The organism is Veillonella parvula (genome assembly GCF_945949885.1).
In the GTDB taxonomy this organism is placed as follows: Bacteria; Bacillota; Negativicutes; order Veillonellales; family Veillonellaceae; genus Veillonella; species Veillonella parvula_B.
In genome coordinates, this window is sequence record NZ_CAMFFZ010000013.1 from 1 (window position 1) to 55,647 (window position 55,647).

General features: G+C 39.3%; 45 protein-coding genes, 2 pseudogenes and 1 riboswitch. Of the genes and pseudogenes, 11 read left to right on the forward strand and 36 right to left on the reverse strand.

Annotation, left to right across the window (positions count from 1 at the left end; all coding sequences use genetic code 11):
• Positions 1-90: 90 nt before the first annotated feature.
• Positions 91-909: a metal ABC transporter permease gene (locus tag Q7O55_RS05275; protein ID WP_303928980.1), complete on the forward strand. Its 819-nt coding sequence runs from the start codon at positions 91-93 to the stop codon at positions 907-909.
• Positions 910-1,118: 209 nt separating this feature from the next.
• Positions 1,119-1,526, forward strand: a complete 408-nt coding sequence (locus tag Q7O55_RS05280) for a Fur family transcriptional regulator (RefSeq protein WP_004697835.1) — start codon at positions 1,119-1,121, stop codon at positions 1,524-1,526.
• A gap of 105 nt (positions 1,527-1,631) precedes the next feature.
• Here the strand turns inward: Q7O55_RS05280 and Q7O55_RS05285 are convergent, their stop codons facing one another.
• The 4 genes from Q7O55_RS05285 to Q7O55_RS05300 all read right to left on the reverse strand — a co-directional run bounded on the left by Q7O55_RS05285 (position 1,632) and on the right by Q7O55_RS05300 (position 6,773).
• Positions 1,632-2,972 (reverse strand): anaerobic C4-dicarboxylate transporter, encoded by a 1,341-nt coding sequence (locus tag Q7O55_RS05285; RefSeq protein WP_303928981.1) that lies wholly within the window; start codon positions 2,970-2,972, stop codon positions 1,632-1,634.
• Positions 2,973-3,160: 188 nt separating this feature from the next.
• On the reverse strand, positions 3,161-4,549 hold the full coding sequence (gene bioA, locus Q7O55_RS05290) for an adenosylmethionine--8-amino-7-oxononanoate transaminase (RefSeq protein ID WP_303928983.1): 1,389 nt from the start codon (positions 4,547-4,549) through the stop codon (positions 3,161-3,163).
• Between the two features lie 184 nt (positions 4,550-4,733).
• A complete protein-coding gene (bioD, locus tag Q7O55_RS05295; RefSeq protein ID WP_303928984.1) occupies positions 4,734-5,486 on the reverse strand; it encodes a dethiobiotin synthase in 753 nt (250 codons plus the stop codon).
• 741 nt (positions 5,487-6,227) lie between these two features.
• Entirely contained in the window at positions 6,228-6,773 is a 546-nt protein-coding gene (locus Q7O55_RS05300) for a carbonic anhydrase (protein ID WP_303928986.1), read from the reverse strand.
• Positions 6,774-7,120: 347 nt separating this feature from the next.
• Between Q7O55_RS05300 and Q7O55_RS05305 the strand changes: the two genes are divergently transcribed.
• Both Q7O55_RS05305 and Q7O55_RS05310 read left to right on the forward strand, forming a co-directional pair.
• Positions 7,121-8,161, forward strand: coding sequence for a YeiH family protein (locus Q7O55_RS05305; protein WP_004697738.1), 1,041 nt, complete (start codon positions 7,121-7,123; stop codon positions 8,159-8,161).
• A 135-nt stretch (positions 8,162-8,296) separates the two neighbouring features.
• Positions 8,297-8,911 carry a LysE/ArgO family amino acid transporter gene (locus Q7O55_RS05310; RefSeq protein WP_303928989.1) on the forward strand — a complete coding sequence of 205 codons (615 nt, stop codon included), beginning with the start codon at positions 8,297-8,299 and terminating at the stop codon, positions 8,909-8,911.
• A 137-nt stretch (positions 8,912-9,048) separates the two neighbouring features.
• On the opposite strand, the gene Q7O55_RS05315 is transcribed toward Q7O55_RS05310, so the two are convergent.
• The 9 genes from Q7O55_RS05315 to Q7O55_RS05355 all read right to left on the reverse strand — a co-directional run bounded on the left by Q7O55_RS05315 (position 9,049) and on the right by Q7O55_RS05355 (position 21,088).
• Complete coding sequence (locus Q7O55_RS05315; protein WP_303928990.1) at positions 9,049-9,933, reverse strand: LysR family transcriptional regulator; 885 nt, start codon at positions 9,931-9,933, stop codon at positions 9,049-9,051.
• Positions 9,934-10,107: 174 nt separating this feature from the next.
• Positions 10,108-11,313 (reverse strand): MFS transporter, encoded by a 1,206-nt coding sequence (locus Q7O55_RS05320; RefSeq protein ID WP_008715280.1) that lies wholly within the window; start codon positions 11,311-11,313, stop codon positions 10,108-10,110.
• Positions 11,314-11,604: 291 nt separating this feature from the next.
• Positions 11,605-12,210: a hypothetical protein gene (locus Q7O55_RS05325; protein ID WP_278456698.1), complete on the reverse strand. Its 606-nt coding sequence runs from the start codon at positions 12,208-12,210 to the stop codon at positions 11,605-11,607.
• A 138-nt stretch (positions 12,211-12,348) separates the two neighbouring features.
• Positions 12,349-13,620, reverse strand: a complete 1,272-nt coding sequence (locus tag Q7O55_RS05330) for a putative porin (RefSeq protein WP_303928993.1) — start codon at positions 13,618-13,620, stop codon at positions 12,349-12,351.
• A gap of 424 nt (positions 13,621-14,044) precedes the next feature.
• The gene (gene narI / locus Q7O55_RS05335) at positions 14,045-14,716 is read right to left on the reverse strand and encodes a respiratory nitrate reductase subunit gamma (RefSeq protein WP_287506902.1); all 672 of its coding nucleotides are present in this window, start codon (positions 14,714-14,716) and stop codon (positions 14,045-14,047) included.
• Positions 14,713-15,237 (reverse strand): nitrate reductase molybdenum cofactor assembly chaperone, encoded by a 525-nt coding sequence (narJ, locus tag Q7O55_RS05340; RefSeq protein ID WP_303928997.1) that lies wholly within the window; start codon positions 15,235-15,237, stop codon positions 14,713-14,715. Before narJ ends, narI begins: the two co-directional genes overlap by 4 nt.
• On the reverse strand, positions 15,230-16,663 hold the full coding sequence (gene narH / locus Q7O55_RS05345; protein ID WP_303928998.1) for a nitrate reductase subunit beta: 1,434 nt from the start codon (positions 16,661-16,663) through the stop codon (positions 15,230-15,232). The genes narJ and narH overlap by 8 nt, the downstream gene beginning before the upstream one ends.
• A complete protein-coding gene (locus Q7O55_RS05350) occupies positions 16,653-20,330 on the reverse strand; it encodes a nitrate reductase subunit alpha (protein WP_303929000.1) in 3,678 nt (1,225 codons plus the stop codon). Before Q7O55_RS05350 ends, narH begins: the two co-directional genes overlap by 11 nt.
• A 71-nt stretch (positions 20,331-20,401) precedes the next feature.
• Entirely contained in the window at positions 20,402-21,088 is a 687-nt protein-coding gene (locus Q7O55_RS05355; RefSeq protein WP_303929002.1) for a Crp/Fnr family transcriptional regulator, read from the reverse strand.
• A gap of 355 nt (positions 21,089-21,443) precedes the next feature.
• Here Q7O55_RS05355 and Q7O55_RS05360 point away from each other — a divergent pair, with 355 nt between their 5' ends.
• On the forward strand, positions 21,444-22,781 hold the full coding sequence (locus Q7O55_RS05360) for an MFS transporter (protein WP_303929003.1): 1,338 nt from the start codon (positions 21,444-21,446) through the stop codon (positions 22,779-22,781).
• A 312-nt stretch (positions 22,782-23,093) separates the two neighbouring features.
• Here Q7O55_RS05360 and hemQ read toward each other — a convergent pair whose 3' ends face one another.
• The 6 genes from hemQ to Q7O55_RS05390 form a co-directional block, all read right to left on the reverse strand.
• Positions 23,094-23,825, reverse strand: coding sequence for a hydrogen peroxide-dependent heme synthase (gene hemQ, locus Q7O55_RS05365; RefSeq protein WP_303929004.1), 732 nt, complete (start codon positions 23,823-23,825; stop codon positions 23,094-23,096).
• 229 nt (positions 23,826-24,054) lie between these two features.
• A complete protein-coding gene (gene hemG / locus Q7O55_RS05370) occupies positions 24,055-25,671 on the reverse strand; it encodes a protoporphyrinogen oxidase (RefSeq protein WP_303929006.1) in 1,617 nt (538 codons plus the stop codon).
• Positions 25,668-26,567 (reverse strand): ferrochelatase, encoded by a 900-nt coding sequence (gene hemH, locus Q7O55_RS05375; RefSeq protein WP_303929008.1) that lies wholly within the window; start codon positions 26,565-26,567, stop codon positions 25,668-25,670. The genes hemG and hemH overlap by 4 nt, the downstream gene beginning before the upstream one ends.
• 4 nt (positions 26,568-26,571) lie before the next feature.
• Positions 26,572-27,615, reverse strand: coding sequence for a uroporphyrinogen decarboxylase (hemE, locus tag Q7O55_RS05380; RefSeq protein ID WP_303929010.1), 1,044 nt, complete (start codon positions 27,613-27,615; stop codon positions 26,572-26,574).
• A gap of 186 nt (positions 27,616-27,801) precedes the next feature.
• Positions 27,802-30,684 (reverse strand): AAA family ATPase, encoded by a 2,883-nt coding sequence (locus tag Q7O55_RS05385; RefSeq protein ID WP_303929012.1) that lies wholly within the window; start codon positions 30,682-30,684, stop codon positions 27,802-27,804.
• A complete protein-coding gene (locus Q7O55_RS05390; protein WP_303929014.1) occupies positions 30,674-31,945 on the reverse strand; it encodes a DNA repair exonuclease in 1,272 nt (423 codons plus the stop codon). The genes Q7O55_RS05385 and Q7O55_RS05390 overlap by 11 nt, the downstream gene beginning before the upstream one ends.
• 327 nt (positions 31,946-32,272) lie before the next feature.
• Between Q7O55_RS05390 and bioB the strand changes: the two genes are divergently transcribed.
• Entirely contained in the window at positions 32,273-33,301 is a 1,029-nt protein-coding gene (gene bioB, locus Q7O55_RS05395; protein WP_004694042.1) for a biotin synthase BioB, read from the forward strand.
• Between the two features lie 161 nt (positions 33,302-33,462).
• Here bioB and Q7O55_RS05400 read toward each other — a convergent pair.
• From Q7O55_RS05400 to Q7O55_RS05410, 3 genes and pseudogenes are all read right to left on the reverse strand, one after another.
• Positions 33,463-34,083 (reverse strand): annotated as a pseudogene (locus Q7O55_RS05400) (IS256 family transposase); the annotation flags it as partial.
• A 13-nt stretch (positions 34,084-34,096) separates the two neighbouring features.
• A complete protein-coding gene (locus Q7O55_RS05405) occupies positions 34,097-34,462 on the reverse strand; it encodes a hypothetical protein (protein WP_303929016.1) in 366 nt (121 codons plus the stop codon).
• A gap of 441 nt (positions 34,463-34,903) precedes the next feature.
• On the reverse strand, positions 34,904-35,503 hold the full coding sequence (locus Q7O55_RS05410; RefSeq protein ID WP_277282158.1) for a TetR/AcrR family transcriptional regulator: 600 nt from the start codon (positions 35,501-35,503) through the stop codon (positions 34,904-34,906).
• 161 nt (positions 35,504-35,664) lie between these two features.
• On the opposite strand from Q7O55_RS05410, the gene Q7O55_RS05415 reads away from it, so the two are divergent.
• The gene (locus Q7O55_RS05415; protein ID WP_303929020.1) at positions 35,665-36,450 is read left to right on the forward strand and encodes an MBL fold metallo-hydrolase; all 786 of its coding nucleotides are present in this window, start codon (positions 35,665-35,667) and stop codon (positions 36,448-36,450) included.
• A 169-nt stretch (positions 36,451-36,619) separates the two neighbouring features.
• Here Q7O55_RS05415 and cooS read toward each other — a convergent pair whose 3' ends face one another.
• The 6 genes from cooS to Q7O55_RS05445 form a co-directional block, all read right to left on the reverse strand.
• Positions 36,620-38,803: an anaerobic carbon-monoxide dehydrogenase catalytic subunit gene (gene cooS, locus Q7O55_RS05420; RefSeq protein WP_303929022.1), complete on the reverse strand. Its 2,184-nt coding sequence runs from the start codon at positions 38,801-38,803 to the stop codon at positions 36,620-36,622.
• A gap of 404 nt (positions 38,804-39,207) precedes the next feature.
• Positions 39,208-40,113 (reverse strand): LysR family transcriptional regulator, encoded by a 906-nt coding sequence (locus Q7O55_RS05425; protein ID WP_303929024.1) that lies wholly within the window; start codon positions 40,111-40,113, stop codon positions 39,208-39,210.
• 230 nt (positions 40,114-40,343) lie between these two features.
• Positions 40,344-41,972 carry a phosphoenolpyruvate carboxykinase (ATP) gene (locus Q7O55_RS05430; protein ID WP_303929026.1) on the reverse strand — a complete coding sequence of 543 codons (1,629 nt, stop codon included), beginning with the start codon at positions 41,970-41,972 and terminating at the stop codon, positions 40,344-40,346.
• Positions 41,973-42,340: 368 nt separating this feature from the next.
• A complete protein-coding gene (locus Q7O55_RS05435; protein ID WP_303929027.1) occupies positions 42,341-43,957 on the reverse strand; it encodes a PAS domain-containing protein in 1,617 nt (538 codons plus the stop codon).
• A gap of 229 nt (positions 43,958-44,186) precedes the next feature.
• On the reverse strand, positions 44,187-44,534 hold the full coding sequence (locus tag Q7O55_RS05440; protein WP_105086886.1) for an energy transducer TonB: 348 nt from the start codon (positions 44,532-44,534) through the stop codon (positions 44,187-44,189).
• A 10-nt stretch (positions 44,535-44,544) separates the two neighbouring features.
• Entirely contained in the window at positions 44,545-44,922 is a 378-nt protein-coding gene (locus tag Q7O55_RS05445; protein WP_303929029.1) for an energy transducer TonB, read from the reverse strand.
• Between the two features lie 462 nt (positions 44,923-45,384).
• Between Q7O55_RS05445 and Q7O55_RS05450 the strand changes: the two genes are divergently transcribed.
• The 4 genes from Q7O55_RS05450 to Q7O55_RS05465 all read left to right on the forward strand — a co-directional run bounded on the left by Q7O55_RS05450 (position 45,385) and on the right by Q7O55_RS05465 (position 49,263).
• Entirely contained in the window at positions 45,385-46,326 is a 942-nt protein-coding gene (locus Q7O55_RS05450; protein WP_303929030.1) for a metal ABC transporter solute-binding protein, Zn/Mn family, read from the forward strand.
• Positions 46,327-46,472: 146 nt separating this feature from the next.
• Positions 46,473-47,204, forward strand: coding sequence for a metal ABC transporter ATP-binding protein (locus tag Q7O55_RS05455; RefSeq protein WP_303929031.1), 732 nt, complete (start codon positions 46,473-46,475; stop codon positions 47,202-47,204).
• Complete coding sequence (locus tag Q7O55_RS05460) at positions 47,201-48,166, forward strand: metal ABC transporter permease (RefSeq protein WP_303929033.1); 966 nt, start codon at positions 47,201-47,203, stop codon at positions 48,164-48,166. The genes Q7O55_RS05455 and Q7O55_RS05460 overlap by 4 nt, the downstream gene beginning before the upstream one ends.
• A complete protein-coding gene (locus Q7O55_RS05465) occupies positions 48,163-49,263 on the forward strand; it encodes a metal ABC transporter permease (protein ID WP_303929034.1) in 1,101 nt (366 codons plus the stop codon). Before Q7O55_RS05460 ends, Q7O55_RS05465 begins: the two co-directional genes overlap by 4 nt.
• A gap of 186 nt (positions 49,264-49,449) precedes the next feature.
• On the opposite strand, the gene Q7O55_RS05470 is transcribed toward Q7O55_RS05465, so the two are convergent.
• From Q7O55_RS05470 to Q7O55_RS05505, 8 genes and pseudogenes are all read right to left on the reverse strand, one after another.
• Entirely contained in the window at positions 49,450-50,229 is a 780-nt protein-coding gene (locus tag Q7O55_RS05470; protein WP_008603092.1) for an ABC transporter ATP-binding protein, read from the reverse strand.
• Entirely contained in the window at positions 50,226-51,275 is a 1,050-nt protein-coding gene (locus Q7O55_RS05475) for an iron ABC transporter permease (protein WP_278618596.1), read from the reverse strand. Before Q7O55_RS05475 ends, Q7O55_RS05470 begins: the two co-directional genes overlap by 4 nt.
• Positions 51,276-51,291: 16 nt before the next feature.
• On the reverse strand, positions 51,292-52,464 hold the full coding sequence (locus Q7O55_RS05480) for an ABC transporter substrate-binding protein (RefSeq protein WP_303929038.1): 1,173 nt from the start codon (positions 52,462-52,464) through the stop codon (positions 51,292-51,294).
• A gap of 201 nt (positions 52,465-52,665) precedes the next feature.
• Positions 52,666-52,855, reverse strand: a riboswitch (cobalamin riboswitch).
• Between the two features lie 199 nt (positions 52,856-53,054).
• Positions 53,055-53,537, reverse strand: a complete 483-nt coding sequence (locus Q7O55_RS05485; RefSeq protein WP_303929040.1) for a GNAT family N-acetyltransferase — start codon at positions 53,535-53,537, stop codon at positions 53,055-53,057.
• A gap of 169 nt (positions 53,538-53,706) precedes the next feature.
• A complete protein-coding gene (locus tag Q7O55_RS05490) occupies positions 53,707-54,126 on the reverse strand; it encodes a GNAT family N-acetyltransferase (protein ID WP_303929042.1) in 420 nt (139 codons plus the stop codon).
• A 124-nt stretch (positions 54,127-54,250) separates the two neighbouring features.
• A complete protein-coding gene (locus Q7O55_RS05495; protein WP_303929044.1) occupies positions 54,251-54,715 on the reverse strand; it encodes a GNAT family N-acetyltransferase in 465 nt (154 codons plus the stop codon).
• Between the two features lie 30 nt (positions 54,716-54,745).
• Positions 54,746-55,069 carry a hypothetical protein gene (locus Q7O55_RS05500; RefSeq protein ID WP_303929046.1) on the reverse strand — a complete coding sequence of 108 codons (324 nt, stop codon included), beginning with the start codon at positions 55,067-55,069 and terminating at the stop codon, positions 54,746-54,748.
• A gap of 8 nt (positions 55,070-55,077) precedes the next feature.
• A pseudogene (locus tag Q7O55_RS05505) lies at positions 55,078-55,488 on the reverse strand (hypothetical protein).
• Positions 55,489-55,647: the final 159 nt, after the last annotated feature.

A 55,647-nucleotide genomic window follows, 5' to 3' on the forward strand; every position in this document is an offset into this window, starting at 1 on the left:
CTCAGGCTCAGGCTCAGGCTCAGGCTCAGGCTCAGGCTCAGGCTCAGGCTCAGGCTCAGGCCGATGATACCACAATTGAGGAGGTGCACCATGTTTAATTATGATTTCATGCAAAATGCCTTCTTCGTAGCGATTTGTATTTCTCTTTTATGTCCATGTATTGGTATCTTCATGGTGCTACGCCGTTCCAGTATGATTGGGGACACTATGAGTCATGCATCTCTAGCAGGTATTACGCTAGGTTTATTGACGAATACTAATCCAATTTTAGGGGCTTTTATCTTTACTGCTATCTGCGGTGCACTCATCGAGTTCTTGCGAAAATATTTTTCACACCATCTCGATTTGATTCTTACTATAATCTTATCCCTCAGCATTGGTACAGCTATTACGCTTATTAGCTCAGGCAAACTAAAGGCTAATGCAAATGTATTCTTTTTTGGTAGCATCCTAACGGTAAACGCAACTGATATGATTAGTATTGCTGTGCTTACAATCTTATCTGTACTCACCTTACATTTCCTATACAACTCACTTCTTTACATCGCCTATGATGAAGAGGCCGCTCGTGTAGCAGGTGTTAAGGTAGATTTTATTAACTATATCTTTGCCATCTTAATGGCTGCGGCCGTATCTATTTCTATTAAGATTGTCGGTGTCCTCGTATTGAGTGCCATGATTGCGTTACCTGTAGCATCTGCATTACAATTAGAAAAAGGATTTAAAATAACTTTATTATGCTCCATTGGATTTAGCTTGCTCGCTATGATCATTGGACTCTTTGGATCCTACTTCCTTAACGTAGCTCCTGGTGGCTTCGTGTCTCTAACATCGGTAGGTATTTTGCTAGTAGTATTAGTCATTAAGAATATTCGAGCTATCATACGGCGCGTGCAGTTTAGCAAATAAACTAAAACAATCATTAATATGTTTAGATATAAACAACATAGCTAGTTAGAGTAATATAGCTAGTTAGAGTTGAATAATATAATTAGTTAAATAAAAAAATACAGCTAACTAAATCCGATAGTATATTTGATATATTATTAGCCATATAAATCATCTAACTATACAAGTGTATAACAATTTTAGTATTAAAACAGAATCGAAAAAGAGTTATGAATACAACAGCTTGGCCGGAAGGCATAAAAAAGACCAAACAGCGCGAAGCCATTTGGTCTGTATTAACAACTACAGATAAACCTATTACAGCCCTTGAAATCGCAGAACGCTTAGGTGACGGTAGCACTACTTGGATGTCTACTATCTACCGTACACTTGAACTATTAGAAACTAAGGGTATCGTTACACGTACCACGCTCATGGGTAGTGAGATGGCATATTATGAAATTACCCCTCATACACATCGACACTATGCTGTATGTACGAGCTGTGGTGCCATGATACCGCTCCATACCTGTCCCGTCGTAGAAATGCCACAAGAACTTAACGATGCAGGATTTACTGTAACGGAACATCACCTTGAGATCGCAGGAATTTGTAAGAAGTGCAAAAATAAGAAGTAGAAAATAGACAACTAATGTTTAAACAACAAAAAGGACGCAACTGATAGTTACGTCCTTTTTAGTTTTAAAATATATTTTGTATTAACCTTATTTAGCTTTCACCAATTACAGCATCAACGGAGACACTACGAAACCGAGTGCTACAGAAATGGCGATGGCAAGTACGCCTGGAATGAAGAACGGATGGTTAAATACAAGCTTACCGATTCGCGTAGAGCCCGTATCGTCCATTTGTACAGCCCCCAAAAGTGTTGGATATGTAGGCAATACGAAGAGTGCAGATACAGCTGCGAAGGATGCGATAATAATATAAACAGATCCTGTGTTCTCTGGTGTAATACCGAGAGCTAGAATTACAGCGGGTACCAAAGCTTGTGTAGTTGCCGCTTGGCTATACAACAATGTACTTGCAAAGAAGAAGGCTACCGCCAATAGGAACGGATATGCTGTTACCATGCTAGAAGCAAGAGCTTTGATTTCAGGAATATGACCTTTTACAAAGGTATCGCCCAACCATGCTACACCTAGTACACAAACACAAGCAGATAAGCCAGATTTGAATGTACTTGTATTAACAAGTTCTGCTGTATCAAGCTTACAGAAGAATGTTATAGCAGCCGCAATAATCATCATAAATCCGATGATAGCATCGTTTCGGCCAAAGATAACTGGTTTAATAAGGCCAATATTTTTGGAAATTGCAGTTGCGTAGAATACGATACAAATGATACCAATCAAGAAAATCAGTACAGAAGTTTTCGCACCAGGTTTTAAATGGAAATCAGTACTTTTTTCACGAGGTGGCGCCACGTGACCTGCCGCCAAACGTTCTTGATATACTGGATCAGAAGATAAATCATTATTCGCAAAGGTAGACATGATAAATGCCGTAATCATAACCCCTACGAATGTTGTGGAAATACAGATGGCAAGCAATGTAGGATAGTTAACACCATATGGTTCAAGGAACCCACTCATAGCAACTACTGCTGCCGATACAGGACTCGCTGTAATACCAATTTGGCTTGCTACAACGGCGATGGATAGTGGCACAGATGGCTTAATGTTTTCACTTTTCGCCACCTCTACGATTACTGGAATCATAGAGAATGCTGTATGACCAGTACCCGCTAAAATAGTTAAGAAATACGTAACAGTTGGTGCTAAGTAGTTGATATGCTTAGGATTTTTACGCAAAATACTTTCAGCAATGCGCACTAAATAATCAAGACCGCCGGCTAACTGTAAAGCACAGATGGCTGCGATAGCAGACATGATAATCAGAATTACATCCCATGGAATCTGTCCCGGAAACATCCCCATACCAAGGCTTAACAACACAACCCCAAGGCCGCCAGCGTAACCGATGCCCATGCCGCCTAGGCGAACACCGAGGAAGATGGCACCAAATAAAATAATAACTTGCATAATTACATAAATGTCCATACGATGACCTCCTTTATACATATATAGTATCATAGATATGCTAAATAATCATCGAATTTTGGCAATGTATAGTCTATAGTTTAAAATATGACGAAATTTCGATATGCTATACAAAAAAAACTACACCCCATTGCCTTAAACTACTAACAAAAGACAATAGGTGTAGCTTTCCAATAATTAATTTAGCATTATAAAATAATTGGGCGCATATCTTCAAGTATCCCCTCTTCCTCAGTTGCACGTTGGATACTTTCACCCACAATATGAACCATATCCTCTAATTGTTCCACAGTGGATGCCAATGGAGGCATGAGAATAACCACGTCACCGATAGGACGACAGATAAGCCCTTGCTCACGGGCGAGGATTGCCACCTTAGCACCGACCGCATCATTTGGGCGATACGCTTCGTGAGTTGCCACATTTTTTTCAAGTTCAATACCTACGATGAGGCCTCGCTGACGAACCTCTTTAACATGCTTCAATGACTTAATAGGTTCTAAAGCCTTTGTGAAAGCTTCTACTTTAGCAGGCAATTGTTCAATTACCTTTTCATCACGGAATACTTTCAAAGAAGCCAACGCAACGGCACAGGCCAAGGCATTACCGGTATAAGAGTGACCATGATAGAAGGTTTTCTTTTCTTCAAAAGTGCCAAGGAATGCATCGAATACGCGTTTTGTAGTCAATGTTGCTGCTAATGGAAGGTACCCACCAGTGATGCCTTTGGATAAAGTCATAAAATCTGGAGATACGCCTTCATGCTCGCAGGCAAAGAATTTACCAGTCCGACAAAAGCCTGTAGCCACTTCGTCGACGATGAGGAATACATCGTGTTGTTCTGTTAACTCACGAACACGTTTCAAATAGCCGTGAGGCATTACGAGCATACCCGCTGCTGCTTGCACCAATGGTTCCATAACAAGAGCTGTAATTTCATCACCTTCTTCGTTAAGGATACGTTCCAATTCAGTCAACGACTCTTCAAAAGCTTTATCTCGATCTGCCAAATCTCTATACACACCAGGGCTTGGCAATGTTAATGGTTTAAATAATAGATTATGGAATACTTGGTGAAATAATTGAATACCACCTACGGATACCGTGCCTAATGTATCCCCATGATAGCCTGCATTGAGGGCGATAAACTTAGTTTTCTTAGTTTGGCCCACTTGCTGACGATATTGATATGCCATTTTAATAGCCACTTCGATAGCTGTACTGCCATCATCGGACAAAAATACTTTATCGAGGCCTTCTGGAGCAAGCTCTACAAGTTCTTTACACAATTGTGCAGACGGAGGACTTACGAGACCTAATAATGTGCTATGCGCAATTTTATCGGTTTGATCTTTCAATGCTTGGTTCAATACAGGATGGTTGTGACCATGAATATTAACCCACAACGAAGATACGCCATCGTAATACTTTTTACCGTTCTCATCGATGAGATATACCCCCTCACCGCGTTCAATTACTACTGGCTCTTGTGCTAGCCAATCTTGCATTTGTGTAAATGGATGCCATACAAACTCGTGGTCCCATTGTGCTGCTTGTGAAAGCTGTTTTTCTGCCATTTCGTCACCTCATACTTACTAAGTTTTACAAACTATAACTCTCTATGACTATAATTAATGTAAGTTAACTTACTATATATATAGTAAGTTATATAACTATACATATCTAACTACGCTAAATTGATGTATATAATTTATGCTAAGTTTCTACCACTAATAAATAACGAATTATTCAATCTAAGCTTTATAGCCCTAAGACGATGTTCCATAATTCCTTAGAATCAATAAAAGAGCGAGCCCAACCAAGTTGAACCTTGTGAATATCCGGACCTTGGTATGGCGGTACTACAGCTACTACAGGAACACCTGTGTAACGCTCCATATCTGCCACATTTGTTTTCAATAAAAACAGGTCTACAGCTGTCATATTATTTACGATAATGGCTTTCACCTCGATACCATGCAATTTAGCATATTCGCAAGTCAAAACGGCACGATTAATAGAGCCAAGCCGACCATCTGCTACGATAATAGCAGGTAATTTGATATCTTTCATAAAATCCGTGAAAGTTTTATCTCCATAGAGAGGGGTCGTGATACCACCAGCACCTTCTACAAAGGTTATGTCATAGCCACTCACTACATCTAATGTATGTTCTACAAGGCCATCATAGTCAATCTCGATACCAGCCAATTCCGCTGCAAGGCGAGGAGAAAAATCACCGGCAATAGCATAAGGATTCACTTCATGACGACGAGCTTCAGGAATACCTGCCGAGCGCATCAAATGTGTCGCATCTTTACTCTCAAGGCCGATATTATAATTATCCTCATCCATCGTCACACATTCAGGGAAAGGCACTGCACTAGAAGACACAGGTTTCACCATCCCAACAGCAAAGCCATCGTCTACAGCCATCGCCCCCAATAATCCGGTCACAAACGTCTTACCTACATCTGTATCTGTACCAATTATAGAAATACCTAACTGCTTCATACAAAGCTCCTCTCAAGCGAATACTTACTGCCGCATAGGTTAACTAATTTATATGAGTAAGTTTACAATCTAATTACAATATACAGCGAAAAGGAATATATAGTCAACCTATTATTACTGTTCAAGTTTACGATGCTGTGACTCTATGGGGCCCGAATACATCACTACATTTTAGCTAAAAAGCTGTGTCCCTAACCTCCGCGCTCCATAGTAAACTAAGTCGCACTTCGCTTAGGAACACAGCTTTTTATAACATTATCGCAGTATTAGTCCCATAGAGTCACAGACCGCTACTTTGAATACGATAATAATAGGTTGGCTATATGGGAAAAGAACGATAACTTTTTCGTCCCTTACTCATTTGATACAGTGAATTTTGTTTTATTGATTTATGAATAGACTCGATAGGACGAGTTCACAAATACAGTTATAAAAAGAGTGATGACTAACCGATTAGCGACTTAGCTCGCTTTGGAACGTAGAGGTTAGTCATCACTCTTTTTTACCTAAATGTAGTTATCTAACGGGGCCCATTAATTTCTCTTTCCCCTCTTGATGCGGCGAAACTACGCTAACTCGTTAATGAACATTCAGATTTGATGAGACTAATTCATAGGTACAGTTGGAAAAAGAACGATAACTAACCGATTAGCGACTTAGCTCGCTTTGGAGCGTAGAGGTTAGTTATCGTTCTTTTTCACCTAAATGTACAAATCAACTTGGGCCCCATCAAATCTTAGCCTAGATTTCGAGGTAGCGAAATTCACCTGTATCAGGATCCATCATACCTCCATAGAACCCCATTCCTTTTGGAAATAGTGGATGGTGGCGTAGGAAGTTAACTGTATAAATTACATTGTCTTCAGAAATATGAAATCTATCCATCCAATCGATAAGGCCTGGTTCGATCATGCGAATAGCATCTTCACTAATACCTTTCGCTTTCATAGATTCCATAAATGTAGTAGCAGAAAAGTCGATCATACCGCAGTTTTCATGACCGATAATTAGCACATCTTCAATTTCCATACCATAGGTAGCAACGAGCAGACTTTGCACGATGTTATCGATAGGTTGTGTTACACTATTGCCTGCAGTTTTAATGACAATTATCTCTCCTCGATGAAAGCCTAGTGCTTCTTCTAGCATACCTACTAAGCGGGTATCCATACAGGTTACAATACCTAACTTTTTTGTAGGATGACTTGTTAATCCAGCCTTTGGCAGCGCAGGATGATGTTTTACATAGTCTTTATTGATTTCAATTATTTTTGCAATGTCAATCATAAGGGTCCTCATTTTATATACTCTATTTCCACCTGAAATAGATTCTATTCATTATATACACCTTATTCATCACAAAACAAGTTTAAATTACAACTTATAAATTATTATTATGAATTTTACGACTATATAAAATCTTTAACTCAATGATATTAACTTCTATCTTATAATTAGTTTTTATTTATATCAATCATATAAAATCTTCAAAAATGCGATGAATATTCTGTATAATTCTTATATATGTAGTAGATTTAAAAACCCTTCCTATGGTACTATTAACACTATAGAAAGCAAACGCCACATGATACCACATATGACGTGAACTGTATGTACAGTAAGGAGGTTTTATAATGGGTATCAATCAAAAAACGTTGCCAGGCATTTTACTCTGTGCCATTCTCGCTATTCCTTGTTGGTTGCTAGGACAGCAATTTCATCTAGTAGGTAGTCCAATCTTTGCCATTATTTTAGGTATAATTATCGGTTCTATCTTCACATCATGGAAACGGGAAAAAACAGGTGCTGGCATTGGGTTTACATCAAAAAAGATTTTACAATGGGCCGTTATTTTGTTGGGCTTTGGTCTTAACATTACACAGATTCTACATGTAGGTTGGATTTCTTTACCTGTCATCATTTCTACCATCGCTACATCGTTAATCGTATCCTATGTTATTTATCGATTAACCCATATTGACTCTAACTCAGCAGTCCTCATCGGTGTTGGTTCATCCATTTGTGGTGGTTCCGCTATTGCTGCGGCGGCTCCAGTTATTAAAGCAGAGGATCATGATATTGCACAAGCAATCTCTGTTGTATTCTTTTTCAATGTAGTAGCCGCCTTTGTATTTCCTCAATTAGGTGACGCCATTGGCCTCTCTAACATGGGCTTTGGATTATTCGCCGGTACTGCAGTTAACGATACTTCTTCTGTAACAGCAACAGCTGCTGTATGGGATAGTATGAAAGGTACTGGCACACAAGTTCTGGAATATGCTACTATCGTAAAGCTAACACGTACCCTAGCTATCATTCCTATATGCTTAGGTCTTGCTAGTTATCAAGTATACAAAGCTAAGAAAAATGCCTCTCAAACAGATGGCGCAAATGTTAGTATTGCTAAAATTTTTCCAAGATTTGTTTTATACTTTGTACTTTGCTCCCTTGTCACAACAGCATTATCCTATGCTAATGTAGATATTCAATTCTTGAGTATCTTCAAAACAATTTCCAAATACTTTATTACAATGGCCATGGTAGCAATTGGCCTTAATACAAATATTGTAAAATTATTAAAATCCGGTGGCTCAGCCCTTGCCTTAGGAGCTTGTTGCTGGATTGCTATCTCCGCTGTAAGCCTTATGGCACAACATATGATAGGTTTATGGTAGAAAATATACAGATATTGTATATTATGTTATAATTATATATAAATAGAATAGTAAGGACCCCTCCAGTAATGGAGGGGTTTCGTGCTACTATTCACCTTATTAGTACTTTATCATACCATAGTCAGGAGGGTTAATATGTACTTCTTACAAGGACTTCTTGTCGGCCTCGCTACGTTTGCCCCTGTTGGCATGCAAAACCTCTTCATTATTAATACGGCCTTGGTACAACCTGTTCGCCGTATTATATTGACGCTGATCATACTAGCGTTTTTTGACATGAGTTTAAGTGCTGCCGCCTTCTATGGTATTGGTACCGTTCTTGAAATGTGGCCACTCACAAAACTCATAGTTCTCATCTTTGGGGGACTCCTCATTGTATATATGGGTTTTAATATATTTAAAACTCAACCAGACATGCGCAACGTAGACACGCATATTCCAATTAGGAAAATTATCGTCTCAGCCATCGCTGTATCATGGGGCAATCCACAAGCCATTCTAGATGCGACAATGATGCTCGGTGCTTTTCAGGCTAATATTCCAAAAGAAAGCATCTACCACTTCTTCTCTGGTTTCTTGGTAATGACACCTATTTGGTTTGGATCTCTAGCTACCACAATGCATCTTCTAGCTAAAAAAATTAAGATTACTCATATGGCATGGATTAACCGTTTCTGTGGTTCGGTTCTCGTCATTTACGGTATTAAGCTATGTATTGATGGCCTCATGATGTTAAAAAACTTTTTGTAAGGCTATACTCATAGATACAAGAAAAATTTAAATTTCTAATACTATCATAACTATATAAGGAAAATACAAATAGACGATGTACAGAAAAAAAAAAGTCATTAGCAAATTGCTAACGGCTTTTTCATTTATAATCTCATTTATAATTTTTCAAGTACCTGCTGGAACATATCTCTGAGTGCTACAATATATGAATTATTTTGATTTCGTTGAGATATAAAGTAGTAGTGGCGTTCCATAGGTTTACCATGATTCATCAATACCTTACGTTCGATACCTGGCATAGGATCTGTTAAATATTTAAAACAATCTAATAGTAATAGCCCTTGCTGCCCTGCAACCAAGTATCGTGCTTCTTCTAACGTACGAGCATAAGCGAAGGCGCCATTATAACCTATGGCTTTGCGATAGTGTTCTTCTTCAGACAAGGTATATTTCCCACGACACAATAAAATAAGTGGTAAATCATCGATATGCTTTAGTTCTACACAGTCTTCATTAGTATATCCTTGTGGTACCTCAATAAATGTAGTGGCTTTATCAATTAAATGACTTTCAAAATCATCAGATAAAATTTGCCATTGATCATTAAATACTACATCTACACGACGATCACTGAGCATGCCATATAGCTCTTCATGACTGCCGCTGTACATACGAATATCTAAATTTTTATAACGCTTTGCTATGTGAATCACCGTTTGCTGCATAGCAATTCCACTGTAACGATTCAAATAACCAATGCGCAAACTCACACGTGCATCTGTACCGATACGCATCGTTTCTACCTTAATATCATGAAACCGTTCTAATAGTTTTTTCCCAGATCGATATAAATATTGTCCTGCTGGTGTTAGATGAAAGCTTCGTTTTTCTCGAACCATTAGTTCAACACCAAGACTAGTTTCAAGAGCTTTGATTTGCTGAGATATAGCAGATTGAGATACATATTGCTCTGTTGCAGCTTGTGTAAAACTGTTGTTATCTACTACACACACAAAATACTCTAATTGTTTTAATAACATAACGATGCACTCTCATCTCTCTTGCAGATTAGACAGCTCAATACCTTTGAAACATTTCGCAACATATAGCCCCATATTGGAGTTTGCCATACGTTTTCTCTACATAGTATTTATAGATTCTATACATACTACTAAATATATTTAACTATGTCTAAAACGGTGAAAGCAAATCAGCTATGCCGATTGACTTTCACTGGGAATAACTAAACTACGATAAATAAACAGCGCCGCTACAAAGAATATAGCTGCTGTAGACCAAAAGACCGCTCCGTACCCAAAGGCACGAGCAATCATGCCACTAAGGACAGGTCCCAATACATTTCCCATCATGGCTACACTAGACACCGCACCAAACACGATACCTCTCCGCTCAATAGGAACCGCCTTGGATATGAGCGTATTGGCAATCGGTGTAATAAAACCCATGAAGAATCCTGCAATGGCACGGAATATTCCAAGGCCCCATATACTAGGCATTATATATTGAAGTATAAACAAAGTCCCTACAGCCCATGTAGCAGTAAAAACAATACGAGGCATGGTTAAACGTTCTGTTATCTTACCAATGGAGATTGAAGCTAAAGCACTAAACAAACCGGCGCCAAAGATGATTATACCAACAATAGTGGCTACAAACTCATCATTCATATGCATATAGTGCTTAATGTATAGTGGTAAAATGGGACCAATACCAGTAATACCAAAATTACATAAGAACAATAGCCCTACCAAGAGGCGAACTCGAGGTATGACCAAAAAGGATTTAATTAGAGACAGCTGCGACTCTCTAGCATCTACCTTATGCTCAAACTGTAGATTAGGCATGAATAGATAAATTCCCAACATACAAAGCCCTGTTAAGGCTGAGAACATAACAAATGGTGCACGATAACCTAATAAGTCCGCCACCAAACCACCCATGAGTGGCCCAAAAACGAGGCCCATAACCATGGAGGCTTGATATAAGCCCATTGCCCAAGGTACCTTATTTTCAGGGGTTACGAGAATAATAATAGCCAATCCTATTGGAACATAGCCTCCTACCACACCTTGCAATATACGTAACATTAATAACTGCCATGGTGTTTGTGTAAAAGCACAGGCACCAACAGTCACCATCAGGGTAAACAAGATGAACATCATTACCTTACGCGGACCAAGCTGATTAGCCTTACGCGACCAATAGGGTGCACTCAGTGCCACCATACAAGGCGTTACACCTGATACAAGGCCTGCCCACATAGCGGCTTCTCCTGGATCATGAAGACCTAGCTCAGCTAAAAATAACGGAAGAAAGGATAATACACCAATAATTGTTATACCCCCACCAACCTGTATAGTACAGATTAGGTATATAATTCGTTTCCAAGAAGAATCCATAATATCCTTCTTTCTTATTTGAAATTACCTATAAAGGTAGTAATATACATATCGATATGAGCTAAAGAATACTATAATACAAAAGAAATGTTTATAGAACAGATTTTTACTCTTACCTCAAAAGAATGCAACAGCATATATTTACATAAATTCATAGAATATATACTTATAATTCTATTGTATCGCAAACAACCTAAAAAGACCATCGCTTATACCCATAAGGGTCACAGATGGTCTTTTTTATCGTGTGATTCTCCTACTTTTACCAAAGAAAGAGATACCTACGATATATTATTTTTGTTTGAACATCCAATAAATATAGTAAATAACAAGCGCATAAGTCACTACGTCAAATACAGGTAAGAATGGCACCATTTTAGATAAACGTCCAAATCCATGAACATGGATATTTGCCGCAATAATAGCAACAAGATTCAAGCGATGAATCCAGATTGCTTTTTTACGAGATACAGATTTTGCCATATTCCCTACCCAAGGTGTTAAGTATAATACCGCAAAGATAAGAGCAATAAACATAGCCACAAGGGAGATATAACCACCCCAGAAGCCTAAAAAGGATTTCAAAGCTTTCAAGAAGTATACATACCAGTGTGCACATACGAGAACCACACTAACAATACCTACGATGCGATGAATTTCAAACATTTCTTTTGGATTGTATCGTTTGATAAACCATTTTGGTTTTGTTGCAATGTATGTTAATACAAGCCATGCCACATAAGGAATAAGGCCTAAGTGAACCTTCCAATTGCCGAATGATCTACCACCTGTTACATAACCATATTCCACCATCCCCATAAATATTAAGGATAAAACTGCAATCCAAATTAAAATATGGTATTTACTCTTAAACTGTTTTTTTACAACTTCTGCCATAATAAACCTCTCTATGTCTTATAGGATCTACAAGTATACATCTAGTTTGGCCTAATGTAGCATGCTAATAAAACACTCTCACCCTATAGCATTCTACTTAGAACTAATTACTGATTAAATTAGAATCCAATTATTAAATTAGAATTTAAAGTTAAGATCCGCACGATAGTAATCATTTACGCGATTACCCTCTTGTGTTTTAGCATTGAAACCGTAATATGCATTAATGCCGATATTTTTCTCTGGTGCGTAGGATGCACCTAATTGCCATGCTTTATAACCTTCATACCGTGTTTTCTTTAATAAATCATTAGATTCATATTTTTGTGTTTTAAATACAGGTGCATTCTTAGCTTGATCAAAGTAATCTAATCGGATAGCCCAAGAGTTCTTCTTATTAATTTTATAGTCGCCCCATTTAACGCCAACGTTCCAAATATCGGAATCACTCAAGCCAGATGCTTTTACCCACTCGCCATCAATACCGAATTTACCAATATTATACTTAGCATTAAATCCATATACATTATCGAATTCGTTATTTTTCTTGCCATTACCCATACGTACATTCGTTGTACCTACATGAGCAAACATACCACCAAAACCAAAGCGATCATTAACAGCTACATTAGCATTGATAAGACCTACATCACCATTATCAGCTTTACTAGTCTTAGCAAAACGACCTGCTGTCATGTAACCATAAGCGCCATTTAATGTAACTTTATCACCAAGCTTAGCTGTAGCGCCTACCCCATCAAAGTTAGAGCTATAAATCAAGCCACCACCAAATTTTTGAGTATAGCGACCCGCATCGACCACAACATTTTTACCGAATTTGTGCTCTACATATGCTAAATCCCAATTAGCTTCTGCCTCTTTAGAGCTATCACCTAGTTCAATAGAGCCTGTTGTAATCCGTGCTTTAACAGATGTATTTTTATTAACCTTTGCATCAAGACCTAAACGTACACGAGCTGTGATTTTATCTTCGTAATCATAACCATCGATACCCTCTTTACCGATATAGTTGATACGAGCATCACCAGTAACTTTGACATTGCCTACTTGATCTTCCAATTTAGCTACACGCACACCGAGTGTATTCAATTCATTGGAAAACTCATCAGCTAAGCGATTCAACATAGCTTGTTGTTCTGCATTAGCACGGTCTTGATTAGCCATGCCTTTCGCAATCATTTGAGCCATTTCGTAACGAGTAATGTTATTTTGGCCTTTGAAAGTACCATCAGGATATCCATTGATAATACCGGCTGTAGCCAATTGCTCTACTGCTTGATAAGCCCAGCTATCAGAAGGGACATCGGAAAATGGGTTAACAGCAAAAGCTGTAGCCACACCCATCATGGCTGCCACTGCAAAAGCATTGGTCATTTTACGTTTAATCATACTAAACCTCACACAATAAAATAACAGAAGCAAAAAATGAATAGATAATGAATTTTCAGTTCTAATTATCATTATCATGTTTAACATACAGATAATAACAATTTTCATTATGCGAATAAAGAGAAAATGTATATCAATCTCACAATCATTTATGACTCAAACTGATAATAATACTAGTTTTAGGTTTCACTAGAAATAGACATATGTAACAATGATAGCTATACTATCTAATTTACTTAATATATTTTATCATTTAAATCGAATTTTATAGATTACTCATATCAGATATCTAGCATTCAATATAAGAATAATTCTAAATTATAAAAGCCCCTTGCAGTTGTCAGCATAAGCTTTCAACAATACAAGGGGCAAAGGATCAATGTGTCCTATTATACATAGGCATATAAATCCATCATCATCCTAATTATTTTTGATCACGTTTACGATAAATGATAAATGGACGTGTTAAGTAATTGAGTGGAACACTCAAGCAGTGTACCAAACGGCTGAATGGGAAGATAATAGCAACCACCATCCATGCCAACATGTGGAATTTAAACATGAATGGCACGCCTTCCATCAAGGATGGATCAGGCATAAAGGATAGTAAGCTACGGAACCATGGGCCGATGGATACACGGTAGTCAAAAAAACCAGATGCATTAAGCAATGTACCAGCCATACCACTAAAGATAGCTAATGTTAAGAATAAATATAACCATTTATCAAGGCCAGATGTATTTACTTTCATAGCAGGTACAGTAAAGCGACGTTTCATCAAGAGCAAGAAACCAACGATGAAGATGATACCCGCTACAGCACCCATATATAATGCACCTTCATGGTACATATGGTCATTGATACCCAAAGCTGCAGTCCAAGCTTTAGGTACTAATACACCTACTACGTGACCGCCGATAACGCATAGCAAACCAAAGTGGAACAATGGATTGGCAATACGTAATTGTTTTTTCTCTAAAAATTCACTTGATTTTGTAGTCCAGTTTCTTTCAAAGTAGAAGAAACGAACAAGTGTGCCTACGATTAAGAATGTAAACGCAATATATGGCAAAGCGCCCCATAAAAATAGATTCATCGTGCACCATCCTCCAATCCATTTGCAACCGACAATATGATATCAAATAAGAATGCATAGGTCAGTTTTGCTTCGATCAATCGATCCCTAATATATTCTAGCTTTGGTTTACAATAATCATACACTTCACGAGCCTTTTCAGGTTCGATAACAGCGCATAACTCTAGAATAGCTGGAATATAGTCAGGCATCTCCTTTGGTAAATCATAGCCATTTTCTAGGAAGAAGGCTTTATATTTAACGAGTTCCTCTGCTTGTTCCCCTGTACCTTGCAATTCATAAGTTGATAAGTACATCGTTGTATTACGACTGAAGTCAAAGACACGTACGTATTGGTCTTCAAAGGCCTTACGATCCGTTTCTTCAATGTAATCAAAGAACTCTAACAATCCTTGGCGAAGCTGAGGATGCTCAACAGAGCGAGTATCCTCTTTCCATTCACCAAGTTCATTGTACCAAGATTCATCTGGATACCGAAGCAAAAAAGAAGCAATGAGAGCTATTTTTTGTGCATCATCCATTATGGCAACCCCCTGTCGGGCATGCAAAGCCACGATTGTGTTGCATTTCTAAGCGACCTTCACGAGATACGTTAACATCAGATGGGATAACAAAACGATCATTATATTTAGACAATGCTAACAATTTGTACATAGCATACATTTGCTCTTCTGTAAGATCTACTTCGTGGGCGATCGCTTCATCACCTGTCTCACGGCGGCGCATGTATTCACGCATATCGAGAATGCGTTGTAATACACGAGCTAAAATATCTGTATTACCAGCAGTAAACATATTAGCCAAGTATTGTACAGGCACGCGCATTTCATGTGCATCTGGCAAGTATACATCAGATGTTACACGTTGTAAGATTGGGCTGAGCGGTGGCACATACCAAACCATTGGTAATGTGCGATACTCTGGATGCAACGGCAACGCAACGCCCCACTGTTTTACAAGCTTGTAAACAGGAGATTTTTTAGCTGCTTTCAAGAATGCTTCAGAGATACCCGCTTCACGAGCGGCTTTAATAACCTCTGGATCATTAGGATCCAAAATTAAATCTACTGTATTTGGGTAAATTTCTTGTTCATCCTTAGTAGATGCCATTTCTTGAACTTTATCCATATCGTATAAAACTACACCAACATAGCGCATACGACCTACGCATGTTTCAGCGCAGATTTGAGGCAAGCCATTTTCCAAACGAGGATAACAGAATACACATTTTTCAGCTTTGTTTGTTTCCCAGTTATAGAAGATTTTTTTGTATGGACAAGATGGAACGCAATGTCTCCAACCGCGGCATACATCTTGGGAAACAAGTACAACACCATCTTCATCACGCTTGTAGATGGCACCGGATGGACATGCCGCTACACATGCAGGATTTAAACAGTGGTTACAAAGACGTGGTAAATAACGCATAAATACTTCTTCGTAGTCAAATACAATATCGTCACCCATCTTAGCCAAGTTCACATCTTCTCGTGCATGATGACCTCCAGCCAAATCATCATCCCAGTTAGGGCCCCATGTTACTTCCATTTTTTGCTTTGTTAACAAGGAACGAGGACGTGCTACGGGTTGATTATTTTTACGACCGGTATGAATCAATGTTTCATAATCGTATGTCCAAGGTTCAAAGTAATCCGTAATTTCTGGTTGCTCTGGATGATAGAACAACTTCATCAATCGAGAACCTTTAGAACCTGTGGAAAGCGCCAAATTACCGCTTTTATCGAGAGTCCAGCCACCCTTCCATTTTTCTTGGTTTTCCCAATTACGAGGGTAACCTACGCCAGGGCGGGTTTCCACGTTATTAAAGTACATATATTCCGCGCCTTCGCGGTTCGTCCATGTATTTTTACAAGTAATAGAGCATGTATGACAGCCTAAGCACTTGTCCAAATTTAGGACCATGGATACTTGAGCTTTAATCTTCAAGCCAATCCACCTCCTTCAATTTACGAGCCACAATTGTCATATCACGTTGGTTACCAGTTGGACCATAGTAATTAAAACCATAGCTCAATTGACCGTAACCGCCGATCATGTGGGTTGGCTTCATGTGAATATGTGTTGGTGCATTATGTGTACCACCGCGACGATCTTTCTTAACTTGCGTACCAGGAACGTTGATGTGACGGTCTTGAGAGTGATGCATATAAGAAATGCCACGAGGAATACGTGGAGATACAACCGCACGAGCTGCAACTACACCATTTTTATTGAATGCTTCTACCCAGTCATTATCTTTAACACCAATTTCTGCTGCATCATCTTCGTTGAGCCAAATTGTTTGGCCACCACGGAATAATGTTAACATTTGTTGGCTATCAAAATACATACTATGTGTAGACCACTTATTATGTGGTGTTAAGTATTTCAATGTAATTTCTGGAATACCTTCTTGTTTATAATCACCTTGTACTGGTTTATATGATAATACAGGTTTATACAATGCCATAGCTTCGCCATAGTCGCGCATCATTTCATGATCACAATAGAACGATTGACGACCTGTTACAGTACGGAATGGTACCTTATCTTCTGTAGATGTTGTAAATGGAGAATAACGACGGTTTTTATCGTTCTTACCAGTACTTGTTACAGAGCTAATGATAAAGCGTGGTTGACGAACCATGTCATCGAAGGTAATTTTTTCTTGTTCACGACCTTTTGCATTCTTTTCAAGCCCAGAAAGACCTGTTTTATCTTCCATAGCTTTCCAAGAACGAACAGCTAATTTACCATTTGTACAAGAGGATAATGTTAATACAACATTACAAGCTTCCTTACATTCGTAGATGCTTGGACGACCATGAGAAATAAAGTCTGGATTATCAATCGTACCATTTTGAGCATACAATGTTTGATATTCGTCAGATACATCCCAAGCCAAACCGTGCGCACCCATTTTATTTTCAATATTAGGTCCCAATGCAATGTATTTTTCAAAGATTTGACTATAATCCCGTTTTACATGAACGAGATTCGGCATTGTTTTACCAGGAATTGGTTCACATTCGCCTTTACTCCAATCAAGAACTTTACCTTCTGGTTGCGCTACTTCGCCTGGACTATCATGGCCAAGTGGGGTAGCTACAATATCTTCATATTCTGTAAAGCCAGATTCTTTTGCTACGCGAGATACTGTTTCTGCAAGGGTGCGGAATGTATCCCAGTCGGATTTAGTTTCCCATGCGCAATCAACAGCTGCTTGGAATACATGTACATATGGATGCATGTCCGTAGAAGACAAGTCTTCTTTTTCATACCATGTAGCTGCGGGGAACACGATATCAGAATATAAACCTGTAGACGCCATACGGAAGTCGATATCAATTAAGAGATCAAGCTTACCCGCACCATCTGCTTCACGCCATTTAATTTCTTCTGGGCGTGTAGGAGCATCATCATCTTCCAATACGGCATTTTTTGTGCCTAATAAATGTTTCAAGAAGTATTCGTGGCCTTTAGAAGAAGAACCGATAAGGTTCGCACGCCATACAAACAAGTTACGTGGATGGTTTTCTTTAGCTGCTGGATCCTCTACACAGAATTGTAAATCTTTATTTTTCAAGGCTTGTGCCACATATTGGTTGATTTCCGCTTCTGTACTAGCACCGGCTGCACGAGCATCATTAATCAATTCTTGGCTACCTTTATTGAAAGTAGGATAGGATGGCAACCAACCTAAACGAGCTGCTAAGACGTTGTAATCCCCAGGATGATGATAGCGAGGTTTAGCCAATTTAGATACGCGGTCTGCCAAGTCGATGCAGTCAGAACGATATTGTTCTGTAGCAAAGTAGAACCAAGATGTACCATTTTGTAAACGAGGAGCCTTACTCCAGTCATTGGCAGTCATGATACCACCCCAACCTTCAACAGGACGAAGCTTTTCTTGACCTACGTAGTGGGCCCAACCACCGCCGTTAACGCCTTCTGTACCACAGAACATGATAAGGTTCAAAATAGTACGGTAAATAACATCGGCATGGTACCAGTGGTTGATACCACCGCCCATGATAATCATGGAACGACCGTTCGTTTTTTCAGCATTATCTGCAAATTCACGTGCTGTAGCAATAGCAATGTCCGCTTTTACGCCAGTGATTTTTTCTTGCCATGTAGGTGTATAAGGTGTGTCATCAGTGTAAGCTGTCGCTACCTCACCACCGATACCGCGGTCAATACCGTAGTTAGCAAGAATGAGATCGTATACAGTAGTCACTTTCACAGGACCATCAACAGTTTGTACTGTAATAGTTGGAATAGCGCGTTCAATAATACCTTCGTGTTCTTCATCACCAAAGTACGGTAACTTAACAACAGTCACGTCTTCACGTTGATCAAATACGGACAAGCGAGGATCAATTTTAGCTCCTGTATCACGATTTTCAAGTCGTAAATTCCATTTTTGTGGGTTCGTGTGACGTTCACCCATTGTACCATTAGGTACAACGATTTCATTTGTTAATTCATCAATCAATACCATTTGGAAGTCAGCGCCTTCCTCTTGGCGACCTAAGTCCTTAGCATTCAAGAAACGGCCTGGTTGAACTGTGCCGTTGATAGCTTCAACGCGTACAAGGAATGGCATATCTGTGAACTCTTTTGCATACTCTTTGAAGTATGGAGTTTCTTTGTCGATGTAATATTCTTTTAGGATAACGTGACCCATTGCCATTGCAAGAGCCGCATCGGTACCAGCTTTTACATTGAGCCATGCATCGGAAGAAGTTGTAGATTCCGCATAATCAGGAGACACGGATACTACTTTAGTACCTTTATAACGAACCTCTGTCAAGAAGTGAGCATCTGGCGTACGGGTCAACGGTACGTTAGAACCCCACGTCATGATGTAACCAGCATTATACCAGTCACCAGATTCAGGTGTATCAGTTTGTTCACCCCAAACTTGAGGGCTGGAAGGTGGCAAATCGGCATACCAGTCATAGAAGGACAATGGTGTGCCACCCATCAAATTAAGGAAACGAGCCCCTGCTGCATAGGACAACATGGACATCGCAGGAATTACAGAGAAGCCTGCGTTGCGGTCAGGACCATATGTTTTTGCTGTATATAGTAAGGATGCTGCAGTAATTTCTGTTGCTTCATCCCATGTGGAGCGCACAAAGCCACCCATACCACGGGCTGACTTATATTTTTTCGCTTTTTCAGGATCTTCTACGATAGATTTCCAAGCTTCGATTGGATTCTTAGCATGCTTCTTCGCTTCTCTCCAAAGCTCGACCAATTCGCCACGTACATAAGGATATTTTACGCGCAAAGGGCTATAAAGATACCAAGAGAATGTTGCACCACGAGGGCATCCACGTGGTTCATAATCTGGCATATCATCTGGTGTTTCAGGGTAGTCAATTGCTTGATTTTCCCAGGCTACAACACCGTTTTTAACATAAATATTCCAGCTACAAGAACCAGTACAGTTTACGCCATGCGTTGTGCGGACAACTTTATCGTAAGACCAACGGTCACGATAATAATTTTCCCATTCACGACCTCCATCTTCTGTGATTTGATGGCCGTTTGGAGATACTTCCTTCTTGCGAAGAAACTTAAACTTTTGAGACAACAAGCTCACCTCGTGTCCTCCTTCAAAACTACAAAAAAATCCCTTGTGCTAGATGTGCTAACACAAGGGAGAAAATCCTGTTATTCGATATTACTAATATTAGGGTCAATACCATCAACCTCTAAATCAAGTAATCCGATTAAAGCGTCAAAATCACAGATTACTAGATGGTGTTTGTCATAGGCTACATAGCCTAACTTACGTAACTCACTTAACATGCGATTTAAACTTTCTCTTGATGTGGCAGCAAACTCAGCCAATTCTTGATTTGTTAGGGCAATATCAATAAAGATACCATCCTCGCGCTTTACACCATAACTATTGGCTAAGCGCAACAAGGTAGAATAGAATGCTCCCTTCTTGCCGTAAAGTAGCAAGTCCCGGTATTTTGCCTGTTGACGACGCATATGTAAAGTGTAGATTTTCATCATTGCAATAGCCAATGAATGGTCTTTTGCAATAGCCCCTTCCAACACATCATAGCGTATACAATAAACAGAGCAATCCTCCCGAGCAATGGCGTTGAACACATATGTTCTAGTGTTCTCCTCATACAACGGAATCTCACCAATTACATTATTCGGCCCTACTAAACGCAACGCAAAAATGTGTCCGCTAGCTTCAAACTTCTTAATGCTCATTCTACCTTTTACTACTACGTAAAAGTATTCTGCCTTGTCCCCCTCACGGAAGAGAAAATCACCTTTTTTAAGATGTAGTTCCTCACCCGGCAAAGCAAGCAATTGGTTAATTAATTTTTGATCCATACCATTATCACTCCACAGTACTTTTATAACAAAATCCATTAGTTATACTAATCTATTTATAGTAAAAGCACGTATACTATATACTTTTTCGTATATATATGATTATTATAACTTATTAATTTCAGAATCTGTGTGTTTTACATCACATTCACAAAAAAAATTACACTATATAATATATCTGTGATGTAAGACATTGAAAAATATTACTGCTACAATAATTATAACGCAGTTTTGTAAGTAAATCGAATGCTTTCTATGGAAATTCTTTAGATTTTACTATTTATATATACTATATATAATCTTATATATTTTTCTTGTCTACATGTATAGTTGTTACAGTAAGGAGAAGTTCAAAATGAACGAACTAAAAATGCCTCAAGTAGGTGCAAGCCGCAGCGAAATCGTGGCTAATTGGCAACCGGAGAATCCGGAATTTTGGGAAAAGTTTGGCAAAAAAATTGCTAAACAAAACCTCATTATATCCACTATTGCCTTAACACTTTCATTCTGTGTTTGGTACTTATGGGCAACCATTGCAGCTCAGCTAAATAGCGCTGGATTTAACTTTACTACTGATCAATTATTTACATTGGCTGCCTTACCAGGCCTAGTAGGTGCCACATTGCGATTTGTATACACATACATGCCAGCACTGTTAGGCGGTAAAAACTGGACATTTATTTCCACAATTATCTTATTAGTTCCTGTTGTGTGGCTCGGCTTTGCTGTACAAGATACAACAACTTCTTATGCGACATTTATGATTTTAACAGCCCTTATCGGTTTAGCAGGTGCCAACTTCTCATCCTCTATGGCATACATTGGTAACTTCTTCCCTAAATCTGAAAAAGGCACAGCTCTTGGTATCAACGGTGGCGTTGGTAATCTTGGCATTTCTGTAATCTACTTCCTAGCTCCATTTGCTATGGGATCTGCGGCTTTAGGTAGTGTATTTGGTGTAACGCCAACAATTATTAAGGGCAACGCAGTATATCTAGCTAATGCAACTTTCATGTGGGTTGTACCTCTTGTTGTTATCCTTGCATTGATGACTCGCTTCATGGATAACCTACCTCTAGAAAAACCAAATCCTAAAAACCTCGTACAAATCTTTGGTAACAAGCACACATGGGCGCTAACATTGCTCTATACATGTTCTTTCGGTGCATTCTCTGGTTACGCAGCAGCACTTGGTCTATTAGTAGGCAAAGAATTCCCTGAAATTCCATTTGCTTCTATCGCATTTGTAGGTCCACTCGTAGCAGGTGCCCTTCGTCCTGTGGGTGGTTGGTTAGCAGATAAAATCAATAGTGGTACAAAAGTTACCTTTATTAGTCTTATCGGCTTATGTGCATCCACCGCATTAATTGCAGTTGCTGTAGATATGCACAACTTCCCATTCTTCTTTGCAATGTCCGTATTAACTTTTGTATGCTGTGGTTTTGCTACCGGTGCAACATTCCGTATGATTCCACACGTATTTGGCAATCCATTGCTCTCCTCTTTAATTACAGGTTTCGTAGCCGCTGTAGCTGCATACGGTGCCTTCGTTACACCTAAGATTTTTGGCTTTGTATATTCCATGTTCGGCAATATTCACCCAGCCTTTGCTGTATTACTTGCGTTCAACCTTGTAACGGTAGCTGTGTGCTACTGGTTCTATGTGCGTAAAAGCGCAAACATGAACGTATAATTTTCTGGAAACAGAAAATTTACGTTCACTCGACGGTACAACAAAATATAATTCACTTTTCTAAACTAAGTGATAAAAGAGAACCCCGCATCTCTCCTCCATACTTATCAGGTCTGCGGCCTAGGGCCTTGACCTCGTAAGTCGGATCGATGCGGGGTTCTCTTTTATAAAAATATAGTTATAAATAAGATACTCAGACATAGTGAATTATATTTTACGCAGTACAGTAAAAAAATACAAAAATTTTTTGTTTAAAATTATAGCCTTCATGTTAAGGGAAGAAAAATGGACTGCAACGCAGTCCCTTTTTTATTATCCAAAGATTTCTTCTAGTAGTGCGTCGTCGATGATAGTACCAACGTAGAAGTCGCTGAAGATTCCGTATTTTGCACTGGCTTCTTCGAAGCGCATATCGTATACAATTTTTTTGAATTGGATGTCGTCGTTACTAAAGATAGTAATACCCCATTCCCAGTCGTCTAGACCACAGCCACCAGTAGTGAATTCAGATAATACATCCAAGTATGTTTTACCAAGTTCACCGTGAGCTTTCATCAAAGCACCGCGCTCTTGCGGTGGTAACATGAACCAATTGTCATCACCTTCGCGTTTTTTACTCATATTATAAAAACAGATATATTTATCGCGAGGTACATGAGGATATAATTTTTGATTAACTTCCTCTGTATCTAACTTGGCCTTAACATAGGTGCTTACTTCTGTTACAGAAGTATAAGAATAAGTTTGCACCAACACGCTTGCAATAGCTAAACGACGGAATTTACGTTCTACTTGAGCCAAGTATTCAAGGGATGGACCGAGAATCCATAGGATTAAATCCCCTTTTGCTCCATTACAATCATAGAATGCATAGCTACCTTCTTTAGCTTGATGTTTAGCTTCAAGGTCGACTAAGAATGCTTTTAATTCATTGCGCGCTGCTGCTTTTTCATCCTCTGTGAAGCAGTTCCATGCGCTGAAATCCATGGCAAATACCATGTGTTGGCTATGCCAACCTTCTACTGTAGGGATTGCCTTTCCCATTATGATCACTCCTATCTATGGTGATTATATCAAAATAATAATGTATATCTATAATTACGGAAATCAAAAGACTCCACTTACTATTATAGCATATAGAGTCTTTTCAATTTAGTTTCTATTGAGATTTTTAATTAGTATATTCTTTAGTTAAGACTAAATTACTGTTTTTAGGCTGAGATAATCCTATGTCGCTTAATACTATACTAACTCTTTTAAGCAAGTCACTATTTTACTTGTCATTCACAAGTTTTTCTACGAGTTCTTTTGCTTGTTTTACACCGTCAGGGATCCCGATTCCATCAAAAGGTGTGCCGATGAGGTGTAGATTTGGATACTGCTCGGCTACATGTTCACGTACGACTTTAATACCTGCACGATGGCCTACATTATATTGAGGCATGCAGTGAATGAGACGATTGATGCGCACCCACTCTGGCTTGGCAGAAAAATTCATAATATGTTGAATTTCTTTGACTGCCAATTCTGAAAGTTCCTCTTCACTGAGTCGTTCTACTACATCATTACCTGGCTTACCAATAAAGACACGCAAAACCACCTTATCATCAGGGGTAGTTTGAGGCCATTTTTGATTAAGAATGGTACACGCTGTAAGAGGTGTATCCGTATTACGGGTAATAAGCAGACCCGATCCTTTTAAATCACCATCAAAGGTACTTTTATCAAAGGCCATAATAGCAATGGCGCAACTAGATTGCTCCATGGATCGCAAGAAATCAAAACCCGCATCATCCTTAAACCATTTCGTATACGTTGCCGGCGGTGTAGTGATAATCACATGGTCTGCCGTAGATTGACAGCCACAAGAATCGTTACACGACTTCACTACATCGATTGCATATACACCATCAATATATCGAATATCAGAAACTAGCGCACCTGTATGCAAGTGTACATTACTAGGCATAGCCTTGACAATAGCAGTAATCACGCTTTCAAGTCCACCTGTCAATTGACGGAACATGCCGGATTGAGCAGCAGTACCCTTTCGACTTTCCATATCCGCTTGTGTCTTAGCAGACTGATGATTAGAACTAGTCTTTGTCATATGACTAGAATTGTTTACACTATTACTAGCCGAACTATCTTGACTAGTCTTAGCTTCGTGACTTTCAAATTGACGGTCCGTCATAGTACCTTTACCAGCTCGAGGAACATCCCCTTCAGTAACAGCCCCTTTGGTGGCCTTAGAGACACCGGCTTTGAAGTGACTCATCTTAGCAGCCATCATACCTTTCACCATGTTCCCATATTTTTGTTCTACTTGAATAAAATGAGGGAATGTCGACAATAGACTAATTTTATAAATATCGCCACCATAGATACCCGCTAATAGGGGCTCGATGAGTTTATCCATCATTTCTTGTCCTAAGTGGTATTTGAAAAAATGACCAATGGATACATCCCCATTTTTATCGAGTTGGTATGGTTTCTTAAAATAATCTAGGCCAGCACGCAATTTACCAGGCCAGGAAATGAGCGTTGCTTTCACAAAGGGCATCATTTCCGTAGGAATGCCCATGATGGAGCCGCCCGGAATTGGGTGGATAGAGCCCTTATCATACACAAAGGCTTGACCTGTTTCATTAGACACAAGGGTATCTCCTAACCCAAGATCATGCACGAGATCTGTCATTTCTGTTTTACGACCCAAATAAGAGTCAGGACCGAGTTCCACTACGAAGTCATCCACACGTTGCGTTTGTATTTTCCCCCCAAATCGTGGTGCTTGTTCGTAAAGAGTAATGGTCCATTCCGGCTTTGCATGACCTAGATAATAAGCCGCTGTTAGCCCTGTTAAGCCACCGCCCACAATTGTTACGTTCACGAATGAATCCTTTCTATTATTGCACTCGCCATTGCTTGTAAAAATGTTTCATTACAATTTGGCATGGGTGCACGCATATATGTTGCGCCCTTTGCTTCAACGAGTTCTTTACACTCCACATCATTATCGTACAGTACCTCAACGTGATTACTTACAAACCCAAATGGTACAAAAGCAATGCGAGTAGCATCAGTTTGTAAGGCTTCATTGATTGCATCCTCTACAGTAGGGCCCAACCATTGACCATGAGGAGCCTCACTTTGCCATGCTACAGTCCATTTCGGTAATTTACAATGTTCAGCAATCTCTTTAGCACTTTCCTCTAAAGCTAACGCATACGAATCGCCACCATGATTATTAATGAGCGGTATACTGTGCGCACTAAAAATAACGAATACATCTTTAGCATTATGCACACACTCTGAAAGTGCTTTTACCCAGTATTCCTTGAAAGTTGGTTGGTCCCACCAGGAACGGATAAAGTCGAATGTCACATTATCATAATTTGAAATAGCTGCTTGTACTTGTTTTTCATAAGCCCCTGTACCGAGAGCGGTAAAGAATGGAGCTGTTACAATAGCGATAATATGCTCCGCTCCTTGCTGGACTAAAGAGTCAACCGCATTTGCAATGGATGGTTTCATATGTAAAAAACCAATAGCGGAAGGCATAATTGGCAACAGAGTAAGCAAGGTTTTATATTGGCACTCTGCCATAGTTTGGAGTTCAACATTTTCCCATTGACCGATTGTATCATAACGCTTAGTGAGATTTGTAAGCTCTGCTTCCGTTGGTACACGGCCACGACGAATGCTCGTCATATAGGGTACTAAATCATCCTTACTTGAAGGGCTACCATAAGACAGGAATAATAATCCCTTTTTTTCTACTTTCACTAATTTACCTCTCTTGAGCCCAAAGTTCACGACTACGTTCATGCACATAGTCCGTTAGCCAATGGAGTTTTTGAGGATCTGCCTCAGGGAATACGCCATGACCTAAATTAAAGATATGGCGCCCATAGCGAACACCGTCGAGCAAGATGCGATCTACTTCGCGGGCCAATGTTTTTTCGTCTCCGAACAAATACGCCGGATCTAAGTTACCTTGTACCGTTTGTGTTACGCCGCGCTCGTTTGCCATAACGATGGAACTACGCCAATCAAGGGCAATGACATCTAAAGGCAAGTGAGACCAAATAGACACCAAATGATCCGTACCAACACCATTCATGGCCATTGGCAAATGAGGATATTTAGCTTTCACAGTCTTTATGATTCGTTCCATATGAGGGTAAATTCCTTGTTTATACTGGTCTGCATTAACAGCACCTACCCAAGAGTCAAAGATTTGAAGTGCATTAGCACCCGCTTCGGCTTGCATGGACAAGTACGCAATGGACATGTCCGCTAGTTTTGTCATCAATGCATTCCACATATCTGGAGCACCAATGAGCATACCGCGAGTCTTATTGTAATTCTTTGTTGGGCCCCCTTCGATAAGGTAGGACGCAATAGTAAACGGTGCCCCGCAGAAACCAATGAGCGGCACGTCGAGCATACCAGAAGTTAATAATGTAATCGTTTTCGCAATATAATCTACCTTTGTAGGATCAAAGGTTTCTAATTTATCCACATCAGCCATAGAGCGGATAGGCGTGCTAAATACAGGCCCCACACCAGCCTTGAGCTCTACATTTACATTCATAGCCACCATTGGGCTCATAATATCTTTGTAGAGAATCGCCGCATCGACGCCATATTCCTTAACAGGTAATTCCGTAACACGAGCACATAGCTCAGGCTCTTTTGTAATTTCAAATAATGTATATTTTTCTTTGATTTTGCGATATTCCGCTTGGCTACGGCCAGCTTGACGCATATACCACACAGGCGTTACACCCGGGTTCCTCCCTTGGATCATGTCCAAATAAGCTGTGTTCAAGTACTCAACCCCTTTCGTTCTAAATGTATACTAACACACTATGGTAACCAAAACAGTTACTTTAGTTACAATCACTTACATTATTTATTCTTTAATAATCCCTGTGAAAGCATATGCCTCCACAGGGATTATTATTTCATTACCACTTTAATTTGACTGAGTCTTTAATTCAAGTCTGAAATTTATTTAGCTACGACTCAATCTATGGCAATCGATGCCCATAATAGATTGAGCCATATCATATACGGAGCGTTGACAAGTAAAGAGCCAAATCTGTTGATTTTTCCCAAGCTCAGCCAATAATTCTAAAGCACTACGTTGACGATTTTCGTCAAAGCGCACAAGAATATCGTCCAAGATAATCGGCAAGGACTCCACTTGATAAGAGAATACCTTAGCTAGGGCGAGTCGTAATGACAAGTACACTTGATCAGCTAAGCCACTAGACCAAAATTTAAGTTCTAGTCGTTCCCCATTATTGTTGATAAGTGCTACCCCTTTATTGATGCCTAGAATATCAAGCGTATACCTCTCACCAGTTAGTTTTTCAACATAAGAGGAGGCAAGCTCTAACATATGAGGTTGTTTTTCTTGTTCATACGATTGTTGAGCCTTATCCATACAATGGCTTATCAATACTTGCGTAGCCCAATCTTCGAGAGCAGACTCTAATTCACTTTGTAAAGCCTCTCGTTCTTGCAACATTTGGTGTTGCTCCTGGTCAGATCCAAGTGTACGCATTGCTTCAACGATTTGACCACGGCGCTCGTACAAGGTAGCCAATTTATCTTCAATAGAGGCTATTTCACGCTCAGAGTGAGCCAATTCATCTAACCAGTTATCTTTGTTGCCTTCTCGCAAACGACGATAGAACAGGTCTTTATTCTCCGCATCAGGAGCAAGTAAATCCAGCTGTACCTGACTTTGCTTGTAGATAGTTTGCCACTGTTTATATTGGTCCTCATCGATAAGATGTTGACGATACTCGTTGGAACTTTCCATACCAGCTTTATGGAGCAGTTCTTGTTGACGAAGAAGTAGCTCTTTTTCCTTACGATGCCAATTATCGTATTCATTGCGGAAGCTTTTACGTTGTGCTTCCTTTTGTTCCCATACAATTTTATTTTGTTGAAAGTTCTTATATTGATTATAAATACGTTTTAATTCCGTAGGAGATACTGGTGACTCTATTCCAAGGTTATACCACAAAGCCATCGCTTGGTCTTCAATAATGCGTAGACCTTCTTTATGCTCCGCTAAACGCTTTTCATAGCCTTCTATAGTACGTAGTTGCTCATGATATTGATCATATTCATGTTTGAGACCAAAGAAATCATCTTCATCGAGACTCTTAGCCGCCCCTTGCGGTAACCAGTTTTGCCATGCTGCGAGGGCTTCATCATAAATACCTTGTAAGATATGCCCTTCCTGAATCCAACGCTCAAGATGTGCCTCTCCTTCTAAGGATGGTACAGGGCTCACTGTAGGTGTAGCAGCCTTGATCAAAGCCTCTAGCTGATGTTCTACATCAGATTTACGGGAAGATAAAATTTGTAACTCATAGTTTAATTTAGACACATCAGAGTTACCATTATGAAGCCTCCAGGTAGCATACCAGAATAGCCCCATAGATAGAATCAAGAAAATAAAACCACCTATAGTATATAATGCAGATTCAAGAACCAACAGGCCTGCTAATACTACCAATACAGCTATAACAGCACCTATACCACTAATGCGTTGTAGCCATTTTGGCAGAATTGTGGGCTGTGCATCTGAACCATAACTATTCCGTCTAGCCTCTACTTGATCTATATCCATTAAGATACGATCTAATTCACGTTCTAAATATTCTTTTTTAGCTAATTCTTCTTCACTAAAGTTAGGTAAAGTTGCACCGTCAAGGTTCGCCGTCGGCACCTCATCGGTAGCCTCTGCAGGCTTGCGGTCTTGCCAATGTAAAAGTTGTTCTTTTGCGGTGCGCAAACGACTTGCCAAACGTTCTCCATCAAACCAATTGATGTCTTCTGCCATTGGCTCATCGTGACGCCACGCAGAATGTAAGGTGCGTGAAAACTCTAATTGTTCTCTAACCTTACGGATGTACACATCGCCTTCTTCGCACTCACGGCGTAATTGCTCCCATTTAGCACCTTGTTGAATAAGATCTTCAATATCTTGGCCGTAAGTTCCAAATGGGCTATCAGGACTAAAGTTAGCGGGCATCAATGCCGCTTCCTTTTCCTGCCATAACTGCATATTGTCGCGAGCCCGTTTAATTTCTTCATCAAGGTGTAGGAACTCATCACGACTCAAGGCGAGCTCACTATTATACTGCTGCATGTGCATACGCGCCTCTTCACTGCGACGATACGTATCCCACGCACGCAATACTACATCGATACCATCCCGATATTCCTTCCATTCTTTCAACTGATTTTGCAATTCCATTTCGGTTTGCTCCGTACTGTGAAAGACGGTTTGTAATTCCACATATTGCGCTTCATGCTCCGCCAACTGACTCAACTTTTGACGGTTTTCTTTAAGCTCATCCATCAATACATTGATGCGACGTTTACCGTTTGAGGATGCTACAAGTAGGTCTGTAGCCCCTTTTTCAACATCCTTAACAGCTCCACCTAAGTGTTCTCCCCCTTCGGCGCCAAAGAATCGAGAACGAACCTCTACCTCTTGTAATACATCAAGGCCTTGTAGATCGTCTAATGTTAACGCAAATATGCGGTTATATGTTTTTTTATCGATGCCATGCCACCAATGTTGAGCTGGCTCTTCATGGATGGCAGGATGACCAGGGCTGTAAAAGTCTAACTGCTTACCCTTACGACCGATATAGTAACTTTCACCATTACGGTCCACATCAAGGGCCCCCGTCATAGGGCCATAAGCCTTATGAGTACCGCCAAATAACAAGGTGCGCATCCCTTCGAGCAAGGATGTTTTACCACTTTCATTAGGGCCATACATGAGTTGAACTCCATTGTCACCCGTGGTGAAAGACCAGTCGCGATACGGGCCAAATTCATCAAATCGTATACGTTTAATGTTCATCATTAGCCCCCATCAACACAGTAACACCTTCAATTTCACAACGTTTCAAAGCTCGTGCCAATAATTCATCACTCAATAAATCGGCATATGCGCCTAAGCGCTTAAATTCAGGACGATTAGCCATGATTTGACGCGCAGTCTGTATCGCATCTCCATCTACCATATCGTCATAAGCACGCAAGTAATCACCTACTACATCTGTTAATAAACGTCGTTCAACTAGATTAATACTAGGTCGTGTATTAGAAATAATACGGTAAGGCATAACGAATATAGATTTGCCTTTCTCTTCATTTTGAGACTCTTGCAACCATAGTTTTCGAATCTCCTCTTGCGTACATAGGCGATGTAGAGGTCCCGTTCCGGACAAAACAAGGGATAGCAAGATGTTTTTCTTATGTTGCTTTCGCAAGTTTTCTTTTTTATGCCGCAAAATCTCTAAGAAATCTGTTTCATTTTGCATGCCAGCAATATCGATTTTGATTTCCTCAAATCGGACTGCACAAGTGTCGATAAATTGCAAATCACAATGACCATTATGAGATACGGATACAAGATAACATCCTTTAGGTCCATGTTCTTTACGATGCAATCCTTGCGAATTACCCGCATAAACTACGAGAGGTTCCTCGCTAAGAACTTGAGATTTATGAATATGGCCCAATGCCCAATAATCCATGGCAGCCTCTGTTAAATCAGTTAAGTTACAAGGTCCTGTTACATTATGATTTTCAGAGCCTACACTAGAACCTACAGTACCATGCATGACAGCAAGGGAAAACTCATCCCGTTCAAAAGCTCTGTATTGACGAGCATAGTTGTCGCTTTCATTACCATGACCACAACTAATGCCATATACGCCACCAATTTCTATATTGTTAACGATGAGCGGGAAACGCTGTACCTGTTCGCTAGAAAATATATGGACATTATCTGGCATCTGCAGTTGCGCTTTCCAGCTTTCAGCAGGATCATGATTACCTTGTACCATATAGACATCAATACGATGCTCAGCCAAGCGATACATGGCGCGCACAAAACGGACTTGAGCCTCTAAATTATGGTCTTCGCTATTATAAATATCCCCAGCTATTACGACAGCATGCACATGTTCTGTAATAGCAGTATCAATAATTTTATCTAAGGCTACATAGGTTGCTTCACTTACGGCGCGATCAACAGCATTGCTAATACCTGTAGCATATTGAAAGGGTGCCCCTAAATGCAGATCACCACAGTGTATAAATCGAAACGGCTGCATCTATATCCACTCCTCCATTAATATTTTTATTATAGTTATATATAGTAATTACAATAGTTTATTATACTACAAAACCTTAAAGATAAGTTAAAAATAACTATCATTTAGCATCAAAAAGATATAGTTAAACTAAACTTCTCTTAACTATTAATAAATATAAATTATAAGATAAGCTCATATTCTTTCATCATAAGATATGAACCATAACATGTTATTATTTTTGTTAACCAATTCATATATTAAGTTGACAATTTATGCGTGAACGTTTACAATCAAATTGTCAATATATTATGTTTTTATTAAGTTAACAATTCACCGGAGGCTATTATGGCTTTGCCTATAGATCAACAACCATCCCAAGTGGGTACATACGAAAAAATTCTTACCATTGCAAACCGCATCATGAACGGCGGCGAAATTACAAAAGAAGAAGCAATCGAGCTGATTCATACTTCAGATGATGATACCATGATTCTACTCGCTATGGCTGATAAAATTCGCCAACATTTCAATGATAATTCTGTGGATGTATGTGCCATTGTTAATGCTCGGTCCGGCAAATGTCCTGAAAACTGTAAATTCTGTGCTCAATCCGCACACCACAACACAGGCGTTCAGGAGTATCCTTTCATGGATGAAGAAAGCATTCTCCAAGCAGCACGTAAAGCTAAAGAGGCTGGTGCAATTCGTTTTTCCATCGTAACAAGTGGTCGTAATACTAATAACCCTGATGAATTTGATCAAATCATCCATGTATTAGGCCGTATCAAAAATGAAATTGGTCTTGAAATCTGCTGTTCCCTTGGGTTGTTAACTTACGAACAAGCACTCAAATTAAAAGAAGTTGGTGTTACTCGATACCACTCCAATATCGAAACGGCACCTAGTCACTTCCCAGATATTTGTACTACACATTCCTACGAAGACAAAATGTTTACCATAGATAATGCACAAAAAGCAGGCATCCGTGTTTGCTCTGGCGGCATTCTTGGTCTTAACGAAACATTAGAACAACGTGTTGAAATGGCGTTCGAACTTAAACGTTTACATATTGACTCCGTGCCATTAAACATTTTGAATCCTGTTAAAGGGACTCCATTTGAAAGCAACGAAGCTTTACGTCCATTGGATATCTTACGTACCTTCGCCGTATTCCGTTTCATCTTGCCAAACGCATTGATACGGACTGCAGGTGGCCGCGAAGTAAATCTACGAGACTTACAAGCTTATGCTCTAAAAGGTGGCCTAAACGGTATCATGGTTGGTGGCTACTTAACTACTGGCGGTCGTTCACCTCAAGACGATCTCCAAATGATTCAAGACTTGGAGTTGACTCGCAATACAGCTCAAGTCTAAAAACCTCATATATACCATTCTCTACATCTAGAGGATGTAGTATATAAAATATTCCCTAATGCTTTATAAATATTTTACACATAAAAAGAACCATCTAGTTGCTGTACTAGATGGTTCTTTTATTTCCATAATAGGGTTATAGGACAAAACGTGTTGCAAATTTAATCCCATGAATTGAAAAAAGATTGATCATAATTATGTAAATCACTCCAAATAATGGCATCACCCCATGTTGAAATTGAACTTTCTAACCTAGATTGTAGTATCATGGTATTATAGATGTCAGAGATACTTTTATTGATCGGCATAACCTTAAGTATTTCTTTAAATGAAAGCGGGTTCGGTGAGTGCATATAGCACCACCAGAACACCGCTTTTATTCGTCTTTCAATGGACAGCCCACGGTGATTACGTAACATAGCGCGTAATTGTGCGTTAACTCCACCTTCAATTCGATTATTTGTAGCAGGACATTCAAATTCTAAGGATTCGTCTAAATAGGTAAATAACAGATTTTTATTGATTAATTTAACTAAGGAATTTTCTGCCTTTATTAGACGTTCATGCTTGGGTCGTATTGTCCCATATTCATCTATTGTTGTTTCCACTAAAAATACTTTATGCCGTATTTTCCAAGACATTAGATTTTGAACCCAAAAGGTAGCTTGATCCTGTGTTTTTATGACTAATAATGCTTTTGCTAACCCATATAATTCATTTACAGCAATACTTTTAGGTCGTGTCGTTGTATAGCGCTTAACTTGTTGAAATGCATTAAAAACAACACATTCTGTCCTATAAGCCCCATAATAAAATATAAATGGCTTGACCATTTGTGTTCTCTGCAATGGGCTCAGGATTCTCATTAAATTCTACATTCTCATACGGCGTCCCGTCTGACATGTACGCATCTACCTTCAATGTTTCCATGGTTCGATTATATCTACTGATATAAACTTTATATCGCAATTCGTCGCCACCCAGTTCATTAACTCGCAGCCACAAAAGCGCATCGTAATCACTCTTCTGTACACTGTCATTGTCAATAAATAATTGGTTTCCTGATGCATCTGGTCCAACATAGTACCAGTCCGTTGCATTAGTAGTCCCCCCTATGCTGAATAGCCACAAAAGTGTTAATATGGTGAATATTTTACTCATATGACTACCCCTCTCATGCTATCGAGCTGTATATTTTATAAAAGCTTAATGTGGATAAACCTTTATAAAATATACAACTTCTCCTTTATATAATACCAAAATTGTCCCATATTTATCAACAATAATTAAAATTAATTACCATGTTTTTTACAAATATAAGAAATTTAAAGAAATTTATTAAATTTCTTCATTTTTAACTCATTTACCATTCCTATAATAATAATGTCAAATGATAGATAGAGGTAACAATTCCCTGGTTGCCGTACGTGTATTTATCTCCCGACAAGTAATACTAACCCCAAACCTACTACTTGTTTAAATACATGTTTCATTTGATATTAATACTAACACTCCCCTTACATGAAAAAAGGACTCCCAATGGAGTCCTTTTTTCGTTGGCTAAATAAAATTATAAGATATAAAAATACATGAGTATACATACTATTTACTTTGTAACCCACGATAAGCAAATTCGAAAATAATACGCTGAGCTTCTAACCACTGATCACTCTGAGACCACTTATATTGTTTATTAACGGCATATAGTCCGTGTACTAAAAATAAAAAAATAGATACGCCCACATCAAATGAAACCCCAAGTGCTTCTGCCATAATAAGCCCTTGTCGATCCTTTTCACACTGTATAATGCGTTTTAATACATATTCTGAAATTTGTTCATCTAAAAATAAAGGTAAATACTTTTTATGTCGTATAATACGCTGACATAAAGGCAATCTATCAAAAATAGAATCGTATGCTTCTCTCAACGAAACAGAATTAGAAGCAGCTGATAAGGTGTTAGCTATAGTTTGTAAATTGTTGTTATCTACCATTCCTGGCTTTGAATAAGCGATTGCATCATCCACTAAATCATCAACAATCTCCATGATATTACTATAGTGTAAATAAAAAGTAGAACGAGTTATACCTGACGTTTTACACAACAATGTTACTGTTATAGACTCAAAAGAATGGTTCTTTAAACAACTAAGCAACCCTTCTTTTAACAACATACGTGTCATTTCTTTTCGAGTTATCATAAAACCTCCAATATAGACACTTTTATACAATATGTCTATTAATAAACAGAGTGTTAATTATTGTTGAGACTAGTATAACAAAACAAGGTACACTAATTCTAGAGATTACAAATAATAATCTATTCAATTAAATCAATAATAATTCAATTAAGGAGATAACTATGACACAATATACTCACATTCGAAATGCAACGGGAAAATTAACAATAAAAAACACAACATTTCTTATTGATCCATTCTTAGCACCAAAAGATACTTATCCTGGCTTTGAAGGAACATTTAACTACCAGCAAAGAATGCCTATAATTGATTTGCCTGTATCAATGGATGAGCTATTAAACGATGTAACAGCAGTAGTAGTTACACATACACATCTTGATCATTGGGATGATACGGCAATCAATTCTATTCCAAAATCACTTCCTATTTTTGTACAAAATACAGCGGACAAAGAACTTATTACTTCACAAGGCTTTATCGATGTACGCATCATTTTTGAAAGTCTGGAGTTTAATGGTATCACATTAAGAAAAACAGGTGGCTCACACGGCACTGTAGAAATGTATGCCAATCCAGTTCTCGCACCATTAGCAGGCGATGCGATGGGCGTTATTTTTGAAGCAGCAGACGAACCAACTGTGTACCTTGTAGGCGATACAGTTTGGACAAGTGATGTAGAGAAGGCCCTCCTTCGCTTCGACCCTAACGTTATTATTATGAACACTGGATATGCTCAAATTTTAGGCTTTGAAGATAGTATTATTATGGGTACAAAAGATATTGGCCGCATGGTGGTACGCAAACCAGAGGCTAAAATCATTGCGGTTCACATGGATACAGTTAATCATACTGCAACAAGTCGTAAGGATGTGCGCAAATTTATCAAAGGCACCAACATTGAAAGCCATGTAGCAGTGCCTGAAGATGGTGAAACCATCACACTTTAATAGGTCTAAAACAATTAGTACATTATACTACGGCTAATACAAGACTAGTAAAAAATCTATCCACAAACAATAAAAAACACCCTCTTAACTCTAATAGTCATAATAACTATAAGATCTATAGAGGGTGTTTTTATACTTAACTACAAATTATAATCTATCAAAGGATAAACTATTTTACTTCAGCCCAACCTAAAGCAGCACGCTTTTCATCGATATCTGCCAAGATTTTCTCAGCTACTTTAGCAGGATCCGTATTTACATACATAACAGAGCCTAAGATATCCTTAGTATCTTCTTTAAGCCATTTTGTAACGGCATCAGAGCCTTGTGTAGGTGGCTCAACACAGTGATAAGAGTTAATCCCCATCAAGCGGAAGCCAAGGGATGCATCAATACCCTTTTCGTTAGACCATTCAGGGCTAGACATAGCAAATGGCAATTGTGGTAAATTAAGGCCGAGCTCTGCAGCAATACCACCGAAGATGCCGGAGGAACGTGCATTATCTACACATTCGCCCACATGCCATACTGGTGGTTGATCATCACCCAAGAACTCTTGCAATGCAGGGCTACATTTCTTGTTAGCATCTGTATTGCAATAGCCAAGTTTCATCAATGGGAAGGATGCACAACCGTTTGTAAGGATAATACAGCCATTTTTAATAAGTGTATCAACGATATCTACAGTTGCTTTTTCGTAGATAACGCGAGGGTTGGAACAACCTACTACGTTTACGATACCACGAACTTTACCAGATTTTAAAGCCTCTGCCAATGGTTTGAAGGAACCGTAATGTTTAACAGTGGATTCTGGAGAGAAACCAACTTCAGCAGTAATTTCGTATGGCGGAATGAATACAGGCATACCTTTACGCAATTCATGAGCTTCAAGAGCGCGATCCAAGATTTTGCGAGCCAATTCTTTTGTTTCAGCCAAGTTAGTGTGATGGTGATCGTAACCAATGTGTTCTGCACCTGGTAAACGAGCTGCATCAGATGTAGTGATAACTTTTGTGTTGAAGCAACGTGCTACGTCCATAATAGCAGGATAAACGTCTTGAACGTCAGCTACCCAGCAATCAAGTGCGCCAGTACCAAGTACAAGTTCTGCACCGATAGCATTACACAATGGAATAACGTTTTCGTAGCGGTACATGCTGGACAAGCCAGAGCAACAAATACCATAGAATTGGATGCCTTTGGCACCGATAGCTTTCGCTTTTTCTAAATATTCTTCAGAGGCACCAATTGTACAAATTTGAGATACTAATGTTGGCAAGTGACCATGAACAGCGATGTTAACATACCCTTTTTTCAAGGCACCAATGTTAACTTTGGAAGTACGACGACCACCTTGCCCGAATAATGCGTCTGTTGCGATATCCGCTGCCACTACGCCAGTGAATGTGAAAGCAAGGCCACAACGTAAGAATTGCTTCATGTTGCTTTCCCAATCGCCATCAGTACCTACGCATGTACGATGATATGCATCGAAGGCTTCATTGTATGCAGAAATAGGTAAGATATCCAAGTTTTTCCAAACTTCGCGGCGTTCAGCAGGAGCCATCGCAGTAATTGTTTTATATTCGCCAGGTAATGCACGGCTCAAATCTTCTAATAGAACATCTGCCAAGTCATTTGCCACTTCTTTTAAGGAACGATTTTTTTCAGGGATATTGAAAGCTTTACATACAGTACGGATTTTTTCTTCCCCCAAAATTGGCATATCCAATTGGTCATTAGCAGCCGCTTTCAAAGAAATCAAGATTTCACGAGCATGCGCACCATGTTGAGTCAAACCACCTGCAGCAGCACGTGTCATATTACGCGCTACGATAAGATCAGCATCGGCACCACAGACACCACGAGGACTCTTAGGTGTAATTTTACATGGACCCATGAAGCAGATACGGCAACATACACCGGCAATACCGAATGTACATTGTGGTTGTTGTTTATCAAAACGGTCAAATACTGTATCGCAACCGATTTGCTCCATGCGAAGAATCATTTCGCGTACCGCAGGATCTGGTGTTTGTTCAATAACATTTTGTTTTGTAGGCCATGTTTTACGATACTCAGCAACGGCTTTCATATAGTCATTTACGCCATGTTCATGAGGTACCCCTGGTTCATGAGTGTGTGGCACCCATTTATCCGTCGGAAGAGCCTTTGCATGACTATGGTCGTGACCATGGTCATGATTGTGGTCATGTTGATGATCGTGATTGTGACCATGATGATCATGACCGCCACAGTGGCAATGATGTTCATGATTATGATTGTGACCATGATCATGTTGTTCACCATGATTATGGTCATGGGTATTTTTGTTTTCCACATCTTTACTCATTTGAAACCTCCTAGGGACCTACATAGGCCAACCAATAATAACAAAAACATATTCTACTTTTAATTATATTTAAATCCACTACAATGATGGTTTTTAAATCCTATCTCCTAAATATGTTTTAAACTACCATAAGTATATTTTCTGAAAGGACATTTGTCAATTAAAATTTGAGAAATTTTTGACACATCTACATCTAAGAATATGATAATTACAATATTTATTAAATTCGATTCTTTCAGTTTCTTTTCATAAACAAAAAAGACTAATTCCTAAACTTTACAGGAATTAGCCTCTATAATTTATTTATTGATTGATTTACGTATTAATTTATTTATTAATTATTAATTCATTAATATGCTCTACCCCCTCAGGATATGCCACCTAAATATCTTTATATCTATACATTACAAAAATTGCTGCATAATATGTGCTACTTCAGATAAATGGAAACGTTTTGCCCTATCAGACCTCGCCACAAAAACTAATTGACGGAAACAAAGTTTCGATGCAAGAGGATAGAATCTAACCTTATCGTCATCCCCCTTGCTATTAAGAGTATTCGGTAAGAATGTAATACCATAATCATCTTCTACCAAGGACCGGCATGAATCTAAAGTTTCAGCGCCAATTACGGCTTTTGGCACAAAGGATTCCGCTTGACATAGACGGTTTACCAACGTCCGCAATTTAAGTCCCTCTCTTAGCAAAATAAACGGAAATGCTCCAAAGGGTGCAATTTCTCGAATTCCATCATTAGTCATGAGAGAATCTGCAATATCTATGGCCTTCTTGTTTTCCACACTAATGGCCAATAAAATCTGCTCATCTAAAACGGGATAACTTTCAAGGTCCTGAGAATAAATCGGCGTTGGAAATAATCCTACATCTACTAAGCCATCACAAATTTGCTGTTCCAAAAAGTGAGATTCTCCCTCTACAACATGGAACTCCCAAGAAGGTTCAATCTGTTGAAAGCTTTTCAATGTTTTCCCAAGCATATGATGTCCATAGAATTGAGACAAGCCGATACGCACATGATAGGCTACATCTGTGCCTTGATTAATGATAGATTGCGTTAAAGCCTCCACCTTTAAAACTAACGGCATGCCCTCTTTTGCAACTTGTAACGCCGCAGCAGTTGGCACGACTTTTGTGCGATCACGAACAAATAACGTAACTCCTAGCTCTGCTTCAATACGACGAATCCCCTGACTCAACGCCGGCTGAGAAATATATAATTTTTTAGATGCCTTTGAAAATGATGCCATCTCAACGATGGTACTAATATATTTAATGTCTTTTATGTCCATATACAAGTCCTTATAACTATGTCCGTATACAAGTCTTATAATAAAACATTATTTCTATTATAGCTATACATTACTAAAATATATGTTACATATACATGGGGAAAAATAAAAATACCAAGAAATTTAGTGTCTTACAAAGCTAAATTTCTTGGTATGTCTTATAAGGTAAACGAACTACATATAGGATGCGATAGAACCACATTCTATTACAGCCCTTTTTAATTTTTAGATCACATTAAGGACTTAAGTACATCCAATACTTCTTGAGGCAATTCGTTTTTATGACCTTTAAGTTTTTCCACATAGTCATAACGGAATTCGAAAGCTTGGTGTAATTGGTGATGGTATTCACGTACTTCGAATGGAGGTTCAAAACCTGGTACCTCTACATAGGAAAGATTTTCGTATTCACAGAATGGTTTGAATTCTAATGTACCTTCCACCAAACGTTCCAACAAATCAAGAGTAACTTCTTTAGGAATTTTATTTTCCAAGAAGAAGCCTGTGTTCATGATGTAGCATTCAACACCACATTCGCAGAACAGTTTTTTATAGCTTTCATAGTCACGAACCAATGGATATGTACGGAATGGATTTGCGTAAGGTTCGATAACAAGTGCATTTGGATCGACATGAGCATCCAGTTTTTCTGCCGTAGAGCGGCGAGTTGCCAGCGTTGCCCCCATTGTAGACGCCAATACAGGATCGGAGATTTTAAGGATTGGTGGCAAAGTTTTATCTTTCATAAGCCATACTATGGCATTAACAGGTTCACCAACGTAGTTTACACGGTTATCCGTCCAGAATTGAGATTTGATAGCACGACCATTGCTATTACGCACATCTTCGGCCAATACAACCTTGCGACCATCTTCATCCATTGTTACGCCTACGTTTTGTAGTGTTAACAAGAATTCATTAGCAGGATGTTCCACAGGATAATCTTGCATTTTATCGAAGTATGTAGGTTCAAGAGCAATAGAACTCAAATCGTTTGTATTGATAACATACGCATCGTCATGCAAGATAGAAATATCATATCGACCATCATGTTTTTCATGAGTCAATGTGGATTTACCGGAACCGGACAAACCGAATACACCGATAGTATATGTTTTACCACCTTCAAGGTTGTAACGTTTCATACCGCCGTGGCATGCAACATAATCAAAGCGGTTTGCCAAGGACCACGCAAGTGTAAGCGTACCTTTTTTATGCTCCCCGAAGTAGCGCATACCTAGAATCATGGCACAGTTATGAGCAGGGTCAAAAATAGCAAGACCACCTGGATGACCTGGCACAACATAGTCAGGATCAGAGTAAATATAGATATCGCCTTCTGGAATATCTACACTATCGTTGTAGAATTCTTTTACAGTCGCATCAAAGAACTTGAAGTTCATAAGCCAAGAATACAAAATAGACGCGTGATCTTTTGGAATCATCAAATGAGCACGAGCTGTGAATTTTTTATCAAGACCAACGATAGATTCCGCAGAAATCCACTCTTTATTGCGGCTATCATATACTGCATCGCGTGCAATGTTAGCGAGTTCAACTTCATCTATGCCTTCATCGCCAATAATACGGCGAGCTTTAGCATAACGGCCAGTAGTTTTACCATCGTTTGTAACAAGAACCTTTGCATCAGCTGGCAAACCTTGCTCTAACGGTTTAAATACTGGCATATCGAGGATGATAACACCTGGCTCTTCAGAGGCTAATTGATACGCTTGTGCCACAGATGTTACAGGAGTTACATTGTTCCCATAGAATGCAGTTTCAATTGTACTGCGCATCATAGAAAATAATGGGTTTGTTTTGATTTCACTTTGCTTCCAAACGCGTCTTGTAGACATAGTATCTAGATCCTCACCTTTAAATATATTAGTAATTTCTCTTGTAAAAGTAATCTTGTACATGAAAACACTGCTTAGGCAAATACTTTCATTATTTTCTATTTTACCCTTTTCAATCAAATTTGTATACATAAAACAGATGATTTATAGGAAATTAATGTATGTTTATTTTGAATTAGTGCAACACATTTGTAATGTAATAAATTAATACCTAGCGGTATGAAACTATTAGTATGCAATAGAACACCTTAAAAACTAGACATAGTTACAAAGTAACTAGTTATATTTACAAATCAACTAGTCAAATAGCAAAACGAAAAAGAGGCCAGGTCCTAAGCACTTGCCTCTTTCACGTTTAAAAAATACAATTATTTCTTATCTTTATTGATAAATGCATCGATTTTGCTAATTAGATCATCTACCTCAAAATCACCGCGTTCTGCAATCATCTTAATTGTTGCTACCTTAGTCATTATTTTTACCATAGGTGTTTTTAATTTCTCAAATTTAGGATTTAAAGAAATCAAATGATCTACAATATCCGGGCATTGTTTAATTAGATTAGATAATGTTGTTTTTGCATCGATATGGAATCGACCATTTGCATCAGTTGTTAGTGGTTCTTCTTCTACCTCTTCTGCTGCCTCTTGAGCCAAGGATTTTTCTTTACCACCATCGCCTACAAAATCAGCTTTATCCCAAGTCAACAATGTACGGGCCCCCTCAAGTTCACGGATATGAGTACAGTCTTGCATCATTTCCAATACGCCGCGGAATTTACCATTTTCATCGCGCACTGCTGTGTAGATAACATAGATGAACAAGCCTGGTTTATTAATCCAGAATTCCGCTTGGCTTTGTTCGCCAGAACGGAACTTCTCTACGATTTCTTCTACTATATGAACCGATTTTGCGGGGTGACAATTCTTCACTTCACGGCCGATAACGTTCGCACTGCGAGGGAAAATACGATGTGCCGTATCGCTGTAGAACTTAACTAGTTCATTTTCATCTACATAGGATAAATCTACTGGTAAATGACGGAACAACAAATTAATTTGCTCTAATGTCAATTTACCTGTGGCTACATCGAGGACTGCATCCTTACCAACAGGTGCACCACCAACAGGACCTACATATTTAGATAGCAAGCCGGCTAAATCATTTAAAAATTCGTTAGATACAGCACCACCTTGAGCTGAATTATTGCCATTCAATTGCGCCGCAGAATCATTAATACCTGGCACTACATATAAACCTGGCGCATTGATGATAGCATAACCAATTTCATGGTCATTTTTACTCATCCGAACAAACTCTTCGTCACTCAACAATTTATAAGACGTTGGCAATAAGACTTCTAGTTCTTTAGAATTCAAATCCCGTAATTTCGCCAAAGTTTCTGGCACAGACGCTAGGAATTCTTCGTATTTATCTTCCCGAAGCAATGCATAGGATGCAGAGATAGCATCGCGCACAGCATCATCAAAGGTCCACATAATGCGCGTTGGGCGGTCAAAACCGTGGTCCTCAAGCATTGGATACAGTTGATTTTGCTTACGAGATAGATGAGTTCTCCACTCTGCTAAGGAATCAAAAACGCCGAGCCACGGATTTTTGATAAACTTCTCTTGTTTTAACAATTCATCTGCTTCAAGGGCTACCTTTTCAACAGCGTTGATTTCTTCCAAGTATGCCCTCAACGGATGGTTCTCAGGATACTCATTTTCAGCACGCACAAAAACGCCATCAAATAGATCTAAGAGATCGTCCATTTTCTCTAGGATTTCTTCGTCCTTGTAAACACCTTTCAAGCTTTGCTCTGCATAGGCAAACTCATCAGGTGTACAAGTACCTAGTTTCTCTTTTAAAATGCGATTGCCCTCTTCTAAGGACAATTTACCATCTAAATAATCTTCTTTAATGGACACAATAATTCTGTAACGTTCATTGTTAATATCTAGCTTTTGTTTTAATGGATTCATATGCTTATACCTCCACGGGCTAATCTATAATTATGTTTTTATTATATCATTTTGAAAGTAATTTTCAGTTGCTACAGATACAATTTCGATTTATTTTTAAAATTTACAAATCCAATGTTATGAAAAAGAATAACCTTACTTTATTTTTTAGAATATTTTGGCATACAAAAACTGCACTTCAAAAATTGTGTCCAATTTTTGGAGTGCAGTTCTGTATGAGTGCCTTTAATTAGTTTTTAAAATCAATATATTCAGTTTTAGAAGATGCTACAGGTTTACCATTAGAATCTGTGGCAGGACTAAATCTCCATTTAGAAATAGTATCAACAATGGCTGCATCAAGAGCACTAGAGCCACTAGATGAGACAACTTCAACATCCCCTACAGAACCATCTTCCCTGATAGTAAAACGTATATCTGCACCATGAGCAGCTTCACCATAGGCAGCGAGCAATGCTCGGTCAATAGGTGGTGTAGCTATAGCTACTGGTGGATCATATGGAGCTGCCAACACAGAAGCTACCATACTCATTACAAACAATGAGCTTAAGATAATACAACGCAACACTTTATTCATCGTTTTCTCCTTATTTAGCTTTCACAGCTTGCTTAGGCAGAGTAATTGTCATCCCAATAATGGATTCGTGTGCCTTTTGATCTGTGCCAATAGCAGGGGTAAACTTCCACTGCAAAATTGCTTTTCTTACTGCTTCATCAACGGGAGCATATCCAGAAGAGCGCTCTACGAAAACATTTTTAACATTACCTTTTTTATCAATCAAGAAGCGTACGCGCATATCAGGCGCTACCGTAGCGGTTTGAGGGATTTCAGGCAACTCAGGTTTTACAATAGTAACCTCTCTTGGAGATTCTAAAAACTTCGCTGCATCGGCTGTATAATCACTTAACATGCCAAAAGATGCAACGAGTACTGCTGCAGCAGCGTATCGGAATAATTTATTCATAAGAAGCCTCCTTATTAACCTTTTACCTATGCATAATATCATACTAAATAAAGATGAATATTAAAAGAATAAATTCTTATTGATAAAATTTCTCATTTATGATATATTGAACTCAAGATAACTGTTCGGACTCACATATCAAGTTGATATGACAAAAAACTACACAAAGGAGGTTCATCATGAGACGTAGAAAGCGTATTCAAATGAAGGTCATGATGGTACTTGGTATCGTTGCCCTCGTTGGGCCTAACCATCTACAAGCACTTATTCCCTAGATTATTTTGACCTTAGCAGAAGACCGTATAACTGCCACTAGCCGCTACGTTAGTAGCGGCTATTTTTCCGTTTAAATTCAGAGAGATATTCTCCTTCTTCAAATTATTTCATTATTAGAACAAAATATTTCTCTCAAACAAGGTCATTAATGTTTTTAAATTTAGTATCTATAAAAGGAGGCTTATTATGAAATTTAATCGAATTTTATTAGTCGTCGTATCATTAGCACTTATAGTATTTGCCCTTGCAGGCTGCGGAAAAGACACAGCCCAAGATAGTCAGAAAAAACTTAATGTCGTAGCCACTACAACGATGTTAACGGATTTAGTAAAAGAAATCGGCGGTGATCATGTAACCGTTCAAGGTCTCATGGACCCAGGTGTAGACCCTCACCTATATCAAGCGAGTGCAGGCGATGTAACAGCTATGTCTAAGGCGGATGTTGTAGTATACAACGGCATTCACTTGGAAGGTAAAATGGGCTCCATTTTCGATAATCTAACAAAGCAAAATAAAGCGACCATCCGCGTATCTGATGCCATTGATCCAGCTACATTGCTCGACTTTGACGAAGAAGATGGTGTAAAAACAAAAGACCCTCATATTTGGTTTGACGTTGCTAACTGGAAGCTGGCAGCAAAAGCAGTATACGAAGGTCTTGCTAAAGCCGATCCGGCCCATAAAGAAGATTACCAAAAACGCTATGACGCATATCTTACTAAGTTAGATGAAACTGATGCGTACGTTAAAGCTCAAGCAGAATCGATTCCGAAAGAATCTCGCGTACTTGTAACAGCTCATGATGCATTCCAATACTTTGCTCGTGCGTACGGCTTTGAAGTAAAAGGTTTGCAAGGTGTAAGCACTGCCACAGAAGCAGGTACACAAGATATGAATAACCTTGTTCAATTCATCGTAGACCACAAGATCAAAGCCATCTTCGTAGAGTCTTCTGTACCTCACAAAACAATTGAAGCCGTTCAAGAAGCTTCTAAAGCTAAAGGTTGGAACGTCTCCATCGGCGGCGAATTATACTCTGACTCCCTCGGCTCTGAAGGCACTGAAGGTGGCACATATATCGGTATGGTGAAAGCCAATATTGATACAATTACCAAAGCACTTAAATAATCAATTGCTAGATTTTCTTAATTAAATAAGACAAATTAAATTTACGTATACTAACTTAAATAGACTCAAATTTACTTTGTTATTGTAAGTACATGTGCTACTAGCAATTCACAGCCAGTAGCACTCATTAATACAAGGAGGTTTCCATGGAATGGGCCGTTGAAGTTGAAGATATGACCGTAGCATATACGACAAAACCCGTATTATGGGACGTAGATATGAAGGTACCCATCGGTTCCTTAGCGGCCATTGTCGGCCCTAATGGTGCCGGTAAGTCCACATTATTAAAGGCCATGCTCGGCCTACTAACAGTTATCTCAGGAAGTGTAAAATTTTATATCGATCACCACTTAGCAATGGACAAAAATGATTACAAGAAAATCGCCTACGTCCCTCAAAGTGGTAGCGTAGACTGGGACTTTCCCACTACCGTACTAGATGTAGTACTCATGGGTCGTTATGGTCATCTAGGTTGGTTCAAGCGACCTAGCAAAAAGGATAAGGAACTCGCCCTCTCCATGATTGAAAAAATGGGTATGAGCGACTATGTGGACAGACAAATTCGCCAGCTTTCAGGGGGACAACAACAACGCGTCTTCCTCGCAAGAGCTCTCGTCCAAGAGGCAGATATTTACCTCATGGACGAACCCTTCAAGGGCGTCGATAAAACCACAGAGCATGCTATTATTTCGCTTTTACAAGAAATGAAAGCTCGAGGCAAAACGGTTATCGTCGTCCACCACGATTTAAATACGGTGCCCCAATATTTCGATTGGGTAACGATGGTAAACAAACAAACTGTCGCCTATGGCCCCGTAGCAGATACATTTACGGACGAAGCTATTGAGCGCACCTACGGCAAGAGGAGGATTGTATGACCATACTCCAATCCTATACGACGCAAATGGTACTGCTCGGCACGGCGTTATTAGGCCTCGCTAGCGGTATCGCTGGTACCTTTGCGGTACTTCGCAAGGAAAGCCTCATCGGTGACGGCCTATCTCATGCGGCACTACCCGGTGTGGTCATTGCCTTCTTGCTGACGGGCATCAAGGACATCGAAGTTCTCATCGCAGGTGCTGCCCTATCCTCTATCACTGCGGCTTGGCTCATTACCATCACAGTAGAAAACAGCAAAATCAAATTTGATGGCGCTTTAGCCACCATACTCTCTGCCTTCTTTGGGCTCGGTATGGTATTGCTCACCTATGTACAAAGCTTAAACAATGCTGGTCAAGCGGGGCTTTCAAAATTCATATTTGGACAGGCCGCCACCATATTAGCGCGTGACGTGTACATCACATCTGCAGCGGCGCTCATCATCATCGTGTTAACCGCATTATTCTGGAAGAAGTTAAAGCTCATCTCCTTCGATGTGGAGTACGCCAAAACACTACAAATTCCCGTCACTTTCACCCTTATTTTATATCGTTCATTATTGATCATGACCATCATCATCGGCATTCAATCGGTAGGTGCTATCTTGATTAGCTCTCTCCTCATTGCACCCGCCGTTGGGGCAAGACAGTGGACGAATAAACTGGGCACCATGTGTATATTAGCAGGATTTTTCGGCATGATATCTGCCATCGGCGGTACTATCTGGAGTACATCGGTCCCAAAATTACCGACAGGTCCAGCTATCATCGTCATTTTATCGATTCTCGTATTATTGAGCCTCATCTTCGCTCCTAACAGAGGTATGCTCTGGCAGTTCCGCAAAAATAGACAGTCAAAGCACGCATTATTGTTAGAAACCACAAGGGCTCCCAAATCCAAGGCACAGCAAAGTATTTACGCACTTGAGGACGCACAACCTCGCATAGGAGGTGCCCCATGACAGTTCATACAGAGATATTGCTCATTGCCATTGCGGTATCCATCGCATGTGCCATCCCTGGGGTCTTCCTCGTATTGCGTCGCATGTCCATGATGGCCGATGCCATTACACACACCGTATTCCTCGGCATCGTGCTCGCTTTCTTTATGACGGAAGATTTAAACTCTCCATTTCTACTCGTCGGGGCTACCTTGGTTGGTGTAGGCACCGTATGGCTTACGGAAATGATACACAATACGGGGCTTGTCAACGAAGATGCGTCTATCGGCATCATCTTCCCGCTTCTATTCTCTATCGCCATCATTCTAGTCAGTCTATACAGCGGTAATGCTCATCTCGATGTAGATACCGCATTACTCGGCGAAATAGCCTTTGCCCCCTTTGATCGATGGATTGTGAACAGCACCGACTTGGGGCCTGTATCGCTATGGATTTCTCTAGGCGTGGCGCTCATCAATTTAATTTTAGTCATGCTGTTCTACAAGGAATTGCAATTATCTACCTTTGATCCGCTACTAGCGGGACTCTTCGGCTTTATGCCAGCCCTCATCCACTATGTACTCATGACCATGGTATCCCTCACCGTTGTGGCCTCGTTCCAAGCGGTAGGTGCCATTCTCGTCATCGGCCTCATGATTGGGCCTGCAGCCATCGCTTATTTATGGACGGACTCTGTGAAAGCCATGCTTACTAGCAGTATCATCATCGGTATTATCTGTGCCGTCATCGGTACGGAAGTAGCTTTCACCATGGATGTATCCATCGCGGGCTCCATTGCAACCACCATCGGTATCGCACTGATTATCGCTGTTATCGCAACACCGAAGACAGGCTATATCGCCACATACCGCCGTCAACGTCACTTACGTCGCCACTATCGGGAAACGATGATGCTATGCCATATTTATACACATATGGATACACCTATCGCGCACGTTGAAAACGGCATCGGTACCATTCATGAGCATTTGAACTGGAGGCCTGATTATACTCATCAAGCTGCTTCACAGCTAAAGAAACAAGGTCTATTATATGTGACAAATGGACACTACGTGCTTACTGATAAGGGTATAGCACAAGTTAAAGAGATTATTTAAATACAATACCAATACTTTTCCCAACAAAAAGAAGCTGAAATCAATGCTGCTCTGCAAAGATTTCAGCCTCTTTTATTTTTAACTAATAGTCTTACATCCTATTAATAACTGGATTCACGTCAATGACTATCTATAACAAATAGTACCAACACTATAATAAGCTCAACGCAATCACAAAGAATCCTATTAATTAATAATAGCTTCTAATGGAATTACATGAGGTAGCCCATTGTCATCCATATAAATTTTCGTTTTAACACGGTATACATCTTCCATCATGGCTTCTGTAAAGATGTCTTTCGGCGCGCCTTGAGCATATACTGTACCCTCTTTAAGCACGATGATTTCATCTGCGAACATAGCCGCCAGATCAAGATGATGCAATGTTACTAGTGTTGTAAAATCATTTTCTTGAGTCAGATTTTTTAGCAATGTTAACAAGTCAAATTGCTTGTGCAAATCTAAAGCACTTGTCGGTTCATCAAGAATTAAGATTTTAGGTTCTTTTACAAGGGCTTGCGCCATGAACACAAGTTGACGTTGACCACCGCTGAGCTCCATGATGCTGCGCGATGCAAAGCGCTGTAAGTTCAACCGTTCTAATACCTCTTGTGTGGCTGCAATATCCTCATCACTTACGCGGAAGGACATGGATCCCATGCGCCCTAGCATAACGACTTCAAAAACAGATAGATTGACTTTACAGTCATTATCTTGAGACAAATAGCTCACTGTACTGCTAAAATCCTTTGTAGAATATTGAGATACAGGTTTACCATTAACGGAAATCTCGCCCTTGCCTTTCAAGATACCCATGATTGTTTTTAAAAGTGTAGATTTACCAGCACCGTTAGTACCAATGAGCGCAGTCAATTTACCTGTTTTAGCAGCAAAATCAACGCCCTTTAAGATTTGTCCGTCTTCCGTAGCGGAATAACCAAAGGTTAGATTATGAACTTCAATCATTTGAAATAGCTCCTTTTCCTAGTTAATACCAACGAGAAGAAGAAAGGTACGCCGATGATTGCCGTCACAATACCGATTGGGAACATCGCCCCAGGAACGAGCATCTTACTCGCAATAGATGCGAGAGACAAAATCGCCATGCCACACACTGCAGATAACGGTAAAAAATACCGTTGATCCTCACCCACAAGCATACGTGCAATATGTGGTCCTACAATACCGATAAAACCAATGGTTCCAACGAAGGAAACGGCAACGGCTGTAATGATGGAGATGAAAGCAAATACTTTTACCCGTAAGCTTTCAACATTAACACCAAGACCAGAAGCCTTTTCATCGCCTAATTTTAATGCTGTTAAACGCCAAGATTCACGCATCATAAGCGGAAGCATGATTGCTAGCACGATAAGAACAATAGAGATGTTCACCCAATTTGCCTTAGCTAAACTCCCCATAGTCCAGAACACGATGTTTTGAAGGGCCTCAGGAGATGCCATATATTGCATCAAGGATTGAAGCGCTTGGAACAAGAACATCATGCCAATACCGGCGAGAATCATCGTTTCAGAGGAGAAGTTCTTAATCTTATTGATGGAATAGATAAAGAAACTCGTCAAACTAGCAAATACAAAGGCGCCAAATGGAACCATAAAGACACCTAAAAACTCTAATGCACTAGCGCCTACAACTACCATAAGAGATGCGCCGAAGCCAGCCCCTGCGGATATACCAAGTGTATACGGGCTAGATAACGGGTTATCAAGGATAGTCTGCATGCCAGCACCAGCAATGCCCAAAGAAGCACCTACGAGCAACGCCATAATGGCCGTCGGAAGACGAATCGACCAAATGATAACATATGCGTTTTTGGAAACCTCTGCTGGGTCTGTTAATGCGAGCCATACATCACTTAACGTAAGTGATGCAGGACCTACAATAATATCGGTAACAAAACTTACCGCACAAATGATCAATCCGATAATAATGAACAATAGTTTTTTATAACTCTGTTTTTTATAATCGTACTGATTGTTAGTTTCTGTCACTATGAAAAACTCCTTTTTAGTTCAAATGCATAAACCAAACGCCACCGTAAGAGAATGGAAGGAATTTGTCATAGAATTCCTTAAGTGTGCCTTCAGGATCTACATCCTTGAATTCCTCAGGATAGAATGTTTTAGCTAAGTATTCGAATACTGCAACGTCATATACTTCACGAGGTAAACCATGGTGAGTAGAGAATACGTTTTTAGATTGAACGGCTTTCAATTCAGGCCAGCCTTGACGTTCTGTGGTGAAAGCTTTCAATAATTCTTGAGATTTAGCTTCATTTGTATCAAAGCCTAAACGCATGGATGTAGGTTTCTTAGGCCAGTAAGAACCGATAATCATGATGATATCTGGATTTTTCTCAAGTATAAACTCTGGATTAATAGGAGACGTTTTCTTAATAACATCCTTGGTGATGACATCAGCACCAGCCATAGTAGCTAATGCCCCCCAAGAGTAATTACTACTAAAGGAATTACCAAATTCTTCCGGACCATTCATACCAACTTCAAGGTAAACTGTTGGTTTTGGTTTGTTAATTTTACTAACACGATCGAGAACTCTTGTCACGCGATCCGTATAGAACTTGCTGATTTCTGCGGCACGTTCCTCTTTACCCAAAGCCTTACCTATGGCTTCGATAGATTTTTGATGACTTTCAAGTTTTTCAGCATGGTAATCAATGTAAATCGTTTGTACACCTGCTGCATCTAATTTTGGTTTAGCATCGGACTCATATTGTTCTTTCAAGTCAAGAGGAATGAAAATAACATCTGGGTTCAAGGAAATAACTTGCTCCACATTAAATGTTTTATCACCGATAGTCCCCACTACTGGGATCTTAGCTAACTCAGGCATTTCAGCAGTAAAGTGCTTCCACATATCCGCTCTATAATCCTGTAAGGATGTATCCATACCGGCGATAACCTTCGGCGTATCCTTGCCCATAAGTGCGGAAATCGTAAAGAATGGACCACCGGCACCACTCCATTGTAAAACAACTCTCTCTGCTGGCTTTTTAAGCGTTACCGTACGTCCTGTTACGTCAGTAATCTCAATAGGCTTACTATTTTGCGCTGTATCTTTCTTTGTCTCACTAGGACCTCCACATGCAGCGATGAGCATACTAACAATTAGGAGGAAAACCGTGGCTAAATACGCCATAAACTTCTTTTGTTTGAACATAAGTACCTCTCTTCTCTCAACTAAAACCATCACTATAAGTGCACATAAAAAGCCCGTCTCCCCACGAAGAGGAAACGGGCTGTCATCTCAGTTAGACTAACTACCACGCCTAATAAGCTAGCATATAGTATGAGCTTTCAACTATGCATAGCTAGTATAAATTCATCTATATCAATCCCCATCCCTGTCTCTCGCAGGTCAATTGGCAATTGTTAATTAGGCAGTTCTCCTGGCTCCAGTTTAACGTTACTTTGCGCCTTCCCAAAAACCTCAGTGACCGAGAGCATTTTACCCTCTATGCAAAGTACCTCGCTGTTACAGTGGCGTGATCGCTTTGGCTTATACCAAATTCTCTATTAAGTCAATAGACACCTAACCCAATCATATGTGATTTTTCTCATCGTAGCATGCGGTATATACAGTGTCAATAAACGTATAGGGGTACAGCTATTCTTGTAAAATCTACACTTTTTAGCAAAAGAGAAGCTAAAACTCAACCACTAAGCGGAGTTTTAGCTTCTCATTAGGACAATCTGTAGAAATATCCTTAAAATTCTATAATTTATTTTTATCGATTAATAACTTTTCCTCTACAATTCAAGGCGCATTTGATACCATTTGGCACCGCCATGATCCGACGTTGACGCCCCTTCATTTACAAAACCAAACTTGGCATAATAAGGCAACTTTTCTTCCTTACAGGTTAAAATGACACCCTTTCGATTTTCCTCTCTGGCCAATTCTATGAAAGCCTCTATCAACCGACCACCAACACCACGATTGCGGTATTCAGGCATCGTATTTAGACCAAAAATCATCTGCCAAGCACCTTTGGGATTATGTAGCGAAGCATCGGCGAACATCTCATCCGTTAAGACTTCATCATCAGATACGAAGCCATCGATAAAACCAATTGGTGTAGTTTCATCAAAGGCAATTAAAAACTGACCTGCATAATGGTCTAATCGTTCCTTAAAAGCCTCACGAGGCGCCGCCTCTGCCGGAGGAAAACAAGTTGCTTCTATATGTGTTACTAAATCTAAATCAGAGGTTGTCGCTTTTCGTATTAACATATTAATGTCCTTCTTTATGTACTTATGCACTTATGTATTTGTATAGAGCACATTTTAAAATGAGTCAGCTAAAATAAATCATTTTTAGTATAAACGCTTTACACCATAAAGGCTACACGTAGAGATGTTACGTGTAGCCTTTTTCTGCTAAATCTTATATTTACTAAATTTACTTTTTCGTATATTTAGGCACATTGCGATATTGCATCGGTAAGGAATTTTCTTTTACTTTAAAACCATGTTTCTCGTACAAGGTCGCATTCTTGCTGTCGCCAATCATAACATTGATATACAAATACGATTTGTAAGCGTCTTTCACCATTTCAAGCAAGTGTCCTGCAATACCTTGTCCCCGATAATCAGGATGAACTAGCACATAATTGATGAAGCATACCAGCTCGCTATCATCCATGACGCGAATAAGACCTATTAAGCGATCTCCATCCCAAGCAGAAATCACGCGCGATGAATTCATCAGTGCCTTGTGCAATCTATCAGGATATTTACCTACCACCCAACGAACAGACAGAAATAACTCTGCTACTTGCTGAGGGGTAAAATTTCTTTCTTCTGTATACGTAATCGCCATAAAAGCTCCTCCTATAAATCTCGAGATATATGCTATCAAAGAGATGGTATCCATCAGTTAACTAAACTATATGACTATATGACTATATAAGTATTTAACTACATAACTATATAGTCACATAATATTAAACAAGTTCCTTGCTCATATAGATAAAATCATCCATAGGGTTATGATAATACGGCTCACATTCAATAAAACCATGCTTCTTGTACAGATGGATCGCTGCTTGCAATGGTTCAATTGTATCTAGCACCATTTCTTTATATCCAGATGCCTTGGCATGGTCCATAATGCTTTCAATCAGACGATTACCGAGAGCATGACCACGACCCTCGGGACGCACATATAGGCGTTTCATTTCACAACGGGTATCACTATGCTGATAATACGCCACCATGCCGAGCACCACATCATTATCATCAATTGCAACCAATAATTCACCATTTGGCGCCGTATATTTCTCAGCAATATCTGCTAATTCCTTATCTAAATTCTGAAAGGACAAATCGCGACCAAGCCACTGCGTATACTCTTGAATTAGCTCTTTTACTTGATCTAAATACGGTTTGCCATCAATAATATGAATCATATAACCTCCAACGGATATAATACCCTACAATTATTTTTTCTCATGTGGCTTATGCTGAAAGGTTTCTTTTACAATCCCTTCACCAACAACATTGCCACCTTCCATGATAAAGAACTCAGTACCTGCTTGTAGAGCAGAATAATCTACAGTTTCATAAAGTGGTAGCGCATTAGCTCCTATTTCTTTATCAAAGATGACATCTTCACCATCAATAAAGTTAATACCAAGATATTCCTCAGTACCTTTTATAACAAAATGAGGATAGTACATTCCATTATTTAAATTAGGTGGAGTTCTTCTCTTCTTGCTAAAGAAAGTAACTGTACCGCCAATAGTAAAATCTAAAGTACTCATTTCGGACCTCATTCAACTACATATACCATATCACCTTTAAAGTATATGTTCATTATACAGTGTACGGGATTCCCTTCGGTCCATAACCACCCCTGGAATACAGCGTGTCCCCAATTATAGGTCTCCATAATGACCTCAAATTCGCTTTCACTATAATCCTATTGATACTGAGGTAACTCAATTCTTTTACCTGTGAAAGTATCTAGTATTATGTTATTAAATACGAGAATTTCGAAAAAATCTATATCGCACGTCTCAAATACAACTTGAGCCTTATGAGTTTGTTCAGTACCGTTTTCGTAAGAAAAAATGTAATCAAATGTAAAGATCAAATTATCGTCTACGTATTCTATTTTCTGTACCCTTGCATCATGGAGAGAATATTTGGAATACTCTCCAAAAGATTTTGTTGTTTTCATGGGACCTCATTACACAACTATAAGTAACTAATTAAAATGCAGTCAAATTAATCTATCATTTTATTTAAAACATCTTGTTCTACCATAAAGTCTTCAATTTAATATTATATGATGAATTGTAAAATATATTGCGACAAATAAAAAGACTCATATTGGAGA

Excerpts from the sequence above, each read along its gene's own strand:
- Q7O55_RS05275 (WP_303928980.1), top strand. The coding sequence starts at position 91 with ATGTTTAATTATGATTTCATGCAAAATGCCTTCTTCGTAGCGATTTGT.
- Q7O55_RS05280 (WP_004697835.1), top strand. The coding sequence starts at position 1,119 with ATGAATACAACAGCTTGGCCGGAAGGCATAAAAAAGACCAAACAGCGC.
- Q7O55_RS05285 (WP_303928981.1), bottom strand. The coding sequence starts at position 2,972 with ATGGACATTTATGTAATTATGCAAGTTATTATTTTATTTGGTGCCATC.
- bioA (WP_303928983.1), bottom strand. The coding sequence starts at position 4,549 with ATGGCAGAAAAACAGCTTTCACAAGCAGCACAATGGGACCACGAGTTT.
- bioD (WP_303928984.1), bottom strand. The coding sequence starts at position 5,486 with ATGAAGCAGTTAGGTATTTCTATAATTGGTACAGATACAGATGTAGGT.
- Q7O55_RS05300 (WP_303928986.1), bottom strand. The coding sequence starts at position 6,773 with ATGATTGACATTGCAAAAATAATTGAAATCAATAAAGACTATGTAAAA.
- Q7O55_RS05305 (WP_004697738.1), top strand. The coding sequence starts at position 7,121 with ATGGGTATCAATCAAAAAACGTTGCCAGGCATTTTACTCTGTGCCATT.
- Q7O55_RS05310 (WP_303928989.1), top strand. The coding sequence starts at position 8,297 with ATGTACTTCTTACAAGGACTTCTTGTCGGCCTCGCTACGTTTGCCCCT.
- Q7O55_RS05315 (WP_303928990.1), bottom strand. The coding sequence starts at position 9,933 with ATGTTATTAAAACAATTAGAGTATTTTGTGTGTGTAGTAGATAACAAC.
- Q7O55_RS05320 (WP_008715280.1), bottom strand. The coding sequence starts at position 11,313 with ATGGATTCTTCTTGGAAACGAATTATATACCTAATCTGTACTATACAG.
- Q7O55_RS05325 (WP_278456698.1), bottom strand. The coding sequence starts at position 12,210 with ATGGCAGAAGTTGTAAAAAAACAGTTTAAGAGTAAATACCATATTTTA.
- Q7O55_RS05330 (WP_303928993.1), bottom strand. The coding sequence starts at position 13,620 with ATGATTAAACGTAAAATGACCAATGCTTTTGCAGTGGCAGCCATGATG.
- narI (WP_287506902.1), bottom strand. The coding sequence starts at position 14,716 with ATGAATCTATTTTTATGGGGCGCTTTGCCATATATTGCGTTTACATTC.
- narJ (WP_303928997.1), bottom strand. The coding sequence starts at position 15,237 with ATGGATGATGCACAAAAAATAGCTCTCATTGCTTCTTTTTTGCTTCGG.
- Q7O55_RS05355 (WP_303929002.1), bottom strand. The coding sequence starts at position 21,088 with ATGGATCAAAAATTAATTAACCAATTGCTTGCTTTGCCGGGTGAGGAA.
- Q7O55_RS05360 (WP_303929003.1), top strand. The coding sequence starts at position 21,444 with ATGAACGAACTAAAAATGCCTCAAGTAGGTGCAAGCCGCAGCGAAATC.
- hemQ (WP_303929004.1), bottom strand. The coding sequence starts at position 23,825 with ATGGGAAAGGCAATCCCTACAGTAGAAGGTTGGCATAGCCAACACATG.
- Q7O55_RS05385 (WP_303929012.1), bottom strand. The coding sequence starts at position 30,684 with ATGAACATTAAACGTATACGATTTGATGAATTTGGCCCGTATCGCGAC.
- Q7O55_RS05390 (WP_303929014.1), bottom strand. The coding sequence starts at position 31,945 with ATGCAGCCGTTTCGATTTATACACTGTGGTGATCTGCATTTAGGGGCA.
- bioB (WP_004694042.1), top strand. The coding sequence starts at position 32,273 with ATGGCTTTGCCTATAGATCAACAACCATCCCAAGTGGGTACATACGAA.
- Q7O55_RS05405 (WP_303929016.1), bottom strand. The coding sequence starts at position 34,462 with ATGAGTAAAATATTCACCATATTAACACTTTTGTGGCTATTCAGCATA.
- Q7O55_RS05410 (WP_277282158.1), bottom strand. The coding sequence starts at position 35,503 with ATGATAACTCGAAAAGAAATGACACGTATGTTGTTAAAAGAAGGGTTG.
- Q7O55_RS05415 (WP_303929020.1), top strand. The coding sequence starts at position 35,665 with ATGACACAATATACTCACATTCGAAATGCAACGGGAAAATTAACAATA.
- cooS (WP_303929022.1), bottom strand. The coding sequence starts at position 38,803 with ATGAGTAAAGATGTGGAAAACAAAAATACCCATGACCATAATCATGGT.
- Q7O55_RS05425 (WP_303929024.1), bottom strand. The coding sequence starts at position 40,113 with ATGGACATAAAAGACATTAAATATATTAGTACCATCGTTGAGATGGCA.
- Q7O55_RS05430 (WP_303929026.1), bottom strand. The coding sequence starts at position 41,972 with ATGTCTACAAGACGCGTTTGGAAGCAAAGTGAAATCAAAACAAACCCA.
- Q7O55_RS05435 (WP_303929027.1), bottom strand. The coding sequence starts at position 43,957 with ATGAATCCATTAAAACAAAAGCTAGATATTAACAATGAACGTTACAGA.
- Q7O55_RS05440 (WP_105086886.1), bottom strand. The coding sequence starts at position 44,534 with ATGAATAAAGTGTTGCGTTGTATTATCTTAAGCTCATTGTTTGTAATG.
- Q7O55_RS05445 (WP_303929029.1), bottom strand. The coding sequence starts at position 44,922 with ATGAATAAATTATTCCGATACGCTGCTGCAGCAGTACTCGTTGCATCT.
- Q7O55_RS05450 (WP_303929030.1), top strand. The coding sequence starts at position 45,385 with ATGAAATTTAATCGAATTTTATTAGTCGTCGTATCATTAGCACTTATA.
- Q7O55_RS05455 (WP_303929031.1), top strand. The coding sequence starts at position 46,473 with ATGGAATGGGCCGTTGAAGTTGAAGATATGACCGTAGCATATACGACA.
- Q7O55_RS05460 (WP_303929033.1), top strand. The coding sequence starts at position 47,201 with ATGACCATACTCCAATCCTATACGACGCAAATGGTACTGCTCGGCACG.
- Q7O55_RS05465 (WP_303929034.1), top strand. The coding sequence starts at position 48,163 with ATGACAGTTCATACAGAGATATTGCTCATTGCCATTGCGGTATCCATC.
- Q7O55_RS05470 (WP_008603092.1), bottom strand. The coding sequence starts at position 50,229 with ATGATTGAAGTTCATAATCTAACCTTTGGTTATTCCGCTACGGAAGAC.
- Q7O55_RS05480 (WP_303929038.1), bottom strand. The coding sequence starts at position 52,464 with ATGTTCAAACAAAAGAAGTTTATGGCGTATTTAGCCACGGTTTTCCTC.
- Q7O55_RS05485 (WP_303929040.1), bottom strand. The coding sequence starts at position 53,537 with ATGTTAATACGAAAAGCGACAACCTCTGATTTAGATTTAGTAACACAT.
- Q7O55_RS05490 (WP_303929042.1), bottom strand. The coding sequence starts at position 54,126 with ATGGCGATTACGTATACAGAAGAAAGAAATTTTACCCCTCAGCAAGTA.
- Q7O55_RS05495 (WP_303929044.1), bottom strand. The coding sequence starts at position 54,715 with ATGATTCATATTATTGATGGCAAACCGTATTTAGATCAAGTAAAAGAG.
- Q7O55_RS05500 (WP_303929046.1), bottom strand. The coding sequence starts at position 55,069 with ATGAGTACTTTAGATTTTACTATTGGCGGTACAGTTACTTTCTTTAGC.